We start from the raw sequence: 56,741 nt of genomic DNA, 5'->3' as shown, positions 1-56,741 counted from the left end.
CTGGCCAGAAACCAAAAAGAGCACGGCATTCGCAATATCCGAAGGCTGAGCCAGTTTTTTGAGCGGGATTCCTGTCTTAAATGTCTCAAGTGATCCTTTTATGACTTGCTCCGCTCCGTTTTCATCAGCCCATAAGGACCACTGCATGTCTGTTTCCGTTGATCCGGGAGACACAATATTGCAGCGAATATTATATTCTGCAAGCTCAAGGCCAAGGCATTTCGTAAACATCACAGCCGCAGCCTTTGAAGATGCATATGCCGCCATTGATGTCCTCGGCACACCGGCAGCATTCGATCCGACCGTTACAATCGAACCCGATCTCCGGTCCATCATATATTTGCTGACTGAACGCGAGGCGTTAAATACACCAGTCGAATTCACTGAGAACGTGGCCTCCCATTCCTCATCGCTAAGTGAATGGATCAGTCCCGGGCGAAGAACACCCGCTACATTCACCAAAATATCGATCGGCCCCATATCACGTTCGATGCGCGCCGTAATCTCGTCAATTGCCGCGCTGTCTCTTACATCCGCGGGAAAAGCTTCCGCATGGCAGCCTTCCGCTTTAAGGCTGCTCACAACCCTTTCCAGCTTTTCAGGATTATAATCAACTGCCGCAACGTGTGCGCCTTGACCGGCAAGCGTCCGTGCAACAGCTTCTCCTATCCCTTGGGCAGCCCCTGTTATAAAAGCAATTTTGCCCTTTATACCCATTGCATTCATATCATCAATTCCTTTCTTCGCTTCAGATGCCGAACGGACATCCAGCGAAAAAGACTGCTGCGCCTTGAAAAGAAAAGCGCAATCTATTGATAATGATTATCATTATCAATTATAAAAATAATCATATCCAAATGTCATGTGACAGTCAAATATAATTTCAGTGACGAATATTTTATTTTTAGAAGCAAGGCTGAGAATGTCTCAGCCCACTGACATATGCGGTCCGTCAGGATGAAGCGCAAAACGCAGCGCCCGGCTGACCAAAATAGGAAGAACCGAAATATGTCCTTCTCCTGAAAACTCACAAAATTCTGCCCGTACGCCTTGTTCTGATAAAACGGCCAGCCGCTCGTAAAGCTCTCTCGCATTATCGTTCATCCGGCTTTTATGATGCTGCTCCAATTCTCCTGCCGCAAGCAGGAGATTGATAGGCTGATTGTTTTTCTTGAAGCGGGAGGCGAAATGGTCCGCTTTCTCAAGAATAAACGGTTTATTCCAATGAATGGACGGACTTCCCGCAATATACGTTTGAAACGCATCCGGCTTTGTTAACAGCACCTGCAGCACGAACAGCCCGCCAAGTGAGTGTCCAAAGATCGTTTGTCTGTTTCTGTCAATTTGATAATCTCGTTCTATCTGCGGTTTTAGATCCTCCTCAATAAATCTGAAAAAGCCCTCTGCTCCGCCATGCTCCGGCCAATCTTTTCCATCGGGCCTTTTCGGCAATTTCGATTGAGCTGTCGGCATTGTAAAATCCCGGTGACGCGCTGAAGAGAACGGTTCTGCTGTCTCATAGCCAATGCCGACGATTACAGCAGGGATCACCCCGGTTTTTTCTGGACGGCGCCCCTGTATTCGAACAGCTTCTGCCATCGTTCCGAAGACAGAATTGGCATCCAGCAGATAAATGACCGGATAACCAGCGGGCGGCGGCGGCGTACTCGGTTTCGAGATGAAAATTTGATAGGCACGGTTCTCATTGCGTGAAGACATCCTACGCACTTCCGTACCAGGAATGGTAAATGCGTTTTGTGTCCCGCCTTTCGCCCGATCTGTTTTCTCATTCATGCAGTACGACATTCCTCTCCTTAAACTAAATCACAATATATGATAATGATTTTCACTATCATCTAGACACCTCAAATAATAGGTTTTCTTCCAGAGAAAGTCAACTTTTTCCTTAATAAAAAAGGCACCTTCATCAAATAAGGTACCTGAAGACTATCAATATGGAAATAAAAACCTGATAAAGATGCAGATTGTCCTGTTTGAAATAGAACCTTAATCCCATGTAAACCTTTGATTTTGCCACGGATCGCCTCTCATGTGATAGCCGTTCTGCTCCCAAAAGCCGGGGTGATTCTCTTTTGTAAATTGGATGCCGCGCAGCCACTTAGCGCTTTTCCAAAAATACAGATGCGGAAACACGCCCCGCAGCGGGAAGCCATGTTCAGGCGTTAAAGGCTCGCCATTATGCGCATAAGCCAGAAGTGAGGTTTCTGCCAAAAAATCATCGAGCGGCAGATTGGTCGTCCAGCCCTCTTCTGCATGTAAAATGACGTAGCCCGCTTCATCTTTAACACCCGCTTTTTCCGCTATATCACGAGCCCGCACGCCTTGCCACACATTATCAAGCCGTGACCAGCCAGTGACGCAATGGATGTCATTTTTCGATTCGTACTGAGGAAAGGCTTTGACATCTTCAAAGCTTAACAGCATCGGGTGATCAACCAATCCGTACACTTGAAGATTCCATTTTTCCATATCCTCGTAATATGGGACATTTCCCGTATGAAGCACAGGAAAAGAGGTTGTGACGTTTTGATTTGGCGGGACTCTCCCAGATTGATCGGATTGTTTTATTTTTCCGAAATACATACAGAACCCTCCTTTTGTTAACCTTACTTAAAATCATGTTGACAATCTTTCCGTTCTTTATTACTCTATGATTGTGTATGTAAACCTAAGGGGGAACAACAATGAAACACCATAAACTTCGTGCGGGAGATATGGCGCTGATTGGCATGTTCGCCGCACTTATGGCCGTCGGCGCCAACATTACATCAGTGGCACCCTTTTTACAAGTAGCCGGCATTCCGCTGTCGATGCAACCGTTTTTCTGTCTCTTGGCAGCCTTGCTTCTCGGCAGCAAACGAGCAGGTATTGCCATGATTGTATATGCGCTTGTCGGATTGGCAGGAGCGCCTGTGTTTGCTCAATTTTCAGCGGGCTTCGCACCGTTTGCGGGAAAAAGCGGCGGATTTATTATCTCATACATCCCTGCAGCATTTGCAGCTGGATGGTTCTTAGAACGCAAAATTCAGCCGAGTAAAATCCGATTTCTGATTGCTTCTCTTATCGGAACAGCCATCATGTATATCATCGGCACTACCTATATGTATCTTGCACTGAAGCTGTGGATTCATACGCCAGTAAGCTACGGTACGGCTTGGGGCTTTATGACCTGGTTTATGGTAAAAGACACGGTGATGGCTGTGATACTGGCGTCTATAGCGCCTGCGATCTACCGCTCTATTCATAAAGCAACCGGCTTTAACCGAAATCACATATCTTCCACATAAAAACCGTTCTATTGGACGGTTTTTTTATCATAACGAGAAAAGGCTCCCCTAGTAAAGGAGAGCCTTTTTCCTATAAAACAAGCGCCGCAACCCAGCCAAATATGATAAGCGGGATATTATAAAATAAAAATGTCGGCACACAAGTATCCCAAATGTGGTGATGCTGGCCGTCTGCACTTAAACCTGAAGTCGGTCCAAGAGTACTATCGCTGGCAGGTGAACCGGCATCGCCTAGCGCAGCTGCTGCTCCGATAATCGCAACCGTTGCCATCGGGCTGAATCCGAGCTGCATGCAAAGGGGCACAAAGATCGTTGTAATAACTGGAATTGTCGCAAAAGATGAACCGATCCCCATTGTAATGAACAAGCCGACAATGAGCATCAGCAATGCGCCCACTAACTGACTGTGCCCCATAATGCCAGCTGCTGTTTTGACCAGTGACTCGACATCTCCCGTTTTCGTCAATACATTTGAAAATCCGGCAGCAACGAGCATAACAAAACCGATAAAGGCCATCATGACCATTCCGTCAGTAATCAGTGAGTCCGCTTCATCACGCTTCATCACACCGCTGACAAACAGGATAATCAGACCTGCCAGCGCCCCCATAATCATCCCTTCTACTCCCAAAGTCTGAGATAAGTAAAGCTGGACGCCGAGTGACACTGCGATGGCAAGCACCGCGATAGCCAGGCTTTTTTTCGTATATGGAGAAGGATTCGTACCAGATATTTCTTTTGTTTCGTATGTTTTAGGTTTACGGAATACAATGATTGATATAATCAGACCTACAACCATACCCGCAACGGGAATCATTAAGGCGTAAGGAATATCACCGAGAGATACGTTTAATCCGGCATCTGTCATATTATCCTTGAGCATGCCTTGGAAGATTTGGCCGAAACCGACCGGCACTAAAATATAAGGCGCCGTTAAACCGAATGTAATCACACATGCGATCAGACGGCGGTCCATTTCAAGTTCATTAAAGATTTTCAAAAGCGGCGGAATCAACACCGGGATAAATGCGATGTGAACCGGAACCACGTTTTGCGAAAAACAAGATATAATTAAAATAATCAGTACAATCAGCACTTTGGACAGTGCTTTTTTACGAGTGTCTTCTTTATTTCCGATTAATTTAACGGAGGCTTCCACCATTGCGTCCGGAAGGCCCGTTTTCGTTAAAGCCGCAGCAAACGCGCCTAGCATGGCATAGCTGACTGCAACGGTGGCATTTCCTCCGAGTCCGTCAGTAAAAGCTTTAACCGTTTCGCCAAGACCGAGCCCGCCTGTTAGCCCGCCGGCCAGAGCGCCTATAATTAATGCGATAACAATATTGACACGCAGCAGGCTTAAGACAAGCATAAGCAGCACCGCGATGACGACTGCATTCATGATACCCCTCCAAAAATCCTTTAGTTTGCTAATGTAGTAGATAAATAAAGTACGAACGTATCGTATCATAACCGATACACTTTAGTCAACTAAAGATTTTGGAAGAAAAAATCCCCGCTGCATTCCGCAGCAGGGATTTAACATTATTCGCCTTTATCTTCTTCCAAAGTAAATCGTTCCGCAAGTGTGGCCAGTGTTCTGGCCATTACACCGGTAGCCCCGGACGGCCCGAAGCAGGTTGCTTTATTGGAAGTCGCTGTACCTGCAATATCAAGATGAACCCAAGGCGTTGTTTCAGCAAATTCACCAAGAAATGTTCCTGCCATAATCGCATGTCCTTCGCGCCCCGGTGAATTGCTGAGATCTGCCATTTGGCTGCTTTTCACGCGCTTTTTATCCTTCTCTGTTATCGGCAGCTGCCAGATGGCCTCGCCGCACTCTTCCGCAGCATCAGCTACCTGCTGATAAAAGCTTTGGTCATTTGTCATAGCGCCTGTCGTTTCTGTTCCTAATGCCACAACAACTCCGCCGGTAAGCGTAGCCACATCAACAAGAACTGAAGCGCCATGCTGTTTCGCGTATGTAATGCCATCTGCTAGCACAAGTCTTCCTTCAGCATCCGTATTGAGGATTTCAATCGTTTTTCCGCTTAATGATACGATGACATCATCAGGCTTCATCGCCCCGCCGGAGATCATATTATCGGTTGACGGAATAACAGCCAGCACGTTTTGCTCGGGACGAAGCTCTCCGATGGTTTCCATTGCCCCGAGAACCGCTGCTGCTCCTCCCATATCAGATTTCATACCGACTATTCCAGATTTCGTTTTAATGGAGTATCCGCCTGTGTCAAAGGTAATCCCTTTTCCCACAAGTCCGACAACGTCTTCCCAATCTTTTTTGCCCTGATACTTCAAAACAATCATTTTGGGCGGTTCGGTCGAGCCCTGGTTTACCGCAAGTATTCCGCCCATGCCGAGCTCTTCCATCTCTGATTTCTCCAATATCTCACACTCAAAATCATATTTCGCCGCAAGCTCTTCTGCATAAGAAGCGAGGTCAGTCGCTGTCAGCATGTTTCCCGGCATATTCACAAGCGTTCTTGCGGAATTTGCCCCTTGCCCGTATGCCTGCCCGACACGAAGTCCCGCCTGCACTTCCTGTGTATCTTCATCTGTGACAGCATACACAGCTTCAATTTGTTTATCAGGCTCATTTGATTTGTGCTTATAATCCTGCACCTCATAGGAAGCAAGCAGGCAGCTCTCAGCTAAAGCGTGAGCGGCATCGGCTGGAGGCACGTCTTCAGAAATAAATGTGTCAAGCAGGACAGCTGCTTCTTGTCTTCGGTCTTTATGAATGGCTTGAAAAACATGAGCAAAACGTTCCTTCGCCTGTTCAAACGAATAATTTGCTTCTCTCCCCAAACCAACGAAATAAATCCGTTTCATACCTGCAGAAGATGGAGGGAATACTTTTGATACTTGATTCGGTTTCGAAGAGACATCACCATCTTTCAAAAGCTGTGTCAGATGGCCCTGCAGCATTTCATCAATTTCCAATGCTTTGCCTGTCAGCTGGCTTTTTTGAAAAAGCCCGACTACAAGGGTTTCTGTATGCTCTAATTGCTGAACCGCATAAAACATGAAGCTTACACTCCTAACGTAATGGGTATTTGTATTGAACAATGGTATAATAGGAAAAACATTCTTTCCATTACACTTATTTTATCAAACAACAGTCTAAGACTTGCTTTTTTCTTTTGAAACACGAAGGATTTTTTAAATAGAAAGGATGTCGCCGATGGAACTTTTAATGAATTTTCCTTTATTATCAAGCCTGGCCGCAATTATTTTTGCTCAGGTCATCAAAGTGCCCATACAGTTTATCGTGTCCAGAAAACTGGACTGGTCGCTGGTCACAAGCACAGGCGGCATGCCGAGCTCTCACTCCGCAGCGGTCACTGCGCTTTCTACAGGCGTAGCCTTGGAGCATGGATTAGGCTCCTCACTCTTTGCGGTTTCTGCCATTTTCGCCGTCATTACCATGTTTGACGCAACTGGCGTCAGACGTCACGCCGGTGAACAGGCAACAGTCATCAATAAGCTTGTCATTGATTTTAACCGCTTCGTAAATGAAGCAAAGGACTTCCCGAAAGCTGAAGATAAAGAAAAGCAAAAAAAGCTGAAAGAGCTTCTCGGACATCAGCCGATCGAGGTTTTTTTCGGAGGCTTAACAGGTATTTTTCTGACATTGATACTCGCTTACTTTTTCATGTAAAAAACGCTCCAGCTTTTGCTGGAGCGTTTTATTCTTTCACAGTTTTATATTGATTTCTGAACACCTGCAAAGATTTTGTTTCATTGAGCTTCTCAAGCTCATCCTCGGTGACCTTTCCCGTTCCCTTTTTAATCACATATACATCAAGGGTTTTTTTGCCCCATTCATTGTACACATCTTTGACGGTTTCAAAGTACAGATCAAGGCGGTTTCCCTTAATAGCTGATCCTGTGTCGGCCACAACTCCGAGACCGTAGTTCGGAATGAATAAAATCGTGCCGATCGGGAAAACGGATGGATCAGCGGCAACAGTGGAGTACAAATCTCTTTTCACTTTCACACCTGAATATGTAAGCCCGTATAATGGATCGCCGGGCTGTTTACCCGTCGATTCAGCTCCTGCTGTGTATCCTGTTGCTGTTACTCTTTGAACCGGATACTCGTTCCAGTCAAACGCTTCTTCTAACGGTTTTGTTTTATCCTTGGCCGCTGACATGGTTTGTGTTTTTTTCTGCTGCAATGATTTTAATGTCAGTCCTGCATGCTTCAAGTGCTTTTCTTGATGTTCCTGCACCCATTTTGACAAGTCCTTCGCTTCGATTCCTGACACTGATAAAAATGTTGTGCCAAATGCAAGCAGAAATAAACAGGTCATCAGCAAACGTCTGATCATAATCAATATCATTCACCTCTCCTCCGAATCATTGTTCCCAATTGGAGAGAGCAATATTCAAAATGGTGAATGAGCAGAAAGCACAAAAAAAGCTTTCTTTAGAAGAAAGCGGCATTTAAAACATTTGATATCCTCTTTTTCTGAGCATGTTGATCGCTATACCCGACACGATGGCGCCAGCCAAACCGCTGGCTAAAATCAGCACATCAGCAGCTGCTAATGATACGATACGATGAAACAGGCCGGCAAAGGATTCTCCCGGCGACTGGATATAGCTGATCAGCTTTTCCTTGCTGATAATGAAAAGGCATACAATCGGATAAATCACAGCCATAATCCAAGACATTCTCAGCAGCATGTTTAATAAGAAACCGATTCCAAAAAACAAGACAAAAAACAAAACAATTGAGATGATTACGACTGGCAGACTAATCAACCTATCCCACCCCCTGCGTTGTTTTTAGTGTAACGCGGGGGCTGAAATAAAGTCAACGTCTGGAAAAAGAATGACTGTCTTTTCCTGTCCCCTGACAAGACGGACAAGTTTCTGAACCGCCGAGGATCAATTGAAAATACCCTTTCCCTGAGCAAAATGGGCATGCATGTGAAGCGGTTGTCGATGCAGTTTTCATCTGATCATCCCCTTTTTTCTTAATTTTCTGATAATATATCATATCAAACTGTCAATAATAAAGTCAGATCATGTGACAAATCTTTTGATGTAAGCGGAAACATACTTGTTTTCCTCTCGTTATCTTTTTATTTTGGCGTTTTTTAATAAAGAAAACCCGCTTCCGCGGGTTTTTAGAAAAACTTGAACTTGCCTTTTTTCAGCGTCAGTCCGAGTCCGCCGATCAAAAACAGCGAGCGGTTATCGATGACTTTTTTCATAAACGAAGCCGGTGTGCCTTTCAGCTTTCTGCCATAAACGACCCCAACTGCGTTATGCTCGCCAAGAGAAGCCACCGTTCCTTTAATGTCCGGCTTGAATTCCTCAAGCTCTCCGCCTTTAATGAGCCTGCCAAGGTTTTTAGCAACCGTTATCCCCTGCTGCATCGCAATTTGCGCAGTCGGAGGATACGGGCGCTCCGTATCTTCATTCATAAACAGCGAGCTGTCGCCGAGAATGAAGACGTTGTCATGTCCGGGTGCGCGAAGATCTGGATTGACTTTGACCCGGCCGCGCATATTTTCAAAGCCGGCTTCTTCCACAATCGGATGGCCGCGGACACCTGCCGCCCATACAACGGTTTGCGATTTGATTTGCTCTGGTTCTTCATCTTTTTTCCCGACTCTGACTCCTTCCGGTGTACATTCTTGGACAGCCGTGCCGATCTTAAACTCAATTCCGTTTTCTTCAAGGTAATGAACCGCATAATCGACAAGCTCAGGATCAAAGCCAGGCAAAACGGTCGGCGCTGCTTCTACACAAATAATGCGCACGAGACTCCTATCAACGTCGTACTCCTTGCAGAGCTCAGGCACGCGGGCTGCCAGCTCGCCGAGAAATTCAATTCCCGTAAATCCGGCTCCGCCTACAACGATCGTTAACCTGTCCGGCCGTTTTTCCGCTTCCGTATTGTAAGTTGCAAACTGCAGCTCAATATGTTCCCTCAGCAGACGCGACGTGTTGATGTTGGCGATCGGAAACGCATATTCTTTCAAACCTTTAATACCGAACGTTTCGGGCACCGCGCCGAGTCCGATGACTAAATAATCGTACTGCAGCTCTCCATTCGCAAGCACAACTTTTTTCTCATCAATTTTGATTGCCTTTACAGTATCCTGTACAAAATTGACCCGCGACTGGTTGATTACATCTTTTATCTGATAACGGCAGCGGTCATGATGGAGCGTACCCGCGCTCGCTTCATGCATCCATGTCGTTTCATAATGATAATTGTGTTTATTCACAAGCGTAATATCAGCATCATTCGGTCCGATAAACTTTGTCAGCCTAGTTACCGTCATCAATCCGCCATATCCTGCACCTAAAATCACGATTTTGGGCTTATTCAATGCCATCACATCCACCTTCTCTTTTTTTGCTTTTGTTAGACGCATAATAAAATCATCATTTGTGTTAGCTTCAGCTTATTGGCGGGATTTTATGAAATATATTGAAAAATTTTTTATGAAGTCTTCACTCATAGTACTACTATCATATTTATCCGGCTGGCCTAGGAAACATTCAGAAAAAGATCAATTCATTTGGTTATCATCGTATCGGCCTGCGGAAATATTTTCAAGAACGGATGCGCACGCCATGCACTTATGATTTTTTCTGCTGACTCGTCAATTTGAATGGCAATATGGTATAATTAATAACAATTTTCATTTAGGAGGCAATTTTCGTATGCGAGAGGATACAAAGGTTTATGATATTACTATTATAGGCGGGGGACCGGTCGGCTTATTCACCGCTTTTTACGGAGGCATGAGACAGGCAAGCGTCAAAATTATCGAAAGCCTGCCTCAGCTCGGCGGACAGCTTAGCGCCCTATACCCTGAGAAATATATATACGATGTAGCGGGCTTCCCGAAAATCCGCGCCCAAGAGCTTATCAATAACCTAAAAGAACAAATGGCGAAATTCGACCAAACCATTTGTCTGGAGCAAGCGGTTGAATCTGTTGAAAAACAAGCGGACGGCGTGTTTAAGCTTGTGACAAATGAAGAAACTCACTATTCTAAAACGGTCATCATCACTGCAGGAAACGGCGCATTCAAACCGAGAAAACTGGAACTTGAAAATGCCGAGCAGTATGAAGGCAAAAACCTTCACTACTTCGTTGATGATTTGCAAAAATTCGCCGGCAGACGTGTTGCGATCCTTGGTGGAGGAGATTCAGCGGTTGACTGGGCGCTTATGCTTGAGCCGATCGCAAAAGAAGTATCCATCATCCACCGCCGCGATAAATTCCGCGCGCACGAGCACAGTGTGGAAAACCTTCACGCGTCGAAGGTTAATGTCCTAACACCATTCGTCCCTGCGGAGCTGATTGGGGAAGAGAAAATTGAACAGCTAGTGCTTGAAGAAGTGAAAGGCGATCGCAAAGAGATTTTAGAAATCGATGACTTAATCGTCAACTACGGTTTCGTTTCATCTCTTGGACCTATTAAAAACTGGGGTCTGGACATCGAGAAAAATTCTATTGTCGTCAAATCAACAATGGAAACAAATATCGAAGGCTTCTTTGCAGCAGGTGACATTTGCACATACGAAGGAAAAGTCAACCTGATCGCAAGCGGCTTCGGCGAGGCACCGACAGCAGTGAACAACGCCAAAGCTTACATGGATCCGAAAGCCCGCGTACAGCCTCTTCACTCAACAAGTCTTTTTGAAAATAAATAATAAAAAAAGGAGTCTGTGTCAGCGACACAGCTCCTTTTTTATTTGAAGATATTTATATAATTCAATGCGGTTCCCACAACCAGCGCAATAACAAGGGCTGCGACGATCCAGATCATTGTCATAATTATGCGATCTTGGATCTTTTGGGACTTCGGTGTTTTTTCTTCGTTTTGCGTCATCTCACTCGCTCCTTTCATCTGTCCATGTCATAAAGAAAGCCTGGTGCTGAACGACCAAGCTTTGCTGAACGTATTTCATTCGCTTTTTAATCCGCTCTCTAAGACTTTTCGTTAAGACTATGATACCCAAACTCACCGAGCATGACAAGCTTCGGCACTTGCGCATACTTGTAAGCAAATAAAAACGTTTGACATCCTAAATAAAACAGAGTACATTATAGAAGGCGAACATTTCATATAGTATTCTTTTAAATATTCGTTTTTAGGAGTGATAATGATGGAAAATGTATTTGATTACGAAGATATTCAGCTAATTCCTGCAAAATGCATTGTAAATAGCCGTTCAGAATGTGATACATCCGTGCGTTTAGGCGGACGTACATTTAAATTACCCGTCGTTCCTGCCAATATGCAGACGATTATAGATGAAAAACTAGCCATTCAATTAGCCGAAAATGGTTACTTTTATGTGATGCACCGATTTGAACCTGAAACACGAATTGAATTTATTAAAGATATGAACGAACGCGGATTATTCTCTTCTATCAGCGTGGGCGTCAAAGATGAGGAGTATGAATTTGTCCGCCAACTGACAGAAGCAAATCTGACTCCTGAATACGTGACAATTGATATCGCTCATGGCCATTCAAATGCGGTCATTGAAATGATCCAGCAGCTTAAAAAACATTTGCCGGACAGCTTTGTTATTGCTGGCAATGTCGGAACGCCGGAAGCGGTCAGAGAACTTGAAAATGCGGGAGCGGATGCCACTAAAGTTGGCATCGGACCGGGAAAAGTATGTATTACGAAAATCAAAACCGGCTTCGGCACAGGCGGCTGGCAATTAGCAGCGCTGCGCTGGTGTGCCAAAGCAGCCAGCAAACCAATTATCGCGGATGGCGGCATCCGCACACATGGCGACATCGCAAAATCAATCAGATTTGGCGCAACGATGGTCATGATCGGTTCACTATTTGCCGGACACGAAGAATCACCAGGCCAAACGGTCGAAAAAGACGGAAAGCTATACAAAGAGTACTTCGGCTCAGCCTCTGAGTTCCAAAAAGGCGAAAAGAAAAATGTAGAAGGCAAGAAAATGCACGTGGCACATAAAGGCTCAATCAAGGATACGCTGATTGAAATGGAACAGGATCTTCAATCTTCTATTTCTTATGCAGGCGGAACGAAACTTGACGCGATCCGCAATGTGGATTATGTGATTGTGAAGAATTCGATTTTTAATGGGGATAAATATTAAAAATAAAAAAACGGCAAGTCAGCGGTTCCCAGCTTGACTTGCCGTTTTCTGTTGTTAGCACTCTTCAGGTGTACCTGTATTCGTCGCTGTTCTAAAAGAAGAACCGCAGCCGCATGAAGCGATGGCATTTGGATTGTCGATGGTGAAGCCGCCGCCGAGCATGGATTGCTTATAATCAATCACGGTGCCGTTCATGATGTCAAGGCTTTCTTTATCAACAAGTACAGCGATCCCGTGCTGATCAAACATGCTGTCTGATTCGCCCTTTTCGTGCTCAAAGCCCATGCCGTAAGAAAGGCCGCTGCAGCCGCCTCCTTTGACGCCGACACGCAGAAACGCGTTTTCTTCTTCATGCTCTTTCATCATATCTTTTATATGCAAAGCTGCTGCTTCTGTAATTGTTACCGGGTTGCTCATTTTTGTAAACCTCCTTTTAAAAACCGGATGTTGTCTTTTATTATAAACATGATTGGTCCAATTCTCAAACAAGGTGTTTTACAAGAAATAGACGCCCTCACAAACAGTTTCAGCCGGCCCTGTCATCATCACATGGCCGTTGTCTTTCCAATTAATCACTAGATCTCCGCCTGCTAAATGCACCGTGATGTCCTGATTTCGTTTTGATACGCCATTTAACACAGATGCGACGGCCGCTGCACATGCTCCTGTCCCGCATGCCTGAGTAATGCCTGATCCCCGTTCCCAGACGCGGAAATGCAGTTCATGTTCATTCACGGTTTCGACGAATTCTACATTGATGCCTTCTGGAAATCTCGGATCTTTCTCAATCACCGGTCCCAGTGTCGTCAGGGGTGCCTGTTCAATGTCAGCGATCGGAAAAACGATATGGGGATTTCCCATTGAAACGGCAGTGCCTGTTAGTTCAACTTCACCAAATGTCATCGTTTCATTGATCGTGTGCTCTTCTCCGCCTTCAAGCATCGGAAGCTCGTTTTTTGTCAGGCGCGGTTCGCCCATATCGACAGTGACCACGTTCACTTTCCCATTTTCAACTTGAACCTCCGCTTTCACAAGCCCGGAGAGGGTTTCAATCAGAAAAGATGTTTTCTCAACCAGCTTATGCTCATAAGCGTATTTTGCGACGCAGCGCAGGCCGTTGCCGCAGTTTTTCCCTTCAGACCCGTCATTATTAAAAATCCGCATTTTGACAGGCGCTTGATCTGAAGGGCATATCAGGATCATTCCGTCGGAACCGATCCCTGTATAAACAGAAGAAACCTGAACGGCAATCTCAGACAGTTTTTCTTCCGGAAGCTGTTCTTCAAATTGATTCACGTAGATATAGCTGTTTCCCAGGCCGTGCATTTTGGTAAATCGAAATGAGTTCATAGGTGCCTCCAACTTTTTTTCTTTTTCTTAGTATAAAAGCTATTATAAACGGACACAATACAATTATCCCCCGTTTTTCATACATAAAAGCTCCTTGCATTGTCGCAAGGAGCTTTTATCGTTTATATAAACATGCCGGCAATGGCTGCGCTGAGCAGATTGGCTAATGTTCCCGCAAGAACAGCCTTCAGACCGAGGCGTGCGATATCCGAACGGCGGCTAGGCGCTAAACCGCCAAGCGTACCGAGCATTATCGCAATTGATGAAAAATTGGCGAATCCGCATAACGCGAAACTGATAATGGTAGCGGTTTTCTTAGAAAACTCGCCGATGTGCGGACCGAAGTTAGAATAAGCGACAAACTCATTAAGCACCAATTTCTGGCCGATATAGCTTCCCGCCTGCAATGCTTCATGCCAAGGCACACCAATCAAAAAGGCGATTGGGGAAAACACATAACCCAGAAGGGATTCTAATGTGACACCTTTTAAACCGAACAAGCCGAATACTCCGCCGAGAATACCGTTTACTACAGCGATTAATGCAACGAACGCAAGCAGCATCGCTCCAACGTTTAAGGCAATTTGCAGTCCGGTTGAAGCTCCCTTTGCAGCTGCGTCAATGACATTGGCTGCGCCTTCACCTTCATCCATTTTAAAATCGCTTTTTACGGTTTGCGGCTTTTCAGTTTCGGGAATAATCAATTTACCAAAGACAAGACCCGCGGGAGCAGCCATAAAGCTGGCCGCAAGCAAGTATTCAATCGGAATACCGAGTAGCGCGTATCCAAACAAGGTCGAACCCGCAACAGCCGATAGACCGCTCGTCATAATCGTGAACAATTCAGAGCGCGTCAGACCGGCTATCAGGGGTCTGATCACTAACGGAGATTCTGATTGTCCTACAAAAATATTAGCAGCAGCCGCAAGAGATTCCGTTTTGCTTGTCCCTAGGAGCTTCGACAATCCGCCGCCAATGACACGGAAAACAAGCTGCATGATTTTCAAATGATATAAAACTGCAATCAGTGCTGAGAAGAAAATGATAACGGGCAGTACACTTAATGCAAATGCAGGACTGTCGCCGACTTTCAGAAGCGGTCCAAAAATAAAGCTGATTCCTTCATTCGCATAATCAATCAGAAGCTGTACACGGCTTGAAAACCATAAAAAAACAGCGCGTCCCGCTTCCCATTTCAACACGATGTATCCAAACGCCACCTGTGTGCATAAACCAACGATGACGGTTCTTATCTTAATATTGCTTTTCTTTTCTGAAAATAAAAACGCGATAGCAATGATCGCAACTGCGCCGAGCAGTCCCCACAGAACACTCATGAATACACCTACACCTCTTAAAATTTTATTTAAAAAAATATCTTTTATACGATAACAATAATATTTTTTGATGTCTACACATTTTTTTAGTTCTTTTGTACGGCAAAATAAAAAAGGGCCTGTCCAGGCCCTTTTCATTTAAAACATTGGATTTTCTTCAATAAATGTATATATATTCTCAACAAGCTCAGCAGGCGTTTCACCCATGACGACTTCTCCGTTTACAAGGGCGAAAAGCGACTCCATGCACGTCCCGCAGTAGCTTAAGCAGCCGTATTCAAGGACATCCAGGTTGGGATCCTTCTCTAAAATCGCCCGGGCTTCCTGAGAGCCGTGAGCCAGATTGCTGACACAAAATTCAATCATTGGATTCATGCGGTTTCACCTCACATATGTCCATTATCGCGAATTTTTTATCATTCGTCAAAGACAACGGATTGTTCAAAATTTATTATCGTAACATATCATTTCACAAATAACGTTTTACTAATTTGCACTTTCAGGCTAATTTGTAGGTTATTTTCAAACTATTATTGTGATTTTAGATCAAATTCGATATAATTCTAGATGTTATTTTACATAGTTCGTATTTTCTTCAATGTGTCTATCATACTCTTCGGATTAAAGGGGAATTCAAATGAAAAAATTGGTCTTGATCGGCGGAGGTTACGGGAACATGCGTGTTCTTCATCGCTTATTGCCAAACCAGCTGCCTGAAGATGTTTCAATCACGTTAATTGACAGAAATCCTTATCACTGCTTGAAAACAGAATATTATGCCCTTGCCGCAGGCACAATTTCTGACCATCATATCAGAGTGTCATTCCCAGAGCACCCTCGCCTGGATGTCCAATACGGTGATATCTCTTCAATTGATATTGCACAAAAACAAGTACTGTTCCAAGATCGTGAACCGATTTCTTACGATGACGCTGTGATCGGGCTCGGCTGTGAGGACAAATATCACAACGTGCCGGGAGCGCCTGAATTCACCTACAGCATTCAAACCATCGATCAGTCCCGCGAAACCTATCAAAAGCTGAATAACCTGAGCGCTAATGCCACTGTCGCCATTGTCGGAGCGGGCTTAAGCGGCGTTGAGCTTGCAAGTGAACTGAGAGAAAGCCGTGATGACCTGAACATTATTTTGTTCGACCGCGGTAATCTCATTTTATCAAGCTTTCCCGAGCGTTTGAGTAAATATGTGCAAAATTGGTTCGAAGAGCACGGTGTCCGCATTATTAACAGGGCAAATATCACAAAAGTTGAAGAAGGCGTTGTGTATAACCACGATGAACCGGTTTCTGCAGACGCCATCGTGTGGACAGCTGGCATTCAGCCGAACAAAGTCGTTAGAGACTTAGATGTGGAAAAGGACGCACAAGGGCGTATCGTATTAACGCCTCATCACAATCTTCCTGGTGATGAACATCTGTACGTTGTCGGCGATTGCGCCAGCCTCCCTCATGCACCGAGCGCCCAGCTGGCAGAGGCTCAAGCAGAGCAGATTGTCCAAATCTTGCAAAAACGCTGGAATGGAGAAGCCCTTCCAGAATCAATGCCGCAGTTCAAGCTGAAAGGCGTTCTCGGTTCACTCGGTAAAAAAGCCGGCTTCGGTCTTGTTGCTGACCGCCCGCTGATCGGCCGTGTCCCGCGTATGTTGAAATCCGGCTTGCTGTGGATGTACAAACACCATAATGGTTAATGATAGAGAAGAACCGCTGATCCTGTCAGCGGTTTTCTGTATACCCATGCTTCTCCATTTCCTCATAAACGTCTTTTAATTTTGGATTGCCTTCACCAACAATTTTGTCTTCTACAAGAACAAGCGGATAAAAATACTCGTCATTTCTGATTTTTTCCGCAAGCTCTTTTGCATGTTCATTGTCAGGCGGCTCATAAATATCGATGTATTGCATCGCAAAAGGCTGATTTGGATATTTTCTTTTCAGCGCAGCCTCGAGCCACTCGTATGTATCCTTAGCCGTCGGCATATTGACACAGCTTGCACAAACGGTTTCTGCTCCGTACACACTGAGCATGACTGGTTTTGTCACAGGTAAACGCCTCCTTCTCTCTATGTATGTCCTTTCTTTCAGTATACAGAGCCAAAAGACGTTTTTATAGAAAAAAACCGTTTTTGTGTTCAAGTCTGAATGTGCTATAATAGGGAAAGCAACTTTGCAAACCAAACAATAGATTTTTATTGTTACACTGAATATAATGGTTTTATGACGACGAAAGGAGCGAATGTCATGACTGAAGTTGAAATGAAAGAACAGGTGCAGGAAGTGCTGGACAAACTTCGTCCGTTTTTACTTCGTGACGGCGGTGACTGTGAGCTTGTAGACGTAGATGAAGGTATCGTTAAGCTTCGTCTTCTAGGCGCATGCGGCAGCTGCCCAAGTTCAACAATTACGCTGAAAGCCGGAATTGAACGCGCTCTTCTTGAAGAAGTGCCGGGTGTCGTTGAAGTAGAACAAGTCTTTTAATAAAGCAGCCAGGCTGATAGTTAATCAGCCTGGCTTTTTTATTAGAGATATTGATCAAACCATGAGCTGATATAATTCAGTCGCTTGATCCGCTGTCCCGGATGACCGCTGCGTGACAAATTGTGCGACGCTTTCGGAAAACGGACGAGCATGGTTTCCTTGTCCATTTTTTTCAAAGCGATAAATAGCTGCTCCGCCTGCTCGATCGGGCACCGGTCATCTCGCTCGCCATGCAGGATCAAAAGCGGTGTCTCCACGTTTGCTGCGTATTTTAAAGGAGACCGGTCCCAGAGCTTTTCTGTGTCAGCAAACATGTCATGCTCTAGCTGCCAGTCTGTGAAGAAATAGCCGATATCACTGACGCCATGAAAGCTGATCCAGTTTGAAATCGAGCGCTGGGTGACGGCAGCTTTAAAGCGGTTCGTCTGTCCAACGATCCAGTTGGTCATAAAGCCTCCGTAGCTCCCGCCCGTGACACCAAGCCGTTCAGGATCAATCTGTGGATCTCTTTTGATAGCCTCATCCACAGCCTGCATCACATCCTCATAATCCTTTCCTCCATAATCTCCTCTGACGGCGTTCACAAATTCCTGCCCGTAACCGTGGCTTCCTCTCGGATTGACATAAACCACTGCGTACCCTTTCGCCGCCAGCACCTGAAATTCATGAAAATATGTATGTCCGTACATCATGTGCGGACCGCCGTGTATGTTGAGAATAAGAGGATATGATGTTTCACCTTCCGCCTGTGCAGGTTTTATCAGCCAGCCGTTCACCGTCACGCCGTCTTCTGTGACATATTGAATATCTTCAGGTATTGAAATCGTATGCTCGCCGACAAACTTGTCATTCGCACCAGTCAGCCGTCTCTCTTGCTGCCCAAGCGGGAGGCTGTAAAGCTCGCTTGGTCTGTCCGGCTTTGTCACACTGGCAATAAAGTGTTGTTCGTCAGGTGAAATGGAAAAACTATTAATGTACTCTTTTTCGAGACGTATCGGATACACAAGGCCTTCAATCGAAATATAATAGATCCCCGTACTGCCTTGATCTGTGCCGATGACATAAAACCCTTGGCTGTCTTTCGTCCAAACCGGGCTCTGTTCGGCACCTCCGATCAGTGAATCTCCAATGAGCGCATCTGCTAAATGAACGTCAAGCATTTCAGTCAGACATGTAAGATTGTCTTGTTTCATATCATAGAGCCATGCCTTTTCGAACGTTGCATTCTGATATTCCTTTTCATGTCCAAGCAAAGCAAGATACCTTCCGTCCGGTGAAAATGAGCTTGGTCCGAATGAGCCGCGATGGGACGTAATCTGCTTGAGATCTCCAGTATCCAGCGACATCATGCAGACATCGTGCGGCTTGCTGGCATCATCCGTTTCAGTCAAATTAGCTGAGAAAACAAGCCATTTGCCGTCAGGAGAAAAAGCTGGATCACCATGATCGGCTTTGTGATTTGTCAACTGCTTTACTTCGCCAGACTTCACGCTGACAAACACAAGCTGGGCATACGCACCTCTTGTCAGTCCTTTGCCGTCCCGTTTATAGGCTAGACCTTGAACTTCAACAGGTTCAAAGCTGTCCGGCTCCGCTTTCTCTCGATCATTAATACTTTCACCCTCTCCCAAACTGACAGTGACAAGAATCGATTCACCATCCGGGGACCATATTGGCTTTGACACGCCATACGGGATATTAGTCAGTTTTCTCGCTTCCCCGCCTTCAGCGCTCATGATATACAGCTGTGCTGCATCACCTTCACGATCAGAAATAAAGGCAAGCGTGCGCCCGTCCGGAGACCATCTTGGATCCGTGCATCGCTTTTCTCCATGTGTCCAAGGAACAGACCCGCCGCTTTTCATTTCATAGACCCATATATTTGATGTATACGAATCTTTCTCGGAATTCACTTGTGACTGCACGTATGCGGCACGGGTGCCGTCTGGGGCATATTGAGGATCGGTTACAGAGACAATCGCTGTGATGTCTTCTGCGGTTATCAGCTTTTTCATGTTCATCTCCTCCTTTTTACAACTATTTCGTTTTTCTAAATAAAAACTCCTTTATCTCCAGCAGAAAAAAAGCGCCCTCCGCTGATGCTGAGGGACGCTTGGCATGATCTATACACTTTTCACTTGATATAAAGGATTTCGCTCTATTATACTTCCCTCTTTCGGAACGGTCAAAGCGTCGACTTCACAATGAGGGAAATGAAGCGCGAGCTGTTCTTTGAGCTCTTCTCCCTTTCCTTTTTCAGTCATAACGAGAATCGTCGGGCCTGCCCCGCTGAGAGCCGTTCCGTATGCGCCCTTCATCTCGGCGACGTGTTCTACTTTTGACAGCTCAGGGACAAGCATCGCCCGGTACGGCTGATGGAACATATCCTTCTTCATGATTTTTCCGACGAGCGGCCAATCCTTGGACATGATGGCAGCAATGAGTATATTGCTGACTGCACTTGCTTTTACAGCGTCCGCATACGGAAACTCTTTCGGAAGTACGTCTCTTGCGTCTCTTGTCAGCACTTCGTAAAAAGGAATGACAACGACAACATCAATGTCAGCATCGGGGACGCGGATCATTTGTGTCTCGTCATCTTCATGCAGGCCGATGACAAGTCCGCCAACGAGAGAAGCGCCCGCATTATCCGGGTGTCCTTCTTCAAGACTGGCTAAATGCAGCTTGTCCGCTTCAGTCAGCTTTAAGCCGCATAATTCATCAGCCAGTTCAACGGCTGCTACAATCGCTGCAGCGCTGCTGCCAAGGCCGCGTGCGAGCGGGATGTCACTCCATACCTTTACATGGACAGGAGGCATTTCTTTGCCATACAAATCTGCTGTCCGTTTCGCCACTTGATAGATCAGATTATCTGTACCCGCCGGGATTCCGGCGACTGTTTCTGTTTCAGCTTCAAAAGACCATTTGTCGCTTTCAAAGACGGTCAGCTTCAAATATCTGCTGAGCGCCATTCCAACCGAATCGAAGCCAGGGCCTAGGTTAGCCGTGCTTCCGGGAACAGTGACAGTGAACAGCATGTCGGCTTCGTTCATACACGGGCCGCTCCTTTTAAATATTCAAGGATGCTGTCTTCATTCGTCGGCAATGTGATCGGCTTGATTTCTGAAATGTCGACCGCTGTATTCGGATCTTTCAGTCCGTTTCCTGTTAACACAGCGACAACCTTGCTGCCTTTCGGAATTTCTCCGGATTTCACCTGTTTCAGAACGCCGGCGATGGAAGCACAGGATCCCGGTTCTGCAAACACGCCTTCTTCACGGGCGATCAGCTGATAAGCGTGAAGGATTTCATCATCAGTGACTTCGTCAATTTTCCCGTTGGATTCCTCAGCTGCCTTTACAGCTTTGTCCCAGCTTGCCGGGTTTCCGATACGGATGGCTGTTGCTATTGTTTCCGGATTTTCAATTACTTCATTGCGAACGATTGCCGCTGCGCCTTCAGCTTCAAACCCGCGCATTTTCGGAAGGCCTGTGCCTTTTTTCTCATGATATTCCTTGAAGCCCTTCCAATACGCTGAGATATTGCCTGCGTTTCCGACCGGAATCGCTAAAACATCCGGTGCTCCGCCCAGCTGCTCGCACACTTCAAAGGCTGCTGTTTTTTGGCCTTCAAGGCGGTAAGGGTTGACTGAGTTGACAAGGGCAATCGGTGATTTCTCACAGATGGAACGGACAATTTTAAGCGCGTCGTCAAAGTTTCCGTCAATTGCAATAATCTCGGCTCCGTACATAACAGCCTGAGCGAGTTTTCCGAACGCGATTTTTCCGTTCGGGATGATGACGATGCATTTCATGTTAGCGCGGGCTGCATAAGCAGCTGCAGCAGCAGACGTGTTTCCTGTTGACGCGCACATAATCGTATCGTTGCCTTCTTCTTTTGCTTTCGCCACAGCCATGACCATTCCGCGGTCTTTAAATGATCCCGTAGGGTTGACGCCTTCTGTTTTGACATGAAGCTCAATTCCGAGCTGCTCAGACAGCTTCGGCAGGTGAATAAGAGGTGTGTTTCCTTCATGTAATGTAAGCGCCGGTGTTTGATCTGTTACAGGTAAAAATTCTTTATATTGATGGATAAGCCCTTTCCACATTAGCTCCAACCGTTCCCTTCTACACGATATGTGCTCTTAACTTCTTGAACGACTTCCAAATCATTTAGGTTTTGCAGGATATCACTGAAATCAGCTTCTGATGTATGGTGCGTGACAATTACAATTTCCGCTAACTCATCATGACCTTTAATCGGCAGCTGCAGGATCTTTTCAAAGCTTACGCCCCGTTCCGAGAACACAGACGTAATTTTCGAGAATGAACCGACCTGGTCTTTGACGTGAATTCTTAAGAATTGCTGTGCGTAAATGTCAGACGGCGACTTCATGTTTTTCTCGTATTGCGGTCCGACAAAGCTGTTGCCAGTTACGCCGAGGCGCATGTTTTTCATGACCGCGACAAGGTCAGAAACAACAGATGTCGCAGTCGGCATGCTTCCGGCTCCCGGCCCGTAGAACATCGTCTCACCAACGGCCTCTCCGTATACATAAACGGCGTTAAACTCATTATGCACAGCAGAAAGCGGATGGTGATCAGGAAGCAATGTCGGCTGTACGCTGACTTCAATTTTGCTGCCATCACGCTGAGCAATCCCGATCAGTTTCATCGTGTAGCCTAGGCGTTTGCTGAAACTGATGTCCTCATCTGTAATTTGAGAGATACCCTTTACTTTGACGTCTTCCAGATCGACATTCATTGAGAAGCCAAGGCGCGCCAAGATTGCCATTTTCCGTGCGGCGTCTAGCCCTTCCACGTCTGAAGTCGGGTCAGCTTCGGCAAAGCCGAGATCCTGCGCTTCCTTGAGCACTTCCTCATAAGGGCTTTTTTCTTTGATCATTTTTGTTAAGATAAAGTTCGTTGTTCCGTTCACGATCCCCATCATTTTTGTAATTCGGTCTGATGAGAGGCCTTCCTCTAACGTGCGCAGAATCGGAATCCCGCCGGCAACACTGGCTTCAAAGTAGATATCGCAGCCATTTTCCTTCGCTTCCGCAAGCAGCTCGGATCCGTACACAGCCATTAAATCTTTGTTTGCTGTGACAACATGCTTTTTCGATCTCAGCGCGTCGACCAAATATTGTTTTGTCTGTTCAACTCCGCCGATCACCTCGATGACGACATCAACATCTGGATCATCAATGACATCATACACTTCTGTCGTGAGCACTTCCTTCGGCAAATCTACTTCTCTCTTTTTCTCTAGATCTTTTACAAGCACTTTTTTTATCGTAACCGGACAGCCGACCTGATGCATCAGCTTATCCTGATGGTCTTGAATAATTTTAACGACACCGCTTCCGACGGTACCTAAACCTAAAAGCCCTACACGAATTGCTTTCAAAAAAACTCCACCTTTCTTTTGATTGTCCTCTTGAAAAAGACAATTGTTAACTCAACACAGACATATAAGTTACAAACATTATATAAGCCCACTCCTGTTTTGACAAGATAGCAATCGGCTGAATTTTAAGAATGTAAACGCTTAACACATTGATATGACAAGATTCTTTATTTTCTAATTATTTTTGTCAGATTTTCTCCTCACCTTGGGCTGCCTTTACCGAGCCAGTTCACGCGGGGAACAAATGGCTTTTGCGCCCGCATGTTCATGAATTCCTGCGCTGTATTGAGAAATTGCTCATAGCGTCCGCAGTCACTAAGAATGAAGTCAAGCTGCTCTTCGCGATAATGCTTTTCTGATTCTGATGACATGTAGTAGCTCTCCACGATTTCAAAATAATGAAGCGGAAAGAGCAGGCGGCTGTATAATAGACGTTTTGAAAACGAAGACAGCGGCGTAACTTGTTCGTATTCCTGCAAAAAGTGAAAGCCTTGTTGATTAAAATCTTGTCTGTGATGCAAAAACGTATGCCTCATATATTCAGCCAAATCACGTGAGGCGTGGTCAAATACCCAATCCGCAGGAATCCTGATCAGGGATTCGGGTGACCATGTATGTCTTTCCATCCGCTGATGGCATATCGTTCCTGAATCAGCGGCTTGGGGCTTGTCATCCAGCTCAGTGTCCACTAAATATTGTATCGCGTTTTCTGACAGCCCTAAATAATATGGAAATGATTCGATCATTTTTTTATCGAATGGCTCATGAGGTGGGGTATGAACCTTTCGCTGCCAAAACACCTCCAGCTGATCAATGCGTTTTCCCCACAGATCCTTCCACTGGCCGATTCTTCCGGCTGCCTTCACTTCATACGGATACCCTCTGCCTTTTCGGTGAAATTCCGCCAGCTCCTGTCCAATGGAGAACGCACGGTTTGAAAAAGGGGGTGCCGCCTTCAGCAGAGCGTACGTTTTCCCCTCATGTTCAAACGTCAGCTCACCTTCTTTTGTAAAGATAAAAACCGAAACGTATGGGTCACTTTGTTCTTGTAAATACTGACTCATGTAATAAAGCTCTGCCAGCTCTGTCTCTGAGAATTGGGAAACGGGGACAATCAGAAAGAATGAATTCGGTGTCTGAAAGCATTGATATGTGTGCTGGTACATCGAAAGCTGCCTGATGTGAATACCGTATTTTTCTTTTATTGTACCTTTCACAATGATCACCTGCCTGTTGAATTAGGGCTCATCACATCGTAGTCATACACGTCCGGAATTATGAATACATATTTTAATCCGACGAAGGCGCAAGAAAAAGTCGTAAACATCTCAAACATTTTGTATAAACTAGTAAAAAAGATTGGGTGAAGCTGATGTCAGAAAACGAACAAATCAATCAGATGGAAGCAAAAGCAAGAGCACGGATGAAGGAGCGCGGCGTTGAGGTATCAGACATTGCCGAGCTTGTCTTTTTTCTGCAGAAAAAATATCATCCGGATTTAACCATTGATGAATGCACGTTGAACGTCAATCGCGTTCTCGCAAAACGCGAGGTGCAAAACGCGATTTTAACGGGCATTGAATTGGATGTTCTTGCTGAGCAGAAAAAACTGTCTGAACCGCTGCAAACGATGCTGGAAACCGATGAAAGCCTATACGGAGTAGATGAAGTTCTGGCATTTTCCATCGTGAACATTTACGGATCGATCGGATTTACGAACTATGGTTACATCGACAAAGAAAAACCCGGAATCCTTAAACATTTAAATGATAAATCAACCGGCGAATGCCATACCTTTTTAGATGACATCGTCGGCGCGATTTCCGCCGCGGCCTCAAGCAGGCTCGCACACCGTGCGCGGCATACAGAATAAGGGCACCCTTTTGGGTGCCCTTTTTAAATGTATGGAATCCATTCAGTCAGAGAGTCAATGGCGTGAGTCGGTTTTTCCATATCGTCTGTCATATGCTCTCTTTTCGTTACGCCTGTGTGAACGAGCAGCGTATCCATACCGGCGTTAATGCCGGCCATAATGTCGGTCGCGTAGTTGTCGCCGACCATGAGTGTTTCGGATACATCTGTGCCTAGAACGCGCATCGCCTGCTCCATGATGATTGATTCCGGCTTGCCGATAAATACCGGCTGTACGCCTGTGGATACGGTTAATACAGATGTCAGTGAGCCGTTTCCAGGCAGGAGGCCTCTTTCAGTCGGGATCGCAATATCTCCGTTTGTAGAAATAAAGCGGGCGCCATTTCTGATTGCCAGGCAGCCGACAGCAAATTTTTCGTATGTAATGGAACGGTCAATACCGACAACGACATAATCCGCGTTTTCCCCGCCAAAAGTCAGGCCGTTTTCTTCAATCGCCTGGCGGATGCCTTCTTCCCCGATCACATATACAGACGCGTCTTTTTTCTGCTGGGCGATATGCTGGGCAGTCGCCATGCTGGTCGTGAAGACCTGCTCTTCCGTTGCGGGAATATCAAAAGACACAAGCTTGTCCGCTACCTGCTTCGGTGTCCGCGAAGAATTGTTTGTCACGAAAAGATAAGGAACGCCGCGATCTTTCAGCGTTCTGACAAATTCACACGCTTCCTCAATTTTTTCCGTGCCATTGTACATCGTTCCGTCTAAATCAATTAAATACCCTTTATATGTTTTCATTTCCAACACTCCTGTGGCTTTCCAGTTGTTATTTAAACGCAGAAACAGGACCAAGCTCTGTTTCCAAGTAGCTTCTGATCCGTTTCGGGAAGTTTTGAAGAGCTGTCTGATGTGCCATGATCAGCCTGTAAAGCTCGTCGCTGTCAGCGAGCAGGTACTGCTGAACCAATGTTTTGCGGTAGGCGATCAATTCCTTAAGCTCAGTTCCCTCTTGTTCCGTGACAACTTTTTCATCAACAAGTATGTCCATAATGTCATCATAGCTGCCCGGGTCCCGCATAATAAAACCGTCAATCATGTCATTGCCTGTATCCAAAATGCATTCGATTAACAGATGGCCTATACGCTCAAGTGCCAGTCCCCCGATTTCAGACTGCCAGTCTAGTTGCGAGTTAAAAAGCGACAGCTGGTGCTCAAAGAACCCGAGTGTTTGCTCGATCTTATTTCTGTCAACAAAATACATGACAGCATCCCCTTTTGTGTATATTTATTTTCTGATCCGTTTTAAGACAAAATACGCACAGCCGAAATTGCAGTATTCGTAAATGTATTCATCCAATGTACTGATTTTCGTTTCGAAGGTTGCCTTTTGATTCTGGTCGTCAAAGAAGCCCTTGAGCCTGAGCTGACCGTATCCCCAGTCTCCCACAATATAATCGTATTTATTTAAAATATCGGAGTAGCGGGCTTTAAAAGCCTCTTCATTGAAGCCGTCTTTGAAATTGTGCACCAATTCAAATTCGGCATTTTGAATAAGAATCATGATCTCACCTCTTTTTCACTCATTCCTATCATAATTCATTGCCCCGTCCCCATCAATTGCTAAAGAATAAATCATGCAATTTGGCTACCCTACACATGAGGAGGGATTTAAATGAAACGAACTGCTGTCAGCCTCTGCCTGTTGACCGTGCTTTTATCCGGGTGCGGAGGCGCAGGATTGGACAATGCCGGGCAAAATGTCAGGAATCAGACGCAGAATCAAACCAGACCAATTCATGTGTCTGATCGCAACGAGGCTTTTAACCGGCATGATGAGAATGAACAATTTGGCTATGTCCGCTATCAAAAAGAACAATTTGACGGCGAACAGCAGAAAACGCCGGTGATGAACCGGGAAGAAACCGCTCACATGATATCAAGTTTAACGGTTCAGCTCCCCCATATTCAAGATGCTGCAACATTGGTGACCGATCAAGAAGCGCTTGTCGTGTATAAAACCGATTCAAAAGACCGCGAACTGACCGCCGATCAGGTGAAGAAAACCGCTGCTTCTGTGATACCGCGGTACTATCATGTGTATATTTCCGATAATCCAAACCATATGCAGTCAATCGAAAATTACAGCAATCTCGGATCCGGTTCAAGGGATATCAGAGAGATCATGTCGGGGACGATTCAAGAAATGAAAACCTCCCCGCAAGGAAACCCCGTCTCAGAAAATGAAAATGCCAACGGAGAAACCCGTCAGGACATGAAAATCGATAGGAATGACAAAAACGCCAGATGATCTGGCGTTTTGGCATTATGCTTGTGCTTGGCGCTTTTTAGATGCTTCGTTCACCTGTTCATCCGCATGGTAAGAAGAACGGACAAGCGGGCCGGCTTCGCAGTGGCTGAAGCCTTTTTGCATCGCGATTTCCTTTAATTCTGCAAATTCATCAGGGTGATAGTATTTTTGGACTTTCAAGTGTTTTTTCGTCGGTTGCAGATATTGGCCGATTGCCATAATATCCACGTTGTTTGCCAAGAGGTCGTCCATGACTTCAATAATTTCTTCCTTCGTTTCGCCGAGTCCGATCATGATGCTTGATTTTGTCGGAATGTCAGGCTGCATTTCCTTCGCACGGCGCAAAAATTCCAACGAACGGTCGTACGTCGCGCGCGCGCGGACTCTTGGCGTCAGGCGGCGAACCGTTTCGATATTGTGATTCAGGATGTCTGGGCGTGTATCCATCAAGGTTTTCAGGTTATCGTAGTTTCCGCCCATATCAGACGGCAGCACCTCAATTGTTGTGAACGGGCTTTTTCTGCGGATCGCACGGACAGTTTCCGCGAAAATGCCTGCCCCGCCGTCTTTCTGGTCATCACGCGCAACAGCTGTAATGACCGCGTGTTTCAGATTCATAAGCGCAACAGAATCCGCTACGCGTTCCGGCTCCTGCAGATCAAGCTCAGTCGGAAGGCCCGTTTTGACAGCACAGAAACGGCATGCTCTTGTACAAACAGAACCTAAAATCATAAATGTCGCTGTACGTCTGACCGCCCAGCATTCATGAATATTCGGACATTTTGCTTCTTCGCATACGGTATGCAGATTGTTTTCCCGCATAAGTTTTTTGAGCCCTGTATAGTTTTCATTTGTATTTAATTTGATTTTGAGCCATTCGGGCTTTCTGAGGTGTTCGTCTTTCTTTGCCAATTCCCATCATCTCCAATATCCAATATACTCAATTTCTGACACGAAACATTCTGAAAACGAGAAAGGTGCAGGTTTTATTTCTGCAACAAAAATAATGTTTTTCTAACTAAAGAAAGTCTTTTCTTTAGACACTTTAACATAGGAAAAATTTCTCGACAAGGGAAGATCATTACTGACATTTTTAAGCCAGCTTGCCGCAAACTATGTGTATTCAATATGAAAGGAGATTATTTTGTGAAAGTTTTGTTATCCGCTCTTCTTCTCCTTTTGTTTGCGTTTGAGCCTTCGGCGTCTGGAAAAAAGCTTTCAGATCCAGTACTGTCAAAACGGATGGAATTATATCATAAAGTCGAAGCTGTGACGCAGATTCCTTGGTTTGCGCTCGCCGCAGTAGACCAGTACGAGGAAAACGTGCGGAGCAACCGAAAAGATCTGCCTGACAAAGCGGGAATCATCAGCATCTATATACCGGATGAAATCTGGAGCGGGCCTGAAAACCCGAATCCGAAAGACGATGCGCCGTTAAGCATTAAAGTGTTTGACGGAATCGGAATGGATGGTGACGGAGATGGAAAAGCCGAGGTCAGCAATGACGAAGATATTTTGTATACATTCAGCCAATACTTGCTATCGTATGGCACAGATGAGGACAACATCCGTATCGGGCTTTGGAATTATTACAGGCGTGATCAGACGGTCGGGATCATATCTGAATTCATGAAACTGTTTAAAGCTTACGGTCATATTGATCTGGGCGAGCATGCGTTTCCGCTTCCGATCAGAACCGATTACAGCTATCGCAGCACATGGGGTGATGCCCGCGGCTTCGGGGGGAGACGGATTCATGAAGGCACGGATATCTTTGCCCATTACGGCCTTCCTGTCAAATCAACCTGTTACGGCGTAGTTGAAATGAAGGGCTGGAACCGCTTCGGAGGATGGAGAATCGGCATCAGAGACATTAACAATACGTATCATTATTTTGCCCATCTCAATGGGTTTGCCAAAGGGATTAAAACAGGACAAATCGTTGAGCCTGGCCAAGTGATCGGATCTGTCGGCAGCTCAGGATACGGCCCGCCGGGAACAGCTGGTAAGTTCCCGCCGCACCTTCACTACGGGATGTATAAAGATAACGGAAAAACCGAATGGTCGTTTGATCCGTACCCGCATTTGCGAGCGTGGGAGCGGTATGAATACAAAAAAAAGAAATAACGAAAAGCCGCCTCTTCGACAGGCGGCTTATTTGCTGCTTTTTTCATTTTTCGATTCGGCACTGTCCTCTTCTTTGCTGCTTGGGAGCTGGACAGAAGGCGTGACACCTGAGCCGCCGCTTCCGTTATAAAACTGCGGCACTTCGCCCTGTACTGCTTTAATCGATACAGGAACATTATTTGTGACGACAGCGGTTTTGCTTGCAAACGGAATGATGACCTTCACTTTAATTTCAACAAAGATGCTGATATCAATAAGTGCATTATTTATGCCATACGGCTTGATTTTGGTTTTGACATCTGTAAAAGCGTCACCGATTAAATTGAACCGGACTGGGATTTTCGGCCCAAGGTTTCCGAGTAGGCTGTTGCCGGTTACCTGTCCCAGCGGAATGTTGATCATAATATTTTCACTGGCGCCGCTGTGTCCGGTGTGGGTTTCCATCTCTTTCAGATGAGCTTGAAGCTGCTTTGTTACTTTTGTTTTCACACTGTTTACGACCTGTGTATTAAAATCGATTGTCGTTAAGTTTCCGTTTTCATCAGAATTCATTTGAAACATATCTTTCATATTCTCACTGTCAGACATATAATCCTCAATTGAATCCTGGATCACCTCTGTCGCTATACGCTTCGTTTCCATCTCGCCGATACTCATTAAAACAGGTTTGATCGAGCCATTGATCATCCAAAGGCTGACTGTAGTTGACAGGATAAAAAAGACAACTGACAGAAGCATCACATACCGGAAAGGCAAAGGTCCTCTCTTGCGAAAAGGGCCGCGATATCTTGGCAAGAAAATCCCCCCTTACATATCACAATGTATGCTTGTAAGAGGGGACATAGTAATAGCAGGGCCAAATTATTTTATTTCGCCATTTTTAAAAGTGCTTCTCTGCCGCTCATGCCGGCATGGATGCCGAGATCTTCCGCGGCGTACGTGACGGATTCTAAAGGTGCATCTAACAGCTGGTCAATGGTGCGTACACCAACTGCGCGCCCCGCCACAATGCCCCGCTCCTTTAATTTTTCATTCAGCAGTGCCACATCAAGCGCGCCGCACATAATGTATCCGTGATCATTTGTGACTGCCATAAAATTCGTTTTTGGAAGCTTCACTGTCACAGCTGTAAAAGGCTGTCCTTCTATCATGATTGGTGTCAGATTTACCACGTCAACCACTCCCTTCATCTTCACTTTATGATGAAGGGCACAGCTTGTTGTGGGCTGACCTCCTTATTGCGCGAGCTTCCAAGCGAGCAGATCCCGTAAAAACTCCGGCATAAAATATTCTTTTTCTGCGGCGTCGCGGATGATCGGAAACAGTCTGCCGAGCGTAAACATGTCAAGCACCGCAACAGAGTATTGTTTATGTTTTTCAATCTCTTCCCCGTTCAGCGTGATCCGTGTGACATGCGTGATTCCGTCATCCAGCCGTTTCGTTTCTACTTCAACACCCGCGTACACCATTTTTCCCATTACTTCTCCGCGGAAGCCGAGTCCTTTGATCCGGAGCTGCTCCACTTGTTCGGAAGCCGCATGGACAATGGTCTCTTTCAGTTCTTCTCCCGTCAGGCGGACAGCTACCGGGTTGATCGGATGAGGGCAGATGCGGTGCAGATCCAGCTTCGTCACAGGACCCGCTTTCAGCGGACCGAGAATGACACCGGAATTCACCATACTGATGTCCGTCCCGCACCATTCCTTTAATGCGTACGCCAAAAGCAAAGGCAGCTCTGATTCTTCAAACCACTTCACCTCAGCATCTTGCGCGAGCTCTGCAACGGCCTCGGACATCTTATCCTCGGCTTCATGTTCTTTTTCATGAAGAAACGCTTTTGTTTCTGCTGATTCTCCTGTCCATTCCGCCATATTCTGTACTGACGCTGTTTTGCTGATGATGCTTCGCTGAATGCTGTCCACCGTGATTTCTACACAGCCGACATAATGCCCGTATTTCTCGGCGCTGGCAAGTAATACGCCGTTTACCTCTTGTCCATCTTCAAGCAAATGATGGGTGTGCGATTCGAGTATCACATCAATCTCAGGTACAGCTTCAGCCATCGCCTGATCATCAAGAATGCCTAAATGCGACAGTAAAACAATGATATCAGCCTGCCCTTTCACTTCTTGAATGGTTTCCTTTACGCTTTCAAGAGCGTCTGTTACTGTCCATCCCAGTTTGTCATAAACGGGATAATACGGCACAGTTACGCCTAAGAAAGCAATGGACATACCGTTTTTCAATGTTTTGATATGGTAAGGAACAGCCCAGGACGGACGGTTTCCGTTTTTGTCATACAGATTCGAGACGATAACGGGAAATTCAGCATGATCATATAAGGCTGCGAGCTCTTCATGCGGAAGCGTAATCCCTTCGTTATTGCCGATCACCGCTCCATCAATGTGAAGACGGTTTAAGAGATCGACATTCGCTTTTCCGAAAGTCGCCTCTGTCACGAATTGAAAACGATCAAGATGATCGCCAATATCAAAAACGAGCGTCTCTTCGCTGTCTGATTGATGCTCTTTTCTTTTCTGCTCGATATAATCTACAATTTTCGGCCAGTTTTCAAAATGGCTGTGCAAATCATTTGTATGATATAAGCGGAGCTTCTCCTTCATATTATCTCTCCCTAATCGTTCAGCTGAAAATGCCTTCATAAATGAGCTGGCAGCCGATCAAAATCAATACGATCCGCATGATCATTACGATCGTTTTCGTCTGCATTTTTCTGTTGATGGCGGCGCCAAGCTTTCCGCCGAACCAAGCACCAGGCACAAGTGCGAGGGCATACAGCCAATTGACGTGCCCGGAAATAACATGTGAAACAGACCCTGTCATAGAGGACAGGAAAATAATAAACATGGACGTTGCCACCGCAACCTTCGGCGGGAACAGGAATAACAGCATCATCGCCGGAACCATGAGCGATCCGCCGCCTATTCCGAAAAGCCCCCCTAAAAAGCCGACGACAAAGGCAATCGCAATGCCAATAGGGGCCTGATATGAGTACGTATAAGGCTCACCTGCATCATCCTGAAATGTCCGAATAATCCCTTTATGAGCTTTATTGACCGGCCGGGCTTTCGCTTTCAGCATTAAGGATAATGAGATAAGAATCATAAAAATGCCAAACCAAATGGAAAACGAGTTTGAATTGAACAGCTTTGACACGTAAGCTCCAATAATACTGCCGGGACCTGAACCGATAAAGAAAATGAGCCCGCTCTTATAATCAACGGTTTTATATTTAATATAAGCCAAAGTTGAAGAAAGACCCGTAAAAATAATGACCAAAAGCGAAGTTCCAATTGCGACCTGCGGCGTTACATCCTGAAACAGCGGCGTCACTGCGCTTAGAAACATAAGAGACGGCACGATGACAATTCCGCCGCCAAGCCCAATCAGACTTCCAACCGTACCTGCGATTAATCCCAGTACGACCAAAATCACAAACGACATCAATCAAAACCTCTTTTCTAAAATAAATCGAGCTGTCTCGGAGCAAGTCCGCTGTACTCGATATCAAGCAGTTCAAGCATCTGCTTGCCGTTATCCGCGGCGTCTCCGCCGGAATTGTTATTGAACAGGACAAAAACATCCTTACATTGCTGCTGCAATTCATTCAGGTGCTTTTTCCAATCCTCCAGCTCCTGTTGGTTGTAGCGGTATAGGTACCTGACCTCCCGCCAGTTTTTCCCGCCATCAGGCTTCATCCAGCCCTGCTTGTTGCGCCCGTGAAACCTGACGAGCGTTTTGTTTTCATCGGTCGCGCGCAATACAGTCGGAACGCTTCCTTCTCCGATTTGCGGTTCATCACAGACACTGTGAATCCAGCCTTCCGCTTTCATAAATGAAAGCGTCTGCTCATAAAATGGCGGAGAGAACCAGGAGCGGTTTCTGAATTCAAGCGCACATGGGATATCGCCCATTTGGTGCTTGCACCATCTCAAATAAGCGACATTCTCCTTCTTGCAGTCAAACCATGGCGGAAATTGAAACAGCACCATGGCAAGCTTATTGCTATGTAAATATGGGGTTAAAGACACCTTAAACGCGGCAAACATCTCCTCTTTTGAGTCAAAGGGAATTTCTCCGCGCTGATGTCCCGTCATACCCTGATACGCTTTCACGATAAATTGGAAGGTTTCCGGCGTTTCCTTCACCCACTTTTCATTATTTCGCGCCGGCTGAATTGCGTAAAAGCTCGCGTCTAATTCAACGATCGGAAAATGGGAGGAATAGGCCTGCAATTTTTTCTGGCTGGCCGTTTTCGGCGGATAGATGCTGTCATGATCCCCCCATCCCGTCAGTCCGATATAAATCACAATCATTCACCTCTCTCCCAGTTTATCACACGTGTTTTCAGGTTTCCTCGGAAATGCTGTTCATATGGCGGGAAAATGCTGAATGAAGATGCTGGTATTGTTCCTCATTCGTATCTAAAAACGCTTCTTCTCTTGAAGAAGGAATGTGCTGATATTCAAGCGGCGCCTGAAACTGTTCACTCGTAAAATCGTACATCACGCCATTGATGCTGTTATAAAAATGCCAGCTCTCACCGACTTTTGTTTTGAAAATAGCGCCGCCGAATTGATCCTGAATCACCAATGCTGTCACTCCGCATTGGCCGCATGCCGGACATTCTTCTGTCCATTTAGAGCTCGTATGGCGCGACCAAGATTGCTTTAGTATGTATGTGACATGTTTCATTGCCTCCGCCGCCTCCCATTTAAAAAAGATACCACGTTGATTGCATTTTAAAAACTGATCAGATGCTTATGTATGATAAATTAGTGGTAATGAATGACATTCCGGAGGCGAATCATGAAAATCAACCTGCTTACGATCGGTACGAGGGGCGATGTACAGCCTTTTATCGCATTAGGAAAAGAATTATCCAAACGCGGACATCATATAACGATTTGCACTGGAGGCGCGTTCAAAGATCTAGCCGAGAAAAACAGGCTCACCTTTTCAGCCATCAGAGCTGATTACGCAGATTTGACGCAATCAGAAGAGGGAAAAAACATGCTGAAAGGGAATCTGATATCGATTGTCAGCCAAATGAAAACCGTCATTTATCCGATGATGGAACAAATGTTAGACGATATATGGGCGGCCTCTAAAGATGCTGATGCAATCATTTATCATCCTAAAGTATTTGGCGGTTATGATATAGCCGAAGCCCTGCACATCCCTGCCTTTATCGCTCATCCCGTTCCTGTTATAGCTCCCACCCGTCTTTTTACAAACCCTGTCTTACCGTTTGCCATGCAGAACGGAGCCCTTAACAGAGCCAGTTTTAAAATGAATCGATTATTGACCGCAGCGTTTTTTTCGCTGATTAACAAGTGGAGACATGAGACACTTAGCCTGCCTGATAAACGTTCTGTTTTTAAGGATGATTCCATACTGAATGGAAAGCATATTCCTGTTCTGTATGGGTGCAGTCCTTCCATCATTCCCTTTGACCAACAATGGAAAGGCCATGTTTCTATGCAAGGATTCTGGTTTTTAGACGAAGATGCCTGGACCCCTCCACCTGAGTTATTGCGTTTTTTAGAAGCGGGGCCGCCTTTTACGGTTAGCTTTAGCAGTATGCCATTACGAAACCCGGATCACATTCTGGACATGCTTCAGCAAGCATTCAAAGAAACCGGGCAGCGTGCCATTTTGCTGACGGGCTCGAGCGGGATTAAACAGACGATAGATTCACCTCATATTTTTACAGCCGGCTCCATTCCTCATGACTGGATTTTTCCTCAATCACAAGCTGTCATTCATCATGGAGGGGCTGGGACGACGGCCGCGGCATTGAAGGCCGGCAAACCTATGGTAATATGCCCATTCTCAGGGGATCAGCCTTTTTGGGCAAGAAAAATGCGAGACATCGGAGTGGCTGCTGCCCCTCTGAAAGAAAGGGATATGTCAGTTAAAGCCTTCGTTTCCAAGATCAATGAACTGGTTTCAAACCATACGTATTCTCAACGTGCATCTGAAGCTGCCTCTCTTATAGTTAAAGAAGATGGAGTTAGACATACTGCGGATTTTATTGAAGAAAAACTAGAGGAAAAAAACCCGGCAAAATAAATCTGCCGGGTTTTTTACGATGGAACGATCAGCGCTCCCTCAATTGCTCTTTCTGTTTTGTCCCTGCCACTGTACACACACCGGCCCCTGCTGTATGTAGCCGAAATGCCGCAGGGGAATGTATGTCCTTCGTAAATGCTATGCTTATGCTTCGCAAACATCGATTCTCTTGTGACAGTGTACGGCTCCATGCTGACGAGGACAAAATCTGCATCACATCCCGCTTCAAGCCGCCCTTTTTTCTGAAGTCCGAATCGTCTCGCAGGTGCAGCCGCTGTCCATTCAGCGATGGTTTCAAACGGAATTTGATGTTCAAGAGCCAATTCCAGCATTCCTAATAAAGTGAACTGTCCGCCGCTGATTCCGCCCCATGATAAAAAGAGATTATCCTCCCGCTTTAAGGATGGACGACAAGGGGAATGGTCTGAGGAAACCATGTCAATGTGCCCCGCAATGAGCGCCTCGATCAGCGCTTCCTGCGACTCCCGTGACCGGAGCGGAGGCGCGCATTTTGCAACAGAGCCCTTTTGCCGTAAATCGTCATGGCTGAACAAGACATAATGCGGGCATGTTTCGACCGAAACATCAAGCCCTTCCTGTTTCGCCTCTCTGATCAGCCGGACCGCTTTCGCCGTGCTGATATGGACAAAATGAACCGGACAGCCCGTCACCTTCGCATACTGAATCGTGCGATACACCGCTTCAGCTTCGGCTTCCTCCGGGCGAGAGGCGGCGTACGCATCTGCATCCACTTTTCCTTTATTGGCCAAAACCATCTGCAAATAGCTTGTGATCGCGTCGCTCTCGGCGTGAAGAGCGAGGATTTTTCCTGCAGCCGCGATTTCTGTCATGCCTTTGAGCAAGGTTCGTTCATCAACAGAGCGGAACTCGTCTGTGCCTGATTTTGATAAAAATGCTTTAAACCCGATCGCTCCCGCTTCAGCCATTGGGCGGATGTCATCGATGTGACCGGGCACAAGGCCGCCCCATAGCGCAAAATCCACGATTGACTTTTCCCTGCCGAGTTCGGCTTTTGCGAGAAGGTGTTCTGCCGTCACAGTTGATGGAATGCAATTGAGCGGCATATCAAAATAAGTGGTGCAGCCGCCTGCTGCCATCATCTGGGAACCTGTTTCAATCCCCTCCCAGTCCTCTCTGCCCGGTTCATTGAAATGAACATGGCAGTCTATCGCACCCGGAAACACATATTGGCCGTCTGCCTGGATCATTGCTGCCCCGCTTGCTTCAATGGCTGAACCAATCTCGGCAATGACACCATTTTGAACAGCAATATCAGCTTCTTTAACGCCGTCTGGCGTAACTGCTTTCGCACCTTTTATCACCATATCGTACGCCATATTGATCCCCCCTATGTAAAGTTGACGATTTTCCATGTCAGTTTATGTAACACAATCAGTTCTATTTTCAACAGTTTACTGCTACTATGATCGTATTACATCAGCAAAACCGCTAGAATTCCTATTGAAAATTATTCATCTTAACCAATATTTTTTATAGAAAAGGAGAATGCTCTATGAATATTTTTGATGTGATGAAAATACCGGCTTATAAAAACGCCAATTTAATCGCGGGAAAAGCAGGAGGAGAAAGAGAGGTTCAGCATGTCAATATGATGGACGCTCCGGATATCGCAGACTTTCTGCATAAGAACGAATTACTCGTCACTACCGCGTATCACCTGAAGGATCACCCGCACCAGTTATCTGAACTGATTCAGCAAATGGCAAAACGCGGCTGTGCGGGCCTCGGCATTAAAACAAAGCGCTACCTGGAGGATATCCCGAAAGAAATCATCGAGCTGGCCGATTCATACGCGTTTCCGATCATTGAGCTTCCAGAACACATCCGCCTCGGCGATATTGTAAATGCAACACTCAGCCACATTCTCGATATGCGTTCTAACGAGCTGCAGCAAGCCATTTACGCACACAAAAAATTCACAAACCACATTATGAGCGGAAAGGGGCTGCAATCTCTCCTTAAAAAGGTGTCAGACCTTCTTCAGCTGCCCGTGCTGCTTCTTGACCAGCATGCCAAAATACTGTCAGCATCCCATCAGATTTCATTTGAAACCGTAAAGCTGAAAAGCACCCTGAATACCGTATCCGGGCCGTTTTTCACTTGTTTCTCTACGTTCTCGGATCGAAAAACGTATTCTGTTCTTCCTATTTATAATCACGAAAAAAACTGCGGCTACCTGCTGATACCGGACATGGTGCAGGCTGGCGACAAAGGGTTGATTCTCACCATTGAGCAAGCAGCCAACGTGATTTCCTTTGAACTGCTGAAGGAAAATGCGCTGAAGCAATTCGGCCGGCGTGCGCGCAATGAATTTTTCAGCAATTTTATTGAGCGCTCATTTTCTTCAGACGACGAAATCAAAAACCGGGCGAAGGAGTTTAAGCTTCGCTGGGATCAAAAATACATGTGCATTGCCGGAAAACTCGACCGGAATGACGAATCGATCAGCTTTACAGAAAATCAGCTCGCTTCCGACGGCGTATTCGAATTTCTTGAAGGCGAATTATCAGCCTTCCCGTTTCCGCCTCACCTCTTTATTAAAGGAAATGTCGGCATTATTCTGATTGAGGCGACAGACAGCTGGAGTGAAATGCACGCCTCGGTGATCAGCTTTTTAGAACAGTTTCAAACACAGGTCAAAGCGCAATTTAAACGGACTGTGTCCTTTGGCATCAGCAATATATGCCAAAGGCTCATTGACGTTCCCGACGCGTTCACCGAAGCTTCAGACGCTCTGCAATCAGGGCATTTGTCAAGAAGCACGGAGTTTATTCAAGTGTATCATGCCAAAGATGTGCCTGAGCTTCTCCGCCTGCTTCCTGTTGAAGATTTGAAGAAGTTTTACAACTCGACGCTTCAAAGCCTTGCTGAAAAACAGCAGGAGGACCAAAGCCTGCTTCATACGCTGTCCGTCTATTTAGAGACACACTGCCAAATTTCCGAGACGGCAAAGCGTCTGTACGTTCATCGTAATACGGTCATCTACCGCCTTGAAAAATGTGAAGAGCTGCTGGGCAAAAGCTTAAAAGATCCTGAGACGACGATGCGTTTGCGGCTTGCCTTACGGATGCAGCGGCTAATTAGCTAATTGTTTGTCACATTCTCTTACAAACCGAATCGTTTTTCGTCACTTTCAGCAATAGCACCTGTCTTTTTCGGCTACTGTATCCAATGACACCCGATAATCGGCACGCTATCATGTTACTAAAGTTCACATATAAAAGGAGGGACTATGGTGAAACAAAAATCGTTCGCGGTGTTTACTCTTGGACTGCAACATGTGCTGGCCATGTATGCAGGTGCGATTTTAGTGCCCCTGCTTGTCGGCAGGGCGCTGAATGTAACACCTGAACAGCTGTCTTACCTGTTGGCGATTGACCTGTTAACGTGCGGCGTCGCGACACTTTTGCAAACCTTGCGCGGAGCACACATCGGCATCGGGCTACCCGTCATGCTCGGCAGTTCATTTGTGGCCGTCACCCCGATGATTGCAATAGGCGCGAATTACGGCGTTCAAGCGATTTACGGTTCAATCATCGCGACAGGAGTTTTCATCTTTATGTTTGCACGTTTTTTCGGCAAGCTGACCGCGTTATTCCCTCCTGTCGTAACAGGTACCGTTGTAACCTTAATCGGCCTTTCACTTGTTCCGACAGGTGTGAAAAATATGGCTGGCGGCGAAAAAATAAACGGCAGCGCCAACCCCGAATACGGTTCGCTCGAAAACCTTCTTCTCTCTGTCGGCGTCCTTGTCCTGATCTTAGTCCTCAACCGCTTTCTCAAAGGGTTTGCCCGAACCCTGTCCGTTCTGATTGGAATCGCTGCCGGAACAGCGGCAGCAGCCATCTTAGGCAAAGTCAGCTTCTCTGATGTCGCTGAAGCCCCTTACTTCCAAATCCCGAAGCCGTTTTACTTCGGAGCCCCTTCATTTGAAATCGGCCCGATCTTAACGATGCTGATCGTCGGAATCGTCATTATTGTCGAATCAACCGGCGTTTTCTACGCAATCGGAAAGATATGCGGCAGACCTTTAACCGCAAAAGACCTTGTCAAAGGCTATCGGGCGGAAGGAATCGCCATTCTCATCGGCGGGCTGTTCAACGCCTTCCCCTATAACACCTTTGCGCAAAACGCCGGCTTACTGCAGCTGACAAAGGTAAAAACGAGAAATATCGTTGTTACTGCAGGCTGTATCCTTGTCTGTCTCGGACTGATTCCGAAGATTGCAGCTCTTGCTTCCGCCGTTCCTGCGGCTGTGCTTGGCGGCGCGACCGTTGTCATGTTTGGCATGGTGATTGCGTCAGGCGTCAAAATGCTCAGTACAGCGGATCTCACAAATCAATATCACCTGCTGACCATCGCATGCTCAATCGCACTCGGCATCGGCGCCAGCACGGTGCCCGGGATTTTCGCTGAATTCCCCGCTCCTATCCGGATTCTGGTAAGTGACGGAACCATCACCGGAAGCCTGACCGCCATCTTTTTGAATCTATTTTTCAGCTTGCGCGGCAAAAAAGAAAAAACAGCGCAGAAAACTGAACTTCCAATATTAGACCATACACTTGCATTAGAAAAAGAGGTGTAAAAAAGATGAAGGAACAGCACAATGCCTTTCAGCTGATGATGCTCGGACTTCAACATATGCTTGCCATGTATGCGGGAGCGATTCTTGTTCCGCTGATCGTCGGAGCGGCGATCGGGCTGAGTCCGGGGCAGCTGACGTATTTAATTGCGATCGATTTATTTATGTGCGGAGCAGCGACTCTTTTACAGCTGCGGAAAAACCGATATTTCGGCATTGGCCTCCCTGTTGTGCTCGGATGTACGTTTACCGCAGTCGGCCCGATGATTTCCATCGGCAGCACATACGGTGTCGCAGCGATATATGGCGCCATTATCGCCGCAGGGCTGATTGTCGTCTTAGCCGCGGGCTTCTTCGGAAAGCTTGTCCGTTTTTTTCCGCCTGTCGTGACTGGTTCAGTTGTCATGATCATCGGCATCAGCCTGATACCAACTGCAATGAATAACCTCGCCGGCGGTGAAGGAAGCAAAGACTTCGGCTCACTGGAAAACGTGCTCCTCGGGTTTGGCGTCACAGCTTTTATCTTATTGCTGTTTTATTTCTTTAAAGGCTTTATCCGCTCCATTGCGATTTTACTTGGCCTTATCGCAGGAACAGCGGCTGCATTCTTTATGGGAAAAGTTGATTTTTCTGACGCCATGGAGGCGTCCTGGCTTCATGTTCCGTCTCTGTTTTATTTCGGCCCGCCAACCTTTGAGCTGCCGGCTGTTCTCACAATGCTTCTCGTTGCCATTGTCAGCCTGGTTGAATCGACAGGCGTTTACTTTGCTCTGGCTGATATCACAAACCGCAGGCTGTCGGAGAAGGATTTGGAAAAGGGCTACCGGGCGGAAGGCCTTGCAATTGTGCTAGGCGGCTTATTTAACGCGTTTCCCTATACAGCCTTCTCGCAAAATGTCGGCATCGTCCAGCTTTCAAAAATGAAAAGTGTCAATGTCATCGCGATTACAGGAATTATGCTGATAGCAATCGGACTTGTCCCAAAAGCCGCAGCATTGACAACAGTGATTCCCACTCCAGTTCTCGGCGGCGCGATGATTGTCATGTTCGGCATGGTCATTTCTTACGGGATAAAAATGCTTTCCAGCGTTGACTTCGATTTGCAATGCAACCTGCTGATCATCGCCTCTTCCGTCAGCTTAGGGCTCGGCGCCACCACAGTTCCCGCGTTGTTTTCATCTCTCCCGGGCGCAGCCTCAGTCTTGGCAGGAAGCGGAATTGTGATCGGCAGTTTGACGGCAATTGCACTGCACGCTTTTTTTCAAACGAAACAGCCGAAAGGCACTGAAATAAAAACGTAAAGGAAGATGCCCATGTTCACAATGGATGACCTGAACCAAATGGATACACAAACACTAACAGACACGCTTGGATCTATTTTCGAACACTCCTCTTGGATTGCGGAGAAAGCTGCGTCATTGCGCCCGTTTTCTTCCCTTTCTGACCTTCACCACACAATGGCCGGCATTGTAAAGGCCGCGGACCGCCAGATACAGCTTGATTTGATCAACAAGCACCCTCGTCTCGGAACAAGGAAAACAATGAGCGCTACCTCAGTAAGAGAGCAGCAAAACGCAGGGCTCAGCAAACTGGAACAGCAGGAATACGAGGAATTTCTCAAGCTGAATGAACACTATTATGAACGGTTCGGCTTTCCTTTCATTTTAGCGGTAAAGGGAAAGACGAAGCAGGACATTCACCAAGCCCTGCTGGCAAGGCTGAAGAACGAAAGGGAACCGGAGTTCCAGCGGGCTCTAGAAGAAATTTACTGCATCGCCTGTTTTCGTCTGGCGGACATCATAACTGAAAAAGGAGAGACGCAAATGAATAGAACCATGTCTTACGGCAAAGGCAATGTATTTGCATACCGAACGTTTTTAAAGCCGCTCACAGGAGTGAAGCAAATCCCAGAGTCATCTTTTACCGGGAGAGCCAATTCCGTTGTCGGCGTTGATGTGACATGTGAAATTGGCGGAGATGCCTTCTTGCCATCATTTACAGATGGAGATAATACACTCGTCGTAGCTACAGACTCAATGAAAAACTTTATTCAGCGCCATCTCGCTTCCTATGAAGGGACAACAGCCGAGGGATTCTTACACTATGTGGCTCACCGGTTTTTAGATACCTATTCTCATATGGACACGATCACTCTGACCGGCGAAGACATTCCGTTTGAAGCGATGCCTGCATACGAGGAGCAAGAGCTCGGCACCAGCCGCCTCGTCTTCAGAAGATCGCGCAATGAACGCGCTCGGTCTGTTCTGAAAGCGGAACGAACCGGGGATACAATAAAGATCAAAGAGCAATACAGCGAAATCACGGATCTTCAGCTCGTCAAGGTGAGCGGCAACTCCTTCGTCGGCTTTATCCGGGACGAGTATACCACACTCCCGGAAGACGGCAATCGCCCGCTGTTTGTCCATTTAAACATCAGCTGGCATTATGAAAACACAAATGACGCATATGCTGCTGATCCCGCCCGCTATGTTGCGGCTGAACAAGTCCGAGACTTAGCGAGCACCGTTTTTCACGAGCTCGAAACCACTTCAATCCAAAATTTAATCTATCATATCGGCTGCAGAATATTAATGAGATTCCCGCAGCTCACTGATGTCAGCTTCCAATCTCAAAATCACACATGGGACACGGTCGTTGAAGAGATCCCAGGGTCCAAAGGAAAAGTCTACACCGAACCGCGCCCGCCATTCGGTTTCCAGCGCTTTACCGTGACAAGAGAGGACGCCGAGAAAGAAAAACAGAAAGCCGCTGAAGCATTAGGGAGCCTGAAGGCATAATGGGAAAGCTGACAACCCATATCTTGGATTTAACCTGCGGCAAACCAGCGGCGAACGTAAAAATTGAATTGAAGCGGCTGGGCGAAGGCAGCAGCAGCCTTGTCAAGAAGGCAGTCACCAACGATGACGGCCGAGTCGATGCTCCGTTGCTGGCTGGTGAAGAGCTGGTGTCCGGGGAATATGTGATGGAGTTCCATGCAGGAGACTATTTTGCGAGAAAAAAAGCGAGTACGGCCGGCCAGCCGTTTTTAACCATTGTCACCGTCCGTTTTCAGCTTGCAGATCCAGATGCGAATTATCATATCCCGCTTTTGCTGTCACCGTTTGGTTATCAGGTGTATAGGGGGAGTTAAAGAGGTAGCCCGCCGGTGATGCTGGCTTTAATATGTGTAGGGGTTAGCTGGCAGCACCGCATAAATAAAAAACCTTCTCTATTTTGAGAAAGGTCCTGAGAATTACGTTTGAAAACAGTACGCAGCAATATGGGTCATACTACAGGTTTCATTTTCTTATCCTAACTGTTTTAATCGTTTTTGATTATGCGTTCTCTATCAAGCCTTTAGACAAAAGATTCATTTTTTCTTATTTAGACTTAAATCTTTGTCGAAAATGATCGTCTGCCATATCTTATACTATTCTCACTTAAGGAGGTAGCAATATGGGTTACTCAAATGGTTATGGTAGCTCCTTCGCTTTGATTGTGGTGCTATTCATTTTGTTAATCATCGTTGGAACCTCTTTCTTTGGTGGTTTTCCAGAAGGCGTTCCAATTTAGTATGTTATAAGCACCTCCCTGTTTGGGCTAGACGCCATGAGAAATCTTTATGGCGTTTTGCTATATTCATTAACTAACGGTGTGCTGACAAAGGTTCTGAAAGAGAAATATAAACATCGTATTAGATTCAATTATCTTTGAGACATAAAAAAAGACCCTCCGTTTTAGAAGGGATTATAGGAGTAATCGTTTTTCAGATTTTAAGACGATCTGAAGCGATATGAAATGTGTTTTGTTGGTTTTCTTTAAGTTGGTTCCGAAACCACATACTAAAGTCAACGCCTTCTCTCTTACACATTTAGACAAAATATTCATTTTCTCTTTTTTAGACTTAAATCTATGTCGAAAATGATCGTTCGGCATATCTTATACTATCCTCACTCAAGGAGGTGGCAATATGGGTTACTCAAACGGTTATGGTAGCTCCTTCGCTTTGATCGTGGTGCTATTCATTCTGTTAATCATTGTTGGTACTTCTTTCTTTGGTGGTTATTAAGTTTAACATTGCCTAGCTCCTCCGTTTTATGAGCACCTCCCTTTTCGATAGACGCCATAAGAAATTTTATGGCGTTTTGCTATGTGATTAACTAATCTCTCTGACAAAGTTTCTGAACCAGAGAAATATAAACTTTTGCTACAAATCTGCATCTTCAAAATATCCACAGTGCTCACCCCCACTGGCTGAGTCCACAATGCTCCAGCAAAAGAACCGACAATTGACCTCCGGCTGCTCTTTAGATATATTACAATTCGAAAATAAATTGAAAAGACTAATAAGCCCGGCTATTAAAAACCGGACTCTCTTTTCCCGCCGCTCAACACTTTTCTGATCCTGCAAGCAGACCGCATAATCCCGCCGTACCCGGTACACCGGCACAAATTTCCCGCGAGCCCTTCTTCTATCTCTTCATCTGTGGGATGCTTTTTTTCCTCGAACAGCGCTTTAAGCGCAATCGTCATGCCTGGGGTGCAGTAGCCGCATTGGAAGCCGCCTTCTTCGAGAAAAGCAGTTTGGCAGATATCCAGTTCTTCTTTTTGAAGCCCCTCGATGGTTGTGATAGAGCGGCCGTCTGCTTGATAGGCCATCGTCAAGCACGCATTCTCCAGCCTTCCGTTTATTAGGATGGAGCATGCTCCGCAGCGGCCGATTCCACAGGACACCTTTGTCCCGGTCAGATGAAATTCCTTTCTAAGCAGGTCACTCAGACGTGTCGTGGGAACGGCTGAAACCTTACGCTCCTGCCCATTCACGGTCATTTGAAACTGTTCCTTTTTTACAGGAAATGACCCGGCTTCTTTTACGTCCATTGCTTCATCTCCTTTCTGTCTATCGCGTCAAGTAGCTCTTCTCTTGAAATCGGCAGCTTGTTTATCCAGCATCCGACCGCATCGTGCACAGCCTTTACAATCGCTGGGGTGATGGCGATCGTTCCGATTTCACCGATGCCGCGCGGGCCGTGAGAATCACCTTCTATCAGCTCTTCTATCGCGGTCAGCTTCATTTCAGGAACATCCTTTACACCGGGAATGATATACTGGTCGAGATTTTCCGCCGCATAATGGCCGTCCGTCATTTTGGCTTCCTCCATCAGCGTGTAGCCGAGCGCCATGGCAGCGCCTCCTTCAATTTGCCCCTGATAGCCTTGCGGACTAACAACCGGACCTGCCGCAATGGCGTGCTCACAATCTATCACTTTGATATCGCCTGTTAATAGATCAACCTCCACCTCAACAGCCGCCGCGCCAAATGAATAGAGAAAATGGCCGCCCGCCACAGGATCAGGCGTTGCCGGAAAATCGAATGCGGTTTCCTCTGCCAAAGGGCCTTTTTCAGCCAGCTCTCTATACGTCACCACGAGCTCCTTTGTGGATTGATCACGTAAACCCGCTGCACCGAGAATAAGGTTTTCCGCCACACAGCCGCTCCATTCTGCCGCCCTTTTTTTCAACTGAGAAAGAAATGGCTTCTTCAAACGCTGGATCGCATGCCACACCATGCTTGTGCCGCGGGATGCGGTGGACGAGCCTGATTTCGGCACTTTTGCGGTATCCCCGATGACAATGGAAACATCCTCTGCGGCACAGCCCAGCTCCTCGGTGACAATAAGTTCGATTGCGGCTAAGATCCCCTGTCCGCATTCTTCAAATCCGAATGAAGCTGTGATTTTGCCATCACTTGAAAGGGACAAACGGCCTCCTGCTGAATCCATTCGGCCATATCCCAGCCCGCCGCCGTGCATCGCAATTGCCGCTCCCGTGCCTCTCCGTATATACCCGGGGTTCTGGTGTTTTCTTATGAGAATGGGAGATTCAGAAATGGCATTCAACACCTGCGCCGCTCCGTCAGTCGGTGCAATCTGATGCTCTAGCGGCCCTAAGTCATACGGTTTTCTAATATTTTTTCTTCTCAGCTCCAGCGGGTGGATTCCGACCATGCTGCTGAGACGATCTAGATGGGTTTCGAGTGCAAATGTGATTTGATTGCCGCCAAAGCCCCGAAATTCTCCCGCCACCCCGTTGTTCGTAAACACAGATATTCCTTCAGTCCGGATATTTGGAATACGGTACGGTCCCACGGCATGCTCGACAGAAAAGTCAAGAACGGCCGGTCCGAGCGTAGCGTAAGCGCCTGTGTCTGCCACAATTTTCACATCATGAGCCAAAAGCTTCCCCGCATGATCCGCACCCGTTTTTATCGTAATCTTCATCGGATGGCGCTTAATGCCTGAACGTACAGATTCCTTTCTGGTCTGATGAATTTTGACAGGAAGTCCGCTTTTCAAGGCCAAAAGCGCGGCATACGGCTGGATATTCAGCTCATCCTTCCCGCCGAACGAGCCGCCCATCGGACTCGACACAACCCTGATCTTTTCTTCAGAAATGTTAAAAATACGGGCAAGCTGGAAACGGTCTTTATAGCCGTGCTGCGTTCCTGCATACATCGTAAATCCCCCACCGTCCTCCGGAACGGCTACGCCTCCTTCCGTTTCCATATACGTATGCATCTGCCGCGGCAGCTCATAAGTTTCTTCAAGGAATGTGTCAGATGCTTGAAATCCTTCTTCCACATCGCCGTGTGAAAAAAACGCGCGGTGCAGGATATTCCCGTCCTCATGCAGTCTTTGCGCACCCGGCCGAAGCGCTTTTTCTGGTGAATCAATGACCTCCAGCTCTTTATACTCAACACGAATCAGCTCCAGCGCCGCTTCCGCGATCTCCTCCGTTTCTGCAGCCACTGCGGCGATCGCATCGCCGACATACCGCACCCTGTCCTTACATAAAACCGGCTGGTCAGGGATGACAATGCCAAATCTATTTAAACCGGGAACGTCTTTATGAGTGACAACTGCCCGCACACCTTCCATTTCTTCAGCTTTCATGGTGCAAATCGACATGATCTCCGCATGAGGATAAGCGCTTCTCAGTACTTTGCCATACAGCATTCCCGGAAAGGTGAGATCTGTCATATATTTCAGTTCCCCTGTGACCTTTCCTCTTCCATCCGGCCTGACTCTTGACGGTTTGTTGATAATCATTTATTCCCCTCCCTCAGCCATCAGCTCTGCCATGATGACGTTGGCAGCGGCTTTTTTTCTGTATGCCGCTGACATAAAAGCATCCGCGGCAAACGGCAGCTCATGGATAAGTGTTTCGTACATCTCGTGCGGATTCCACCCTGGCGCCATCCATTTCGCTTCGCTTTCCACTAATCTTTCCGGTGTGATATCAGCATGGCCAGCGGTGAGGCGAATGCCGCCGTCTTTCAAAAAATGTCCAGCTGCAACAGCAACAGCGCCTGCAAAAGCCCGGCGCCTTCCAAGCTTGTGGTAAAACACACGCTCTCCCTCCACACGAGGAATGTTGACACGCGTGACGATGGCATTTCTAAAGTCTTCATCTATGAGCCAATCACCAAGCGGCAGCCTGATCAGCTCCTTTTGGTATACGATAAGCTCAGCATCAAGCACAAGCAATAACGGAATCAAATCACCGATTTTACTCGCGATGTTGCCGCCAATCGTGGCCCGGCTGCGGATTCCGGGTCCGGCGACAGCGGAAGCAGCATCGCTGAAACAGCCTAGCGTACTCTTGATTAAAGGATTCTTTCTGCATTCATTCAGTGTTGTGAGCGCTCCGATCGACACGTGTGTGTCACTGGCGCTGATTCCTCTCATCTCGTTAATTCCTTCAAGACTGACGAGATGCTGTTTCGGAAGAATCCCTTTGTCCCACTGAAGCTGAAGCAGTGTGCTGCCCGATGCGGCACACACATCCGGGGCAAGCTGCTCCAAAAGCGAATACGCCTCATCGAGCGCTGCCGGCCTCCATAATTGAATATTCATCCTTGCTTTTGTCACTTGGCCGTTCAAATCACCAGCCTCCTCACTATGTCGTATTCCTCCGGTGTATCAATGTCCTTCAACTCCGCGCTTGTCTTCGCCTCCAAAACGGCTCCTGTTCCAAGCTGCCCGCTTTTCAGGAGACTGCGAGCCCCCTCATCTCCCTTTAACTCCTTTACATAAGGAAAACAAGCCGATGAGAAATAGATTGGCGGGGTGAGCGCGCCTAAAGATGAAGACACGGCAAATGACACAGGAGCCATTGCCACAAGGGCATTGAGATGATCGACGGAAAGCCTAGGCTGGTCGGCTAATAAAATGACAACGCCGTCCGCTCCCATGCTTTCTGCTTTTCTCACCCCGCTGCTGACTGAATGACCTTGGCCTTTTTCAGTATCTTGACAAACGTGCAGGCTCCAGCGTTCTCGAAAAGGCGGCGAGTGATATGGCGCCCCCATCCACTCAAGGGAAGCATGTTCAGTTCTCTCGATAATCAACACGTGATCAAGATGGGACAAAAGAGCGGTTTGCAAAGAAAGCGAGCCGATGGTTCCTCCTTTTAACGGTAAAGCCAGCTTGTTTTGGCCCATCCTTTTGCTTTTGCCGGCAGCGAGAAACACTCCGATAATATAGGGGTTTCTCATACAACCGCCAGCCGTTTTCTTGTTTGAATGATTTCCGCGACAACGCTGACGGCAATTTCCTCGGGGCCTTCCGCACCGATTTTCAGCCCGACCGGACTGTAAAAGTGAGCCGGGGGCTGTTTTCCATTCAGCAGCCGTTTGGTACGGTTTGACGAACCCAATAGTCCGATATAATGAAGATGTTGAGCAAATAAGAAGTTGATGATCGCTTGATCGTGCTGAAAATGGTGAGTTGCCACAACAGCTGCATCATGCGGGTAAAACTGAAATTCACTGAGCATTTGTTCTGGAAAAGCGGTGATCAGCCGATCCGCTTTTGGGAAAAGAGAGGATGTGCAATAAGCGGGACGCCAATCTGTCACGATAACAGAAAACCCTGTATCAGCCGCCAAATTGGCAAGCGGCATAATATCCGGTCCCGCTCCGAACAAAATGAGACGCGGCTTCGGTTCAATCCGTTGAATAAACATGTTGGTTGATGGATCAAAATGCGGTAAATGAAGCGTTGAAGCGGTACGTTGAATGTCTTGCAGAGGCGCGTCCGGCCAGTTCCCAAAATGCCCGTTCTCGGACAGAAACATATAACGGGAGGAGTCAAGCTGCGTAACGGCTGTGACAGCTTTGCCTGTATGAAGGCAGTCCCTCACTCTTTCATAGTGCCGTCTCTTTTCCTGAGTGATTCGCTCCGCATGAATATGAATCATGCCGTTGCATCCTGCTCCCATACCCCAGGAAAGATCGTTCTCCGCCCGCATGTCATATGGAATCAGCGCTGACGTCAGTTGATCGCCCAGTTCACTGATTCTGTGGAGTAAATCTTCTTCCACACACCCTCCGCTCAGCAAGCCGACCCGTTCGCCATTACTCTTAAAGAGCATAGAAGCGCCTGCTTTTCGATACGCTGAGCCTTCAACTTGAACAATTGTCGCCAGCACAGCCTCATCCTGATCTTCCAGGAGCGCATCTAACATCATTTGCAAATTTCCCAACGCTGCATCCTCCTCTCAAAAATCGCTTTAAGAAACAACAAGTTCAGCATGATTTTATAGGTAACTTGTATAAAGAATAGCTGATGGAAGGAAAAATGACTCATGCTTCGTCAGAAAATGCAACACGGGGAAAGAGGATTTGTAAAAAGGGTCAAACGAAGAAAAACAGATTGGAGAAAAAGCGAAAAATCGTATCACTAAAAAAGCTTGCGGCGTTCCCACAAGCTTCGATTGTTGACAAAATCCTAAAACGGTTTATGGTTTTAGGGTTTTGTCATCTTTTCAGCGTGATTGAAAACCCTTGAAGTCTAGGAAAGGCGAGCATCAGAGCACAGCGAATAATGAAATTCGTGAGCACCGAAGCGCAGCCTTGACAACGAATGCGAGGGTTTGTCGACACGCTGAAGCTTGCGGACTTCCCGTAAGCTTTTCTTTATACCGCCGCCTGGCGGCCGGCGTTTTCGTACACATCAAGCGCCGCTTGGAGCGCTTTTCCTGCTTCGATCCCTGCGCCATGTCTGAGTAGTACTGCCTCTAACCCGGCAAGCACGAACAGCACGTTTTCTTTTCTGCAGCTGTAGCCCATCGTGCCGATTCTCCAGATCTTTCCCACCAGAGGGCCGAATGAGCTGGCGATTTCGATTCCGAATTGCGCCAACAGCATGCGGCGGACAGACTCGCCGTCAACGCCACCGGGGATTTCTACACAAGTGACAACAGGCATTTTGCAGGTGTCATCTCCAAACAGCTTCAGCCCCATTGCCTTAATCCCTGCTGATAATGCGGTCTCATGATGGCGATGCCGCTCAAAGCGGGCATCAAGACCTTCTTCAAGCACCAGCCTGACACCCTCACGCAAAGCGTACAGCATCGTCGTCGCTTCTGTATGATGATTGAGCCGTCTTTCGCTCCAATAATCCTCAAGCTGGCTTAAATCAAAATAATTACTTGTGATCGGCCGGTTTCCCGAAAGCGTCGACCTGTCAGCTTTTGTCGCTATGCCGCGCTCCACCTTTTTACGAGCCGCAATCACATCTGCCACCCGCTCATTATATGTAATCGGCGCCATCCCCGATGGAACAGACAAGCATTTTTGCGTGCCGCCGATGGCTGCGTCAATCTTCCAATCATCGACTTTGACCTCGCAGCCGCCAATCGTCGCAACTGCATCGACAATAAACAATGCATCCTCGGCTCGGCAGGCTTCGCCGATTGCTTTCAGCGGGTGAATTCGCCCTGTGGATGTTTCCCCATGCACCATGGCCACAATTTTCGGCCTCACTTTTTTCAATCCCCGTATGATGTCATCTGGGTCAAAAACCATTCCCCATTCACACTCAAGTGTATGAACATTCGCCCCATACCGCTCAGCGATTTCAGTCAGCAAATAGCCGAAGCGTCCATAAATGGGAATGAGGACATCATCTCCCGGCTCAATCACACTCGCCAGCACCGCTTCAATTCCCGCCCGTGAAGTGCCGTCAATCGGGTATGCCCAGCGATTTTTCGTTTGGAACAGCTCCCTGAGCATCTCCATCGTTTCATTCATGATATCCGTAAACGCCGGATCAAATTGGCCGACAACCGGGGTGCTCATCACTCTTAATACACGCGGATCAACCTCAACAGGACCCGGCGTCATAATCGTTCTTAATGGGGTACATAATTCTTTTCTGCCTGACACAGCCATTCCTCCTTTATCAATAAGCCAGTTTGTATAATAAATCAATCAATGCGCGGACACCGATCTCAAGCTGTCTGGCTGAGGTATATTCCTTCGGTGAGTGGCTGATCCCGCCGCGGCTTGGCACAAACAGCATACAAGCTGGATGGCGCCTTCCGATCATTTGCGCGTCATGCCCTGCTCCGCTCACCATTTCTTCACAGCTGATGCCGTTTTCTGCCGCTGTTTCAGAAGCCGCAGCCTTCAACCTTTCGTCCATTGGCACAGGCTCTATCCGCATATATTCATCAATTACGGCGCGAATCCCTTTTTGATGGCAAATGCCGTTGATCAAAGCAGCCATGTCTTCATGAAATTGCTCCAGCACGTGCTGATGCTGATGGCGAATATCGATTGAAAACTGCACGCGGCCCGGTATGACATTGGCTACATTAGGCTCTGCCGTTATTTTTCCGCATGTCAGGCGGAGCTCATCCGGCTGCTCTTCCGACCGCAGCAGCAGTTCATGAATGATGTGGCTGCTGGCTGCAAGCGGGTCCTTTCGCCATTTCATGGAGGTGGTTCCCGCGTGATTGCATTCCCCCTCCAGCGTGACGAGATATCGCCTCTGACCCGCAATACTTGTCACAATGCCGAGGTCCCGCCCTGACATTTCCAATGTCTGCCCCTGTTCAATATGAAGCTCAACAAAAGCGCTGATATCTGTCCTATACGCTGACTGGAACACGCCTTTGCCAAAACCGCTCTCATACATCGCTGTTTGCAGAGAGACGCCTAATTCGTCTCTCGGTTCTCCTGCATCCTTTACTGAAAAAACGCCCGTCATATTCCCCGATCCCCAATAGGTCATCGGAAAACGGCTCCCCTCCTCCTCACATAAGGAGACTGCTTCGAGTGTTTTTTTCGGCGCTCCGTACGTTTCTTTGAGCTGCTTTATCGCGAGCATTGCCGCAAGAACGCCATAGGCGCCGTCATACTTTCCCCCATTGATAACCGTATCGATATGTGAACCGGTTACAATCACTTCATCTGGAGACTGGGTGCCCGAAAGCCTTCCAAACACATTTCCGACATCGTCGAATCTTGTTTCAAGCCCAAATGAAGACATTTCCGTTTTCACGGCGAGCTGCGCGTCCATCCACTCTTTTGTGTACAAAAGCCTCGTTACGCCGCCGTCCGCAGATGCGCCGTATTGGGCGAGCCATTCAATATAATCTGTGATGCTGTTTTTGACTGAAAGCTTCTGCTTTTCCATGTACTCCCCCCTGGCCGTTATGGTGACTTCATTATAGAAGGGGGAACTCGATAGTTCATTGACAGATTAACCAAAAAATCGTTTATTTTTTAGTCACAATATCCATTCGGAACTAGATCGGCCAGAACCTCCCTACCTCTCAGTGTCATTTTCATGTAAAGTCAATAGAAAATACGGTAAGGGAGAGAGCCAATATGCAACAGAGTCCCTGTTCACTGCAACAGCTTCATGTTTACAATCAATGAGAACAAAACGGAATCGTTTATTTTAAAACCGGAGGACTATGGATTAAAGGCGAACGAAGCAGCTTTGCATCAAACTATGAGTCCGGCCGTACAGGCAGAAAAATCAAGGCGATCCCCGGCAGCTAGGAAGCCTAGGTAGACTATGATAGAAAGCAAGTCATCATGAATGCGGGACTGCGTTACTATTTATTCGGACATACCACATCAATTGAAGAGGGAACAGGCCTTGCCAAATCTCAGCTGAAGCAAAAACGGGGCCTAAAGATATTGGAACAGTGGATATCTGCCTCCTCCAAAGGGACTAATTTACAATTTTAATGAAAAATATACAAAATGACACTTCTATCCTTTGTTTCAATTTTAGATAATAGATATGATCTGATAAAAGGAGGGCAAGTGATGACAAAAAAAGCATGGTTTCTGCCGCTCATTTGTGTATTACTGATTTCCGGATGGTTTGCACCCGCCGCTTCAGCAAGCCCGCAGACCGCATTGAGCCTGAATGACCGATTCGCGTCTTCCCCTTCAGGAACCGGGGGCCTTCTCTCATTAGCCGCCCCCGCTGCACCCTACACTGACACAGATACCTATTATGAAGGGACTGAAGGAAAAACAGGAGAATCGCTAAAAAACGCCTTGCACCGCATCATCAGCGGGCACACAATGCTGTCCTACAGCGAGGTATGGAACGCGCTGAAAGAAACCGATGAAGACCCGAGAAACCCAAATAACGTCATCCTGCTCTATACGAATGAATCCCGGTCGAAAAACCTGAACGGCGGCAATGTCGGCGATTGGAACCGCGAGCACGTTTGGGCGAAATCCCATGGTGACTTTGGTACAAGCAAGGGGCCTGGCACCGACATTCATCATTTGCGCCCGGCTGATGTTCAAGTCAACAGCGCAAGAGGAAATATGGATTTTGACAACGGCGGCACAGAACATGCGAAAGCGCCCGGAAATTATTATGACGGAGATTCATGGGAGCCCCGCGATGATGTGAAAGGCGATGTCGCCCGCATGCTGTTTTACATGGCTGTTCGTTATGAAGGTGATGACGGATACCCTGATCTTGAACTGAATGATAAAACAGGCAACGGCTCAGCTCCTTATCACGGAAAACAATCTGTCCTGCTCGAATGGAATAAGCAAGACCCTGTTGATGACCGCGAGCGAAAAAGAAATGAAATCATTTATGAGAAATATCAGCACAACCGCAATCCATTTATCGACCACCCCGAATGGGCGGACGAGATTTGGCCATAAGAAATAGGTGCTCCTGTTTAGGAGCACCTTTTCTAATACACAGCCTCTTTTGTCTCCGCATCGAAAAAAACGACGTGATCCATTTTCACTGCCAGCTGGATCGAATCGCCTGCGGCGATTCGCGTGTTTCCGTCCAGGCGGACCGTGAGCCGTTCATCCCCTGCCGTGACATGCACAATCAGCTCTGATCCCAGATTTTCATTCACTTCTACCTTTGCTTTAAACACTGAATCAAACAGCTGATCATTTTCTGTCATTTGTGTGATATGCTCCGGCCGGACACCGGTAATCACTTGTTCTTCCGCATATCCCTTTTCTTTAAGCCGCTTCGCTTTTTCTTCAGGAATATGAAGCCTGATCGAGGGGTTTGTGAAAAACAGCTCTCCATGCTGTTCTTCAATAACGCCTTTCAGAAAGTTCATTCCAGGGGAGCCGATGAATCCTGCGACAAACAGATTTGCCGGGTAATGATAAATGTCGTGAGGTTTCGCCACTTGCTGGATTTCCCCTTCATTCATTACGACAATCCGATCGCCCATTGTCATCGCTTCGGTCTGGTCATGCGTGACATAAATGATAGTAGCCTCTAAACGCTGGTGAAGCTTGCTGATTTCTGTCCGCATCGTCACTCTCAGCTTTGCGTCCAGATTGGAAAGCGGCTCGTCCATTAAAAAGACCTTCGGCTCCCTCACAATCGATCGGCCAAGCGCCACTCTTTGCCGCTGCCCGCCGGAGAGCGCCTTCGGTTTTCTCTTCAGCAAATGCTCAATCTCTAAAATTCTTGCTGCCGCATGGACTCGCCCGGCAATTTCCTGTTTCGGCATCTTTCTGAGCTTTAATCCAAACGCCATATTATCAAAAACCGTCATATGTGGATAAAGGGCATAATTTTGGAATACCATCGCAATATCACGTTCTTTCGGCGGGAGATCATTGACCCGCTCCCCATCGATGAGGAGGTTTCCTGCAGAGATGCTTTCCAATCCCGCCACCATCCGCAGCGTGGTCGATTTTCCGCATCCTGACGGCCCCACCAGCACCAAAAGCTCTTTATCCTTTACATCTAAATCAAAGTCCTTCACCGTTAATTGTGAGTGATATGATTTTTTGACATGCTCAAATGTTAACGAAGCCACCAGTAATGTCCCCCTATCTTTTGATCTGTTATTTCGTCACTGGAAACAACTTGGTCTTTCTGTTATTTTTAGAGTAATCGATTCCTATTTTTGCTATATTTCCAAAATAAAAAGTGTGAATTTGTATTATAACGTCATAATACATTATAATATGAATAATAGGTTAAAAGGAGGCTACCCTTTGTTAAACAACGGAAGTTCTACACCTTTATACATTCAGCTAAAACAAATCATCACTGATGACATCAAAAAGGGCGTGTATTCCCCAACTGCCAAGCTGCCTACCGAAAACGAGCTTTGCAGCAAGTATAATGTCAGCCGCATTACCGTCAGGAAAGCCATTCTCGATTTAGTCGAGGAAGGCTATCTAATCAGGCAGCAGGGAAAGGGAACGTTCGTTAAAAGCCCTAAATTAAAACGAGAGCTGATCGCTGTAAACGGCTACTCAGAATTTATGGAATCAACCGGCAAAAAACCGAAGCATCAGGTGCTGTCCCATGAGATCATTCCTGCGGCAAAACCCATTGCCGAAAAGCTGCAAATCAATCCCGAGAGCCCTGTCGTTGAATTAAAACGGATTTTATATAACGATGATCAGCCGCTTTCCTTTGAAGTGACGCATTATCCGCTGGATTTGTTTCCCGGCATTGATACCTTTATTGCTGACGGCGTATCCATGCATGATATTTTGAAACAGCAATACAAAGTTGTACCCACGTACAATACGAAGCTATTAAATGTCGTATATGCCCAGCAGGAGGAAAGCAAATACCTGGATTGCGATATCGGGGATGCACTGTTTGAAATCGACAAAACGGCTTTTACATCAAACGACCAGCCAATCTATTGCTCACTGTTTCTGATGCACACAAACCGTGTCACTTTTACGATCAACAGTCCCTACACATAACAGGCATAAAAAACGAGACACTGCTTATAGTATTCTCGTTTTTTCACTGCTTCCCCCATCCTCCAAGCGAAAAGGATGGCCATAACCGAAAGCCCCGTACACACCACATGTTTTCGCAGCCGTTTCCGCCGCTTGGCGCAAAGCGTGCATGATGTCCTGCTTCTCGCAAAAAGCAGTCAAAAAACCCGCAATGAAAGAATCTCCCGCTCCAAGTGTATCTATTATATCAGTTTCCACAATCGGCTGATGGTAGATTCGGTCACCCGAAGACAGGATTGCTCCTTGGCCCCCGCGAGTCATACATACGATTTTCGCTCCATACTTATGAGCTTTTTCAGCAAGCTCGCCGCACTCCGACTCACTCAAATCGCTTCCTGAAAAAAACGCATACGTCACATAAGGACAGACCTTCCTCAAATAATCATTTTCCCGATTAGTTGAAAAATCAAAGGAGACCGGGATCAGCCCGCACAGTTGCGGAAGATCGTTCTCAAGTCTGCTGTACACACTGGTATGCAGCAGATCATGCCCGCTGATAAAGGCTATATCTTTCTCCTGGAACGCGAGCCGAAGCCGGGACTGAATGCCGCCTTTATTTGATCTGACAAAAATACGGTCCCCCTGTTCATCAAGGG

General features: G+C 46.8%; 59 protein-coding genes and 1 pseudogene (2 of these 60 only partly in view). 20 read left to right on the top strand and 40 right to left on the bottom strand.

What is annotated here, in order from left to right; genetic code table 11:
* From AC4CV5_RS04930 to AC4CV5_RS04920, 3 genes are all read right to left on the bottom strand, one after another.
* Positions 1–726, bottom strand: the 5' portion of a protein-coding gene (locus AC4CV5_RS04930; RefSeq protein WP_166854601.1) for a 2,3-dihydro-2,3-dihydroxybenzoate dehydrogenase. Its footprint begins 60 nt before the window's first position; the window shows 726 of its 786 coding nt (coding positions 1–726); the start codon lies at positions 724–726; its stop codon lies off the left edge, out of view.
* Between the two features lie 201 nt (positions 727–927).
* The gene (gene besA, locus AC4CV5_RS04925) at positions 928–1,794 is read right to left on the bottom strand and encodes a ferri-bacillibactin esterase BesA (protein WP_166848809.1); all 867 of its coding nucleotides are present in this window, start codon (positions 1,792–1,794) and stop codon (positions 928–930) included.
* 213 nt (positions 1,795–2,007) lie between these two features.
* On the bottom strand, positions 2,008–2,604 hold the full coding sequence (locus AC4CV5_RS04920) for a sulfite oxidase-like oxidoreductase (RefSeq protein ID WP_166848806.1): 597 nt from the start codon (positions 2,602–2,604) through the stop codon (positions 2,008–2,010).
* 101 nt (positions 2,605–2,705) lie between these two features.
* On the opposite strand from AC4CV5_RS04920, the gene AC4CV5_RS04915 reads away from it, so the two are divergent.
* Positions 2,706–3,308, top strand: a complete 603-nt coding sequence (locus AC4CV5_RS04915) for a biotin transporter BioY (RefSeq protein WP_222141961.1) — start codon at positions 2,706–2,708, stop codon at positions 3,306–3,308.
* Between the two features lie 70 nt (positions 3,309–3,378).
* Here AC4CV5_RS04915 and AC4CV5_RS04910 read toward each other — a convergent pair whose 3' ends face one another.
* Positions 3,379–4,707 carry a Na+/H+ antiporter family protein gene (locus AC4CV5_RS04910; RefSeq protein WP_490922162.1) on the bottom strand — a complete coding sequence of 443 codons (1,329 nt, stop codon included), beginning with the start codon at positions 4,705–4,707 and terminating at the stop codon, positions 3,379–3,381.
* Between the two features lie 143 nt (positions 4,708–4,850).
* Positions 4,851–6,353, bottom strand: a complete 1,503-nt coding sequence (locus AC4CV5_RS04905; protein WP_326222013.1) for a leucyl aminopeptidase — start codon at positions 6,351–6,353, stop codon at positions 4,851–4,853.
* Between the two features lie 157 nt (positions 6,354–6,510).
* Here AC4CV5_RS04905 and AC4CV5_RS04900 point away from each other — a divergent pair, with 157 nt between their 5' ends.
* Entirely contained in the window at positions 6,511–6,987 is a 477-nt protein-coding gene (locus AC4CV5_RS04900) for a divergent PAP2 family protein (protein ID WP_166848794.1), read from the top strand.
* 28 nt (positions 6,988–7,015) lie between these two features.
* Here AC4CV5_RS04900 and spsC read toward each other — a convergent pair whose 3' ends face one another.
* The 4 genes from spsC to AC4CV5_RS04880 form a co-directional block, all read right to left on the bottom strand.
* Positions 7,016–7,672 carry a stationary phase survival protein SpsC gene (gene spsC / locus AC4CV5_RS04895; RefSeq protein ID WP_166848791.1) on the bottom strand — a complete coding sequence of 219 codons (657 nt, stop codon included), beginning with the start codon at positions 7,670–7,672 and terminating at the stop codon, positions 7,016–7,018.
* Positions 7,673–7,775: 103 nt separating this feature from the next.
* Positions 7,776–8,096 carry a YuiB family protein gene (locus AC4CV5_RS04890; RefSeq protein ID WP_166848788.1) on the bottom strand — a complete coding sequence of 107 codons (321 nt, stop codon included), beginning with the start codon at positions 8,094–8,096 and terminating at the stop codon, positions 7,776–7,778.
* A gap of 52 nt (positions 8,097–8,148) precedes the next feature.
* Complete coding sequence (locus AC4CV5_RS04885) at positions 8,149–8,292, bottom strand: YuiA family protein (RefSeq protein WP_166848785.1); 144 nt, start codon at positions 8,290–8,292, stop codon at positions 8,149–8,151.
* Positions 8,293–8,464: 172 nt separating this feature from the next.
* Complete coding sequence (locus AC4CV5_RS04880; RefSeq protein ID WP_326222016.1) at positions 8,465–9,685, bottom strand: NAD(P)/FAD-dependent oxidoreductase; 1,221 nt, start codon at positions 9,683–9,685, stop codon at positions 8,465–8,467.
* Positions 9,686–10,016: 331 nt separating this feature from the next.
* Here AC4CV5_RS04880 and yumC point away from each other — a divergent pair, with 331 nt between their 5' ends.
* The gene (yumC, locus tag AC4CV5_RS04875; RefSeq protein WP_222141964.1) at positions 10,017–11,015 is read left to right on the top strand and encodes a ferredoxin--NADP reductase 2; all 999 of its coding nucleotides are present in this window, start codon (positions 10,017–10,019) and stop codon (positions 11,013–11,015) included.
* A 38-nt stretch (positions 11,016–11,053) separates the two neighbouring features.
* Here yumC and AC4CV5_RS04870 read toward each other — a convergent pair whose 3' ends face one another.
* On the bottom strand, positions 11,054–11,194 hold the full coding sequence (locus AC4CV5_RS04870; RefSeq protein ID WP_490922161.1) for a hypothetical protein: 141 nt from the start codon (positions 11,192–11,194) through the stop codon (positions 11,054–11,056).
* Positions 11,195–11,471: 277 nt separating this feature from the next.
* Here AC4CV5_RS04870 and guaC point away from each other — a divergent pair, with 277 nt between their 5' ends.
* Positions 11,472–12,452, top strand: a complete 981-nt coding sequence (guaC, locus tag AC4CV5_RS04865; protein WP_490922160.1) for a GMP reductase — start codon at positions 11,472–11,474, stop codon at positions 12,450–12,452.
* A gap of 54 nt (positions 12,453–12,506) precedes the next feature.
* Here guaC and AC4CV5_RS04860 read toward each other — a convergent pair whose 3' ends face one another.
* The 4 genes from AC4CV5_RS04860 to AC4CV5_RS04845 all read right to left on the bottom strand — a co-directional run bounded on the left by AC4CV5_RS04860 (position 12,507) and on the right by AC4CV5_RS04845 (position 15,514).
* Complete coding sequence (locus AC4CV5_RS04860) at positions 12,507–12,869, bottom strand: HesB/IscA family protein (protein WP_166848776.1); 363 nt, start codon at positions 12,867–12,869, stop codon at positions 12,507–12,509.
* 78 nt (positions 12,870–12,947) lie between these two features.
* A complete protein-coding gene (gene dapF, locus AC4CV5_RS04855; protein ID WP_166848775.1) occupies positions 12,948–13,802 on the bottom strand; it encodes a diaminopimelate epimerase in 855 nt (284 codons plus the stop codon).
* A gap of 122 nt (positions 13,803–13,924) precedes the next feature.
* Positions 13,925–15,139 (bottom strand): NupC/NupG family nucleoside CNT transporter, encoded by a 1,215-nt coding sequence (locus AC4CV5_RS04850; RefSeq protein ID WP_166848772.1) that lies wholly within the window; start codon positions 15,137–15,139, stop codon positions 13,925–13,927.
* A gap of 138 nt (positions 15,140–15,277) precedes the next feature.
* Positions 15,278–15,514, bottom strand: coding sequence for a YuzB family protein (locus tag AC4CV5_RS04845; RefSeq protein WP_003222913.1), 237 nt, complete (start codon positions 15,512–15,514; stop codon positions 15,278–15,280).
* Positions 15,515–15,776: 262 nt separating this feature from the next.
* On the opposite strand from AC4CV5_RS04845, the gene AC4CV5_RS04840 reads away from it, so the two are divergent.
* A complete protein-coding gene (locus tag AC4CV5_RS04840) occupies positions 15,777–16,844 on the top strand; it encodes an NAD(P)/FAD-dependent oxidoreductase (protein ID WP_222141967.1) in 1,068 nt (355 codons plus the stop codon).
* A 25-nt stretch (positions 16,845–16,869) separates the two neighbouring features.
* On the opposite strand, the gene AC4CV5_RS04835 is transcribed toward AC4CV5_RS04840, so the two are convergent.
* Positions 16,870–17,196 (bottom strand): YuzD family protein, encoded by a 327-nt coding sequence (locus AC4CV5_RS04835; protein WP_102702869.1) that lies wholly within the window; start codon positions 17,194–17,196, stop codon positions 16,870–16,872.
* Positions 17,197–17,295: 99 nt separating this feature from the next.
* Here AC4CV5_RS04835 and AC4CV5_RS04830 point away from each other — a divergent pair, with 99 nt between their 5' ends.
* Positions 17,296–17,631, top strand: a complete 336-nt coding sequence (locus AC4CV5_RS04830) for a NifU family protein (RefSeq protein WP_010886606.1) — start codon at positions 17,296–17,298, stop codon at positions 17,629–17,631.
* Between the two features lie 41 nt (positions 17,632–17,672).
* Here AC4CV5_RS04830 and AC4CV5_RS04825 read toward each other — a convergent pair whose 3' ends face one another.
* The 5 genes from AC4CV5_RS04825 to cotNH form a co-directional block, all read right to left on the bottom strand.
* Positions 17,673–19,646: a S9 family peptidase gene (locus AC4CV5_RS04825; RefSeq protein ID WP_490922159.1), complete on the bottom strand. Its 1,974-nt coding sequence runs from the start codon at positions 19,644–19,646 to the stop codon at positions 17,673–17,675.
* 108 nt (positions 19,647–19,754) lie between these two features.
* On the bottom strand, positions 19,755–20,684 hold the full coding sequence (gene thrB / locus AC4CV5_RS04820) for a homoserine kinase (RefSeq protein WP_490922158.1): 930 nt from the start codon (positions 20,682–20,684) through the stop codon (positions 19,755–19,757).
* Positions 20,681–21,739: a threonine synthase gene (thrC, locus tag AC4CV5_RS04815; RefSeq protein WP_490922212.1), complete on the bottom strand. Its 1,059-nt coding sequence runs from the start codon at positions 21,737–21,739 to the stop codon at positions 20,681–20,683. Before thrC ends, thrB begins: the two co-directional genes overlap by 4 nt.
* Positions 21,739–23,040 carry a homoserine dehydrogenase gene (locus AC4CV5_RS04810; protein ID WP_166848757.1) on the bottom strand — a complete coding sequence of 434 codons (1,302 nt, stop codon included), beginning with the start codon at positions 23,038–23,040 and terminating at the stop codon, positions 21,739–21,741. Before AC4CV5_RS04810 ends, thrC begins: the two co-directional genes overlap by 1 nt.
* Before the next feature lie 200 nt (positions 23,041–23,240).
* Positions 23,241–24,260 (bottom strand): spore coat-associated protein CotNH, encoded by a 1,020-nt coding sequence (gene cotNH, locus AC4CV5_RS04805; protein WP_490922211.1) that lies wholly within the window; start codon positions 24,258–24,260, stop codon positions 23,241–23,243.
* A gap of 152 nt (positions 24,261–24,412) precedes the next feature.
* On the opposite strand from cotNH, the gene AC4CV5_RS04800 reads away from it, so the two are divergent.
* Positions 24,413–24,913: a phosphatidylglycerophosphatase A family protein gene (locus AC4CV5_RS04800; protein WP_166848755.1), complete on the top strand. Its 501-nt coding sequence runs from the start codon at positions 24,413–24,415 to the stop codon at positions 24,911–24,913.
* A 23-nt stretch (positions 24,914–24,936) separates the two neighbouring features.
* On the opposite strand, the gene nucF is transcribed toward AC4CV5_RS04800, so the two are convergent.
* Genes nucF through AC4CV5_RS04785 form a run of 3 tightly spaced genes read right to left on the bottom strand, consistent with a single transcriptional unit; the run spans position 24,937 to position 26,470 of the window.
* Positions 24,937–25,707 carry a 5' nucleotidase NucF gene (gene nucF, locus AC4CV5_RS04795; RefSeq protein ID WP_222141971.1) on the bottom strand — a complete coding sequence of 257 codons (771 nt, stop codon included), beginning with the start codon at positions 25,705–25,707 and terminating at the stop codon, positions 24,937–24,939.
* Between the two features lie 28 nt (positions 25,708–25,735).
* Positions 25,736–26,170 (bottom strand): DUF86 domain-containing protein, encoded by a 435-nt coding sequence (locus AC4CV5_RS04790; protein ID WP_490922157.1) that lies wholly within the window; start codon positions 26,168–26,170, stop codon positions 25,736–25,738.
* Between the two features lie 24 nt (positions 26,171–26,194).
* Positions 26,195–26,470 carry a YutD family protein gene (locus AC4CV5_RS04785; protein ID WP_003228682.1) on the bottom strand — a complete coding sequence of 92 codons (276 nt, stop codon included), beginning with the start codon at positions 26,468–26,470 and terminating at the stop codon, positions 26,195–26,197.
* 111 nt (positions 26,471–26,581) lie between these two features.
* Between AC4CV5_RS04785 and AC4CV5_RS04780 the strand changes: the two genes are divergently transcribed.
* The gene (locus tag AC4CV5_RS04780) at positions 26,582–27,217 is read left to right on the top strand and encodes a YhcN/YlaJ family sporulation lipoprotein (RefSeq protein ID WP_166848746.1); all 636 of its coding nucleotides are present in this window, start codon (positions 26,582–26,584) and stop codon (positions 27,215–27,217) included.
* Between the two features lie 15 nt (positions 27,218–27,232).
* Here AC4CV5_RS04780 and lipA read toward each other — a convergent pair whose 3' ends face one another.
* Positions 27,233–28,129: a lipoyl synthase gene (lipA, locus tag AC4CV5_RS04775; protein WP_003222888.1), complete on the bottom strand. Its 897-nt coding sequence runs from the start codon at positions 28,127–28,129 to the stop codon at positions 27,233–27,235.
* A gap of 234 nt (positions 28,130–28,363) precedes the next feature.
* Between lipA and lytH the strand changes: the two genes are divergently transcribed.
* Positions 28,364–29,344 carry an L-Ala--D-Glu endopeptidase gene (lytH, locus tag AC4CV5_RS04770; RefSeq protein WP_326222025.1) on the top strand — a complete coding sequence of 327 codons (981 nt, stop codon included), beginning with the start codon at positions 28,364–28,366 and terminating at the stop codon, positions 29,342–29,344.
* A gap of 27 nt (positions 29,345–29,371) precedes the next feature.
* Here the strand turns inward: lytH and yunB are convergent, their stop codons facing one another.
* The 6 genes from yunB to AC4CV5_RS04740 form a co-directional block, all read right to left on the bottom strand.
* Positions 29,372–30,139, bottom strand: a complete 768-nt coding sequence (gene yunB, locus AC4CV5_RS04765) for a sporulation protein YunB (protein ID WP_166848741.1) — start codon at positions 30,137–30,139, stop codon at positions 29,372–29,374.
* Between the two features lie 71 nt (positions 30,140–30,210).
* On the bottom strand, positions 30,211–30,516 hold the full coding sequence (locus AC4CV5_RS04760) for a YunC family protein (RefSeq protein WP_166848738.1): 306 nt from the start codon (positions 30,514–30,516) through the stop codon (positions 30,211–30,213).
* 63 nt (positions 30,517–30,579) lie between these two features.
* The gene (locus AC4CV5_RS04755; protein WP_490922156.1) at positions 30,580–31,968 is read right to left on the bottom strand and encodes a bifunctional metallophosphatase/5'-nucleotidase; all 1,389 of its coding nucleotides are present in this window, start codon (positions 31,966–31,968) and stop codon (positions 30,580–30,582) included.
* Between the two features lie 19 nt (positions 31,969–31,987).
* Complete coding sequence (locus AC4CV5_RS04750) at positions 31,988–32,809, bottom strand: sulfite exporter TauE/SafE family protein (protein ID WP_373923054.1); 822 nt, start codon at positions 32,807–32,809, stop codon at positions 31,988–31,990.
* A gap of 17 nt (positions 32,810–32,826) precedes the next feature.
* Positions 32,827–33,675, bottom strand: coding sequence for a DUF72 domain-containing protein (locus tag AC4CV5_RS04745; RefSeq protein WP_222142447.1), 849 nt, complete (start codon positions 33,673–33,675; stop codon positions 32,827–32,829).
* 37 nt (positions 33,676–33,712) lie between these two features.
* Positions 33,713–34,060: a YunG family protein gene (locus AC4CV5_RS04740; protein WP_248602161.1), complete on the bottom strand. Its 348-nt coding sequence runs from the start codon at positions 34,058–34,060 to the stop codon at positions 33,713–33,715.
* Positions 34,061–34,174: 114 nt separating this feature from the next.
* Between AC4CV5_RS04740 and AC4CV5_RS04735 the strand changes: the two genes are divergently transcribed.
* Positions 34,175–35,440: a glycosyltransferase gene (locus AC4CV5_RS04735; RefSeq protein ID WP_222141977.1), complete on the top strand. Its 1,266-nt coding sequence runs from the start codon at positions 34,175–34,177 to the stop codon at positions 35,438–35,440.
* 14 nt (positions 35,441–35,454) lie between these two features.
* On the opposite strand, the gene AC4CV5_RS04730 is transcribed toward AC4CV5_RS04735, so the two are convergent.
* Positions 35,455–36,798 carry an allantoinase gene (locus tag AC4CV5_RS04730; RefSeq protein ID WP_166848724.1) on the bottom strand — a complete coding sequence of 448 codons (1,344 nt, stop codon included), beginning with the start codon at positions 36,796–36,798 and terminating at the stop codon, positions 35,455–35,457.
* A gap of 176 nt (positions 36,799–36,974) precedes the next feature.
* Here AC4CV5_RS04730 and pucR point away from each other — a divergent pair, with 176 nt between their 5' ends.
* From pucR to AC4CV5_RS04695, 7 genes are all read left to right on the top strand, one after another.
* Positions 36,975–38,570: a purine catabolism transcriptional regulator PucR gene (gene pucR / locus AC4CV5_RS04725; RefSeq protein WP_248602164.1), complete on the top strand. Its 1,596-nt coding sequence runs from the start codon at positions 36,975–36,977 to the stop codon at positions 38,568–38,570.
* Positions 38,571–38,717: 147 nt separating this feature from the next.
* Positions 38,718–40,067, top strand: a complete 1,350-nt coding sequence (pucJ, locus tag AC4CV5_RS04720) for a uric acid permease PucJ (RefSeq protein ID WP_490922155.1) — start codon at positions 38,718–38,720, stop codon at positions 40,065–40,067.
* Between the two features lie 5 nt (positions 40,068–40,072).
* Positions 40,073–41,365: a uric acid permease PucK gene (pucK, locus tag AC4CV5_RS04715; protein WP_490922154.1), complete on the top strand. Its 1,293-nt coding sequence runs from the start codon at positions 40,073–40,075 to the stop codon at positions 41,363–41,365.
* Between the two features lie 12 nt (positions 41,366–41,377).
* Entirely contained in the window at positions 41,378–42,862 is a 1,485-nt protein-coding gene (gene pucL / locus AC4CV5_RS04710) for a factor-independent urate hydroxylase (RefSeq protein ID WP_490922153.1), read from the top strand.
* Positions 42,862–43,215: a hydroxyisourate hydrolase gene (gene uraH / locus AC4CV5_RS04705; RefSeq protein ID WP_166848715.1), complete on the top strand. Its 354-nt coding sequence runs from the start codon at positions 42,862–42,864 to the stop codon at positions 43,213–43,215. Before pucL ends, uraH begins: the two co-directional genes overlap by 1 nt.
* 305 nt (positions 43,216–43,520) lie before the next feature.
* Positions 43,521–43,637 carry a YjcZ family sporulation protein gene (locus AC4CV5_RS04700; protein ID WP_166848712.1) on the top strand — a complete coding sequence of 39 codons (117 nt, stop codon included), beginning with the start codon at positions 43,521–43,523 and terminating at the stop codon, positions 43,635–43,637.
* Positions 43,638–44,034: 397 nt separating this feature from the next.
* On the top strand, positions 44,035–44,133 hold the full coding sequence (locus AC4CV5_RS04695; protein WP_032732263.1) for a YjcZ family sporulation protein: 99 nt from the start codon (positions 44,035–44,037) through the stop codon (positions 44,131–44,133).
* Between the two features lie 290 nt (positions 44,134–44,423).
* On the opposite strand, the gene pucE is transcribed toward AC4CV5_RS04695, so the two are convergent.
* The 7 genes from pucE to allC form a co-directional block, all read right to left on the bottom strand.
* Entirely contained in the window at positions 44,424–44,945 is a 522-nt protein-coding gene (pucE, locus tag AC4CV5_RS04690; protein ID WP_490922152.1) for a xanthine dehydrogenase subunit E, read from the bottom strand.
* Positions 44,936–47,173 (bottom strand): xanthine dehydrogenase subunit D, encoded by a 2,238-nt coding sequence (pucD, locus tag AC4CV5_RS04685; protein ID WP_490922151.1) that lies wholly within the window; start codon positions 47,171–47,173, stop codon positions 44,936–44,938. Before pucD ends, pucE begins: the two co-directional genes overlap by 10 nt.
* Entirely contained in the window at positions 47,174–48,007 is an 834-nt protein-coding gene (pucC, locus tag AC4CV5_RS04680; protein WP_490922150.1) for a xanthine dehydrogenase subunit C, read from the bottom strand.
* Positions 48,004–48,621, bottom strand: a complete 618-nt coding sequence (gene pucB, locus AC4CV5_RS04675; protein ID WP_490922149.1) for a xanthine dehydrogenase accessory protein PucB — start codon at positions 48,619–48,621, stop codon at positions 48,004–48,006. The genes pucC and pucB overlap by 4 nt, the downstream gene beginning before the upstream one ends.
* Positions 48,618–49,610 carry an XdhC family protein gene (locus AC4CV5_RS04670; RefSeq protein WP_490922148.1) on the bottom strand — a complete coding sequence of 331 codons (993 nt, stop codon included), beginning with the start codon at positions 49,608–49,610 and terminating at the stop codon, positions 48,618–48,620. The genes pucB and AC4CV5_RS04670 overlap by 4 nt, the downstream gene beginning before the upstream one ends.
* A 433-nt stretch (positions 49,611–50,043) precedes the next feature.
* The gene (gene pucG / locus AC4CV5_RS04665; RefSeq protein WP_490922147.1) at positions 50,044–51,294 is read right to left on the bottom strand and encodes a (S)-ureidoglycine--glyoxylate transaminase; all 1,251 of its coding nucleotides are present in this window, start codon (positions 51,292–51,294) and stop codon (positions 50,044–50,046) included.
* A 16-nt stretch (positions 51,295–51,310) separates the two neighbouring features.
* Complete coding sequence (gene allC / locus AC4CV5_RS04660) at positions 51,311–52,549, bottom strand: allantoate deiminase (RefSeq protein WP_490922146.1); 1,239 nt, start codon at positions 52,547–52,549, stop codon at positions 51,311–51,313.
* A gap of 491 nt (positions 52,550–53,040) precedes the next feature.
* On the opposite strand from allC, the pseudogene AC4CV5_RS04655 reads away from it, so the two are divergent.
* Together AC4CV5_RS04655 and AC4CV5_RS04650 are read left to right on the top strand one after the other, a co-directional pair.
* Positions 53,041–53,112 (top strand): annotated as a pseudogene (locus AC4CV5_RS04655) (hypothetical protein); the annotation flags it as partial.
* An 81-nt stretch (positions 53,113–53,193) separates the two neighbouring features.
* Positions 53,194–54,060 (top strand): endonuclease I family protein, encoded by an 867-nt coding sequence (locus AC4CV5_RS04650; protein ID WP_166848689.1) that lies wholly within the window; start codon positions 53,194–53,196, stop codon positions 54,058–54,060.
* Positions 54,061–54,092: 32 nt separating this feature from the next.
* Here the strand turns inward: AC4CV5_RS04650 and AC4CV5_RS04645 are convergent, their stop codons facing one another.
* Positions 54,093–55,196, bottom strand: coding sequence for an ABC transporter ATP-binding protein (locus AC4CV5_RS04645; protein ID WP_490922145.1), 1,104 nt, complete (start codon positions 55,194–55,196; stop codon positions 54,093–54,095).
* A 181-nt stretch (positions 55,197–55,377) separates the two neighbouring features.
* Here AC4CV5_RS04645 and frlR point away from each other — a divergent pair, with 181 nt between their 5' ends.
* On the top strand, positions 55,378–56,106 hold the full coding sequence (frlR, locus tag AC4CV5_RS04640) for a transcriptional regulator FrlR (RefSeq protein ID WP_166848683.1): 729 nt from the start codon (positions 55,378–55,380) through the stop codon (positions 56,104–56,106).
* Between the two features lie 24 nt (positions 56,107–56,130).
* Here frlR and AC4CV5_RS04635 read toward each other — a convergent pair whose 3' ends face one another.
* Positions 56,131–56,741 carry the 3' portion of a fructoselysine 6-kinase gene (locus AC4CV5_RS04635; RefSeq protein ID WP_490922144.1) on the bottom strand. Its footprint extends 244 nt past the window's final position, so 611 of the gene's 855 nt are visible here — the last part of the coding sequence; its start codon lies beyond the right edge, outside the window; it ends in the stop codon at positions 56,131–56,133.

The sequence above is a fragment of the Bacillus sp. NS1 genome, from assembly GCF_058248265.1.
The sequence above is the reverse complement of the archived record's forward strand: the minus strand, read 5'-3'. Positions and strand labels throughout refer to the sequence as shown.

Excerpts from the sequence above, each read along its gene's own strand:
- AC4CV5_RS04700 (WP_166848712.1), top strand. The coding sequence starts at position 43,521 with ATGGGTTACTCAAATGGTTATGGTAGCTCCTTCGCTTTGATTGTGGTG.
- guaC (WP_490922160.1), top strand. The coding sequence starts at position 11,472 with ATGGAAAATGTATTTGATTACGAAGATATTCAGCTAATTCCTGCAAAA.
- AC4CV5_RS04830 (WP_010886606.1), top strand. The coding sequence starts at position 17,296 with ATGTGCTATAATAGGGAAAGCAACTTTGCAAACCAAACAATAGATTTT.
- AC4CV5_RS04825 (WP_490922159.1), bottom strand. The coding sequence starts at position 19,646 with ATGAAAAAGCTGATAACCGCAGAAGACATCACAGCGATTGTCTCTGTA.
- pucK (WP_490922154.1), top strand. The coding sequence starts at position 40,073 with ATGAAGGAACAGCACAATGCCTTTCAGCTGATGATGCTCGGACTTCAA.
- nucF (WP_222141971.1), bottom strand. The coding sequence starts at position 25,707 with ATGAAAACATATAAAGGGTATTTAATTGATTTAGACGGAACGATGTAC.
- AC4CV5_RS04790 (WP_490922157.1), bottom strand. The coding sequence starts at position 26,170 with ATGTATTTTGTTGACAGAAATAAGATCGAGCAAACACTCGGGTTCTTT.
- AC4CV5_RS04910 (WP_490922162.1), bottom strand. The coding sequence starts at position 4,707 with ATGAATGCAGTCGTCATCGCGGTGCTGCTTATGCTTGTCTTAAGCCTG.
- AC4CV5_RS04885 (WP_166848785.1), bottom strand. The coding sequence starts at position 8,292 with ATGAAAACTGCATCGACAACCGCTTCACATGCATGCCCATTTTGCTCA.
- AC4CV5_RS04905 (WP_326222013.1), bottom strand. The coding sequence starts at position 6,353 with ATGTTTTATGCGGTTCAGCAATTAGAGCATACAGAAACCCTTGTAGTC.
- besA (WP_166848809.1), bottom strand. The coding sequence starts at position 1,794 with ATGAATGAGAAAACAGATCGGGCGAAAGGCGGGACACAAAACGCATTT.
- AC4CV5_RS04900 (WP_166848794.1), top strand. The coding sequence starts at position 6,511 with ATGGAACTTTTAATGAATTTTCCTTTATTATCAAGCCTGGCCGCAATT.
- AC4CV5_RS04695 (WP_032732263.1), top strand. The coding sequence starts at position 44,035 with ATGGGTTACTCAAACGGTTATGGTAGCTCCTTCGCTTTGATCGTGGTG.
- AC4CV5_RS04915 (WP_222141961.1), top strand. The coding sequence starts at position 2,706 with ATGAAACACCATAAACTTCGTGCGGGAGATATGGCGCTGATTGGCATG.
- AC4CV5_RS04920 (WP_166848806.1), bottom strand. The coding sequence starts at position 2,604 with ATGTATTTCGGAAAAATAAAACAATCCGATCAATCTGGGAGAGTCCCG.
- thrC (WP_490922212.1), bottom strand. The coding sequence starts at position 21,739 with ATGTGGAAAGGGCTTATCCATCAATATAAAGAATTTTTACCTGTAACA.
- uraH (WP_166848715.1), top strand. The coding sequence starts at position 42,862 with ATGGGAAAGCTGACAACCCATATCTTGGATTTAACCTGCGGCAAACCA.
- pucB (WP_490922149.1), bottom strand. The coding sequence starts at position 48,621 with ATGAGAAACCCCTATATTATCGGAGTGTTTCTCGCTGCCGGCAAAAGC.
- yumC (WP_222141964.1), top strand. The coding sequence starts at position 10,017 with ATGCGAGAGGATACAAAGGTTTATGATATTACTATTATAGGCGGGGGA.
- AC4CV5_RS04785 (WP_003228682.1), bottom strand. The coding sequence starts at position 26,470 with ATGATTCTTATTCAAAATGCCGAATTTGAATTGGTGCACAATTTCAAA.
- AC4CV5_RS04860 (WP_166848776.1), bottom strand. The coding sequence starts at position 12,869 with ATGAGCAACCCGGTAACAATTACAGAAGCAGCAGCTTTGCATATAAAA.
- AC4CV5_RS04840 (WP_222141967.1), top strand. The coding sequence starts at position 15,777 with ATGAAAAAATTGGTCTTGATCGGCGGAGGTTACGGGAACATGCGTGTT.
- AC4CV5_RS04735 (WP_222141977.1), top strand. The coding sequence starts at position 34,175 with ATGAAAATCAACCTGCTTACGATCGGTACGAGGGGCGATGTACAGCCT.
- AC4CV5_RS04850 (WP_166848772.1), bottom strand. The coding sequence starts at position 15,139 with ATGAGTGTTCTGTGGGGACTGCTCGGCGCAGTTGCGATCATTGCTATC.
- thrB (WP_490922158.1), bottom strand. The coding sequence starts at position 20,684 with ATGAACGAAGCCGACATGCTGTTCACTGTCACTGTTCCCGGAAGCACG.
- AC4CV5_RS04755 (WP_490922156.1), bottom strand. The coding sequence starts at position 31,968 with ATGAAGGAGAAGCTCCGCTTATATCATACAAATGATTTGCACAGCCAT.
- AC4CV5_RS04780 (WP_166848746.1), top strand. The coding sequence starts at position 26,582 with ATGAAACGAACTGCTGTCAGCCTCTGCCTGTTGACCGTGCTTTTATCC.
- AC4CV5_RS04870 (WP_490922161.1), bottom strand. The coding sequence starts at position 11,194 with ATGACGCAAAACGAAGAAAAAACACCGAAGTCCCAAAAGATCCAAGAT.
- AC4CV5_RS04740 (WP_248602161.1), bottom strand. The coding sequence starts at position 34,060 with ATGAAACATGTCACATACATACTAAAGCAATCTTGGTCGCGCCATACG.
- pucE (WP_490922152.1), bottom strand. The coding sequence starts at position 44,945 with ATGGACGTAAAAGAAGCCGGGTCATTTCCTGTAAAAAAGGAACAGTTT.
- AC4CV5_RS04845 (WP_003222913.1), bottom strand. The coding sequence starts at position 15,514 with ATGAATCCAATGATTGAATTTTGTGTCAGCAATCTGGCTCACGGCTCT.
- allC (WP_490922146.1), bottom strand. The coding sequence starts at position 52,549 with ATGGAAAAGCAGAAGCTTTCAGTCAAAAACAGCATCACAGATTATATT.
- AC4CV5_RS04750 (WP_373923054.1), bottom strand. The coding sequence starts at position 32,809 with ATGTCGTTTGTGATTTTGGTCGTACTGGGATTAATCGCAGGTACGGTT.
- AC4CV5_RS04800 (WP_166848755.1), top strand. The coding sequence starts at position 24,413 with ATGTCAGAAAACGAACAAATCAATCAGATGGAAGCAAAAGCAAGAGCA.
- pucL (WP_490922153.1), top strand. The coding sequence starts at position 41,378 with ATGTTCACAATGGATGACCTGAACCAAATGGATACACAAACACTAACA.
- AC4CV5_RS04880 (WP_326222016.1), bottom strand. The coding sequence starts at position 9,685 with ATGGCATTGAATAAGCCCAAAATCGTGATTTTAGGTGCAGGATATGGC.
- pucR (WP_248602164.1), top strand. The coding sequence starts at position 36,975 with ATGAATATTTTTGATGTGATGAAAATACCGGCTTATAAAAACGCCAAT.
- AC4CV5_RS04650 (WP_166848689.1), top strand. The coding sequence starts at position 53,194 with ATGACAAAAAAAGCATGGTTTCTGCCGCTCATTTGTGTATTACTGATT.
- spsC (WP_166848791.1), bottom strand. The coding sequence starts at position 7,672 with ATGATATTGATTATGATCAGACGTTTGCTGATGACCTGTTTATTTCTG.
- dapF (WP_166848775.1), bottom strand. The coding sequence starts at position 13,802 with ATGAACTCATTTCGATTTACCAAAATGCACGGCCTGGGAAACAGCTAT.
- AC4CV5_RS04730 (WP_166848724.1), bottom strand. The coding sequence starts at position 36,798 with ATGGCGTACGATATGGTGATAAAAGGTGCGAAAGCAGTTACGCCAGAC.
- pucD (WP_490922151.1), bottom strand. The coding sequence starts at position 47,173 with ATGATTATCAACAAACCGTCAAGAGTCAGGCCGGATGGAAGAGGAAAG.